The following is a 57671-nucleotide window of genomic DNA, read 5'->3' as shown; positions in this document are numbered from 1 at the left end:
TTTCCGGAGTTATTATTTATTATATTACCACAATCATTATACTTGAGAGATAGTTTTAAGCCAAACGACTTACTAAAAAATACAAAAAATTGTTATAATAGTTGAGTGGAAACACTCATTCACGCCATCACTAGCTTTGGAATTCTCGCAATTCTGCTCGTTGTCTTTGCCGAGTCAGGGTTGCTCATTGGATTCATTTTTCCAGGCGACAGTTTACTATTCACCGCCGGGTACATGGTGCAACAGCAGATTCTTGGATTTAATGGACAACCAATTGATATTCATATTTTTGCATTACTTATTTTTGCCGCAGCCGTCGCCGGCGATAGTGTCGGATTTGAATTCGGGCATAAAGTCGGCCGTAAATTATTTCAAAAAGAAAACTCGCGGTTCTTTAAGAAAAAATATCTCGACCAAACCGAAACATTCTATGCTAAGCACGGCTCAATCACGATCGTGCTCGCACGGTTTGTGCCGATTGTTCGCACGTTTGCGCCAATTGTTGCCGGCGCAAGCAATATGCATTACCGCACATTTATTACATACAACGTTATCGGCGGATTCTTATGGTCGTCGCTGTTTGTCTATCTCGGATATTACGCCGGCGAGTTTTTGACCAAAGCGGGTGTAAATATTGAGGTCGCAGCGCTCATTATTATATTCCTATCGGTTTTGCCAATGATTATTCACGCACTCAAACAAGAAAGTACGCGCACTAAGCTCAAGCGCCAATTCAAAGTGTTGTTTTCGAAAAAAAGATAGCTAAGTTGCTTGTTGTTGCAAATAGCCCCTATAGATTATAAAAGCTTTTTCAAGTACTTGCCGGTGAACGATTCCGGCGATTTTGCAACGTCTTCCGGCGTACCTGATGCAACCACCATGCCGCCGCCTTGCCCGCCTTCCGGACCCATATCAATAATCCAGTCGGCGCATTTTATTACCTCTAAATTATGCTCGATGATAATCATACTATTACCGCCGTCGACAAGTTTTTGTAGAATATCGAGTAGTTTTTTAACGTCTGCCGTATGCAGCCCAGTCGTCGGCTCATCTAGAATGTAAAGCGTTTTACCAGTTGAACGGCGGCTCAATTCAGTCGCAAGTTTGATTCGCTGCGCTTCGCCGCCCGAAAATGTCGTTGCCGGCTGCCCAAGTTTAACATAGCCAAGCCCTACCTCGTTGATTGTTTGCAGTTTGCGCGCAATCGCCGGCACATTCGCGAAAAAATCACACGCCTGCTCAACTGTCATATTCAAAATATCGCTAATCGTTTTACCTTTATACTTAATTTCAAGCGCTTCGCGGTTATACCGCTTACCATGACATTCCGGACACTGAACGTATACATCCGGCAAAAAGTGCATTTCAATTTTTATCATGCCGTCACCCTGGCAATGCTCGCAGCGCCCACCTTTCACATTAAAGCTAAACCGTCCCGCTTTGTAACCGCGAATATTTGCTTCAGGCGTATTTGCAAACAACTCACGGATCTGTGTAAACACGCCGGTGTATGTCGCCGGGTTTGAGCGCGGCGTACGCCCAATCGCCGATTGATCAATTACAATCGCCTTGTCTAATTGATTGATACCATCAATTCGCTCGTGCGCGCCTGGCACTGCTTGCGCCCGATGCAACCGTGCTGTTAGCTCGTTTGCGACAATATCATTCACAAGCGTTGATTTGCCGCTGCCACTCACGCCTGTCACGAGCGTCATCACGCCAAGCGGAAATTCAACATCAATATGTTTCAAATTATTTTCACGCGCACCGCGCACAACGAGTTTACGGTCTTTTTGCACAGTGCGGCGTTTTTTTGGTACAGCTATTTTCTCAACGCCGCTTAAATACCGCCCCGTTATACTTACAGGATTTTTTGCGACCTCAGCTGGCGTACCTGCTGCTACAACTTCGCCGCCGTGCACGCCCGCACCCGGACCAATATCTACCAGATAGTCTGCTTGCGCAATTGTATCCTCATCATGCTCAACAACAAGCACCGAATTGCCTAAATCACGCAGATGTTTCAATGTCGCGATTAACCGATCGTTATCACGCTGGTGCAACCCGATCGAAGGCTCATCAAGCACATAGAGGACTCCTTGCAGGCCAGAACCGATCTGCGTTGCCAAACGAATCCGCTGCGCTTCGCCGCCGCTAAGCGTATTTGCCGCTCGACTCAGCTCTAAGTAGTTTAGACCGACGTTATTCATAAAGCCAAGCCGCGCCGCAATCTCTTTCAGAATCAACCGCACAATATGCATTTCCGACTCGCTGAATTTTAGCTTACTAAATAAATCAAGCGCATTTGCTACATCAAGATTACACATATCCATAATCGACAGCCCGTTTACTGTCACCGCCAGCACAACCGGTTTGAGACGCGCACCTTGACATGTCGTACATTTCCGCTCGCGCATAAAGCGCTCAATATCTTTGCGCATAAACTCGCTTTCCGTCTCACGATGGCGACGTTCTAAATTCGGAATCACACCTTCGTACGTCGCATCGTAATAGCGTCCACCTACCAAATCAATACGATATTTCTGAGATCCCGTCCCATATAAAATTTTCTGCCGGACATCATCTGGTAGTTGTTTGACCGGCACTTGCAAACTAAATTCATACGCATCGGCAACCGCTTTAATTTTGCGCATATAAAAATTATCGACATTAATACGATTATACGGACGAATTGCACCCTCAGCGATTGTTAAATTACTATTGAATACTAGTTCTGGATCAATTTCTAGTCGTGTACCAAGCCCTGTGCACGTCGGACACGCGCCCTGTGGTGCATTAAAACTGAACAGACGAGGTTCAAGCTCAGGAATTTCTTCGTTCGGATGATCAACGCACGCATAGCGTTGACTATATACCAGCAGCTCGCTACTATCAACATTCATAATTTGCACGACACCCGATGCCAAATCAAGCGACTGCTCCACCGCCTGCGACACGCGGCTAATCATATCCGGCTTCATAATGATTCGATCAATGACAATTTCAATATCATGTTTGTAGCTTTTCTGTAACTCTGGAAATTCATCAAGCGCATACACCACACCGTCCACGCGTGCCCGTGCGAAACCAGAACGCATATACTGCTCTGGTACATGCTGAAATTCGCCTTTTTTCTGTGCAACGATCGGCGCCAATATCATGAGTCGCTTACCCTCTGGCAACTTCATGATTTCGTCAATAATTGCCTGCGTTGTGCGCCGCTGTACCGGCTTATTGCAAACCGGACAGTGCGGCACGCCAACGCGCGCAAATAGTAATCGCAAATAATCATAAATTTCTGTCACCGTTGCAACTGTTGAGCGTGGATTACGTGATGTTGATTTTTGATCAATACTGATCGCTGGACTTAACCCTTCAATACTATCGACGTCCGGCTTGTCCATGATACCTAAAAACTGCCGTGCATAGCTACTTAAACTCTCAACGTAGCGACGTTGTCCTTCGGCATAAATCGTATCAAATACCAGACTTGATTTGCCACTACCACTTAAGCCAGTCACGACGATAAATTGATCGCGAGGAATCTCGATATCAATATTTTTCAGGTTATTTTGACGCGCACCGATAATTTTTATGCTCTTTGACATAACTATATATTATAGCATTTTTGCGCACATCACACTAGCTGCGAGAGATTTAGGTACAGCCACCTAAAATAAAACAACCCTAAACCATAGGTATGTTAACGGATCTTTAAATAGTTCAGAATGGTTGGCTCTTGCCATCCATTCTTTACATAGATCCTGTAACTGATGTGTTAGTATACGTTGTCCGTAGAGCTTACGCATATGACGTTTAGCTGCACTCCACATTAATTCAGCTTTGTTTAGTGTTTAGTGTTTAGTGTTTAGTGTTTAGTGTTTAGTGTTTAGTATTAGTATTACCATAATCTCCCTTGCTATGGTTATGACTCTCATGGCAGTAGCCTAGAAGTAGAGAGTAGAGAGTATAGGATAAATAGTGATATTTCACCATAACCATACCACTTGTCTGTAATAACTAAGCTGCCAGGCTTTACAGTATCCCAGAATGAATTCTTCAAGTACATCTCTATCTCTGCCGTTATAGAAGCTTCTTGTAATACGTAAGGGTTAGGTTAGGTTAGGTTAGGTTAGGTTAGGTTAGGTTAGGTTAGGTTAGGCTTACTTAGCTTTACGTCCAGTATATGGCCCTATAGCGCCTGTTACTATATAGGTAGCCTGTTTGCTCTTTAGCTTAGCAAAGTAGCTGTTCAATCTGCCTGGATTAGATCTCCTAGCTCTAAGCTCTAAACTCTAAATCTAAACCTAGACTTAAGCTTAAGCTTAAGTCTAAGCCTAAGCTTAGCCCTAAACCCTCTAGGCATGGTATTGGAAGTGAGGGAGAGGATGGACTAAACCCTAAACCCTAAACCCTAAACCCTAAACCCTAACTCTAAGCCTAATCCTAAGCCTTCTAGAAGAGGTGTAAATAGAGTATCTAGTATACGCATGTATATGGTATATGGTATAGCTTATCTCTAAACCCGAGAGAACCATCTAGAGACTGTAGGGTAGCTTACTTTAGCTAATACCGTCTTTTATAGCAGACAAAGCCCTAGTAGCTTATAGCTTAGGGTTTAGCAGTGTATACGGGTTAGCTTCTAGATCACTCTACAATGATTACTGTTCTAAGCTCTTAGGCTCTTCTTTGTTTGCCAGCACTATAGCAGCTTAAATAACTGATTTGGTGATAGTTTCATACCATAGAGCCATGAACCCTTCCAGGCAGTAGCTCTATATTTCTTACGACATAGCTTACACCACAAATACCTAAGTAAGTAATTCTCGTGTAGAGTGTTCTTACACTGTGGACATACACCCATAATCTAAGTTACCTCCTCTCAAGCTCTGGCTATGATATATGTACGCTTGGTGTTGTAGGCTACCTATACCTTCTCACCAAAGACTAAGTTTGTTAATGAGTAACTAAAGTAAAGCAAGTTAAACTAAACTGACTAACTAATCTAGCCAGTATGACTTTGATTATCTTAAAGGTGATGATGAGAACCTAACTAAAACTAACCAGCATTTTCTTATTGCTGGCAAAGTATTGGTATGTATGTTAGACATACGGGACATCCTTTCTTTGATTAGTTGCTATTACAACTCTAATTTTAATGGGTGTTTTGGGTTAGGTTAATGTACCGAGATTTAGAAAACGAAGTGACACGAACTATGATTACGATCTTTTGCATAGAATATTGCAAATTTATTGCAATATAGATATACTGATCAGTATCATGAACGATGCTCTACGAACGTTAGAAACTATCTTACGAAAACACCAGCTACACATCACCAAACCGCGTCGTACGGTATTTACTGCATTATACGATCAGCCGCCGTGCTACGTTAGCGAGCTGATACGCGCGACAACACCATCAATCAACCGCGTTAGCGTGTACCGTACAGTTGAGTTATTTGAGCGCCTTGGCATCGTGCATGTTGTTCCTGTCGGTTGGAAACATAAAATCGAATTATCCGACACATTTAGCAAACACCACCACCACGCAACTTGCCGGCAATGTGGACGCGTAATTGATTTACCTGAAAATCACACGCTTGAGTGTCTCATTGCATCAATTGCTGCCGAGTATCATATTCATAGTCCATCGCACATCCTTGAGATTCAGGGAATTTGTACACGCTGCGCTCAAACGAAAAAATCGTAGCTGCTATTATGACGCTTATCGTTGCATATTTTTGATCTAATTGCTATATTATTGTTATAGATAAAAGTGATCTAGGGCGCGCCACTATGAAATGCAAGTATTTATTTCTTACCACGTTCATACTCACAATAGCAGGGATATTTTTCGTGCATAGTAGTAGTTTTCTCGACACATTGCTTAGCTTCATGCTCACTGGCATGATTCCCGGGACAACAATTAGCATCCCCTATTGGATAATACTTGGCGGTTGTATCGTTCTGATCGTCGGTATTATTGATGCGGTATGCAATACGGCGCCGCTCAAACCGCCGACACACACATCAGGATACTAATCTGATTCTGGCAAAATCGATTCTGCCCACAATTGCAACTCTTGCACGATAAATTCTTTATCAGCATCAAGTGCTCCAGCCGTAAGTCGCTGCAGCACCGCCATATACTTTGGCAGCTGTGCTTGGATGCGTGCCGCACGCCACGTTTGCCACGCCGTAAGCTCATCATCACTCAACGCTTTCGGGAAGTTTCGCGCTTTATAGTGCAACAATAATCCCGGCAGTCGCTCGTCGGTGAAGTTGGGATGAAAATCGACCAACTCACGCTCGCTCGCACTGCGTACTGCTTCAACACGCAACCGATCGCGGTCGTTCAGAAACCCGTCGTATAGTTGTGTTTCCGGATCGGGCGATCGTGTAAATTCAGGTTTGTTTTCAAAAATTGTACGCAATTTTTCAGCGAATTCTGGGTGTGTCAGGAGGATCTCTTGGTGTTTTGCAATTGTCTCGACATCAAGCGATATTTTCTCCCACCCGTCACTGTGCGCCAATACGCCAAGCGGTGCCACTGCCGGGCAGCGATTCAACTGCAGCTCTTTCGCTGGTAACTTCACAAAATCTTCAGCCTGGCGCTCCTGCCAGCTTGCATACACTTTGTGTGCCAACTTTGACTCGCTTAAATTAACAAATGGCGTCGGGTCATATCGTAAATCATATACCACGACGTTACCCTTACGCCCCATCGTCAACGGAAACGCGACTGTTGTTTTAGCAAATTCTTTATCATAACGTCCGCTACTATAAACAAATGGCTTTTTATCGTCGACATTTATAAGTTTCACGACTTCTTTTTTATCGCGCATTTTTAGCAGGTACTCAAATAGCTGCGGCTGCTTACTGCGAATCAATTTTGTCACATTAATCAATGCATCGACGTCGCTCATTGCATCGTGCGCATTCTTATGAGCAATACTATTTTCGCGCGTGATAAGCTCAAGTCTGTTTGTCGGTTCGCCCGCGGCATCAAGCGGCCAACTAATTCCCTCAGGGCGGAGCGCCCGCGTCATGCGCACTACGTCGAGCATATCCCAGCGTGACCGACCATCCTTCCAGCACCATTCGTATGGATCGTAAAAATTACGCCACAGCAGATGGCGAATAAATTCGTCGTCGAACCGAATATTATTAAACCCGACAACGATCGTATCGGGTGTGAAAATTTCATCGCTTAGTATACGTGCAAATTGCGCCTCACTATAACCCTCATTGACAGTTTTTTGCGGTGTAATACCAGTGACCATTAGAGCATCAGGACTCGGTAGCGTATCGTCGTTGAGCGCTACGAGTATATTATACGGCTCGTCAATTGGTGTAAGATCCATGTCTGTCCGCCACCCCGCAAACTGCATGATCCGGTCTTCGCGCGCATTTAAGCCGCTAGTTTCTAAGTCGTAGAAAAAGAATGTCCGCGCCATACTCTTATAGTATAGCAAAAAAATAGTTTTAGTGTGTTACGACTCAGGATTAAGATACATATCTGCTTCTTCAATCCCATATCGTACCTCTCTGTTCAGAGAACCGCGCGCCCTCCTATCACCACACATACCATAACTTCAGGTCGCATACGACTAGCCTCAGAGCTTTCACTGCATCGCTCGCTGTATCGCAGCACCACTCCGTGATTGTCGGCGAGGATTTTACCTCAGCGACATCTCTATCTGCTTCAACCCCAGTATCCTCAAGCACTTCTTGTGGAATATTTATTTCGCCTCTCTTCCAATCATCGTATAGATCATTTGCCGCATCTAGTTACCCTGTTTGGCAATTAAAGTCAGGTAAATTATCGGCGCGAAAATGAGCCTTAGCTAGCACGAGGTGAGTATTATACCACCCATTATTTGTGCGAGAATAATGTTCATCAAGTTCCTCAGCTTTAAGTACCCGCCGTTCTTGCCGCCTATCGTCGTCGAACAACAAGAACTCAAGATAATCACCAAAAATTGTTTCGCGTCCTCGTCTGGCCACCGCCTCTTCTCAAGATGCGTAAGGACATAGTTCGTCATCTTACCGACTCTTGTATCTAGCAGTCGCCCAGTGCCGCCGCGGCGAACGTCTGCACATAGTTTTTCAGTAAACTCTCGTGGTTCGGCCGCTAGTAAACGATCGCCGAGTAATGGCGGATTATCGGGATTACGCTCAAGCGCTCCTCGGATATTGTTGTCATTCACTATTAGGGCTTTTACGAGGCGTGATGCATGCCCCCATAGAGAAACCTACAGCAGCAGCTAGAGTAGATCCAATATAACTGTGCGGGTATATACTTCTAAAAAATTTCTATGCTGTTTGCCACTATATAGCGCCACTTGAAGACGATTTGGCGCTTCTATGAATTTCTCACCACTCGCACTATTAACATTTTCTTTGTTGCCCATTATTTCCTCCTTTTAGAATACTATTGTTCAACTAGTGTCAACTCGCTCTCACCGATTCGCACAACACTTTCACCTGTCGCACCTTGGCGGACTAGCTCATGCGCAATACCCGTCCGTTTCATGATGTCGCGCAGACGGTTCACTGCTTCAAACTGCTCAAAATTCGTCCGGCGAGCAAATTTCTCGATTTTTTTACCTCTAACTATAAAAACAGCTACCAGCTCACCATTCTCGTTTATTTCGTCCGGCAACCGCTCAACCGTCCACGCGTCAGTCAATTGGTCTTCATCAAGCGAAATTACCGGTAGGCCGGTCTCTGCTTCGACCTCTTGCTGCTGCTCGCGCTGGCGGTACACTTCAATTGCGCGCCGCAGCAACCGCAGCAAATCTTTCACACCCCGCCCCGATTGCGATGAGATAGCCACAATCTCCGCATTATTCGCCGCTTTTTGCAGTGCTGTTTTTTGCATCGCAATAATTTCCTCGTCCAATCCTTCGCATTTTGTCAGTGCAATAATCTCTGGACGCGTTGTTAACTCCGTGCTATATTTTTCAAGCTCGCGACGAATCGCTGTATATTTCTCCGCCGGATCGTCGCTATACGCATCAATCATATGGAGCAGCACCGCCGTCCGCTCGACATGGCGCAAAAATAGGTCACCCAGACCTTTACCTTCGCTCGCACCCTCAATCAACCCTGGGATATCAGCGATGAGAATGCTGCCGTCATCAATATCAGCCACTCCTAAATTTGGTGTCAAAGTGGTAAATTCGTAATTCGCGATCTCCGGATGCGCATTTGACACGACGCTCAAAAAGGTTGATTTTCCTGCATTCGGAAAGCCAATCAGCCCAACATCCGCCAACAATTTTAATTCCAATTCGACCTCAAATGATTCGCCCGGCTCGCCAAACTCCGCCATGCGTGGCGTCTGACGCACGCTCGATTTAAAATGCGCGTTGCCAAATCCACCATCACCACCTTTTGCAATCACCGCTTCTTCGCCATGACGCGTTAAATCAGCTACGATAGCACCATCGCGCTTAACAAGCGTGCCAACGGGAACTTTTACAATCAAGTGCTCGCCTGCGCGTCCCGCTTTTTTTCTTTTACTGCCAGCTACACCATTCTCCGCTTTGAGCTTTGGCTGATAACGAAATTTCAACAGTGTATTGAGCTGCTCAGTCGCGACAAAAACAACGTCGCCGCCCTTGCCACCGTCACCGCCGTCCGGACCGCCTTTATCAACAAAAATCTCGTGGCGAAAGCTCACTGCGCCGTCGCCGCCTTTACCGGCTGTTACCGTTACCTTTGCTGTATCAACAAACATACTTTCAGTATAGCAAAAACGCCCCTAATTTGACAGAGACGTTTTTACATTCCACAATACTACTCTAATGGATATATTTATAGTAACCGCTAGTTGCTTCGCTCCATGAGAGTGTCCCACGACCGACACGGTTGAAGCCGCCGCCCCAGCGATACCCGTTCATTTCGCTAATCGTAACAGAGACGCCTGGATTCACCGATTCAACAATCGCCACGTGACCGTAACCGCCGCCGTTTGCCATAATCGCCCCAGCACCCGGCGTGCCGTTCACCGCCAACCCTGCAGCGCGCGCATTGTATGCCCACGTACTAGCGTTACCCCAATAGCTACCGACCGGCAGACCGAGCTGAATACGGCGCTCATATGCATACCATGTACAATTACCCCAGGCATATTTATTGCCAGCAGATACCACGCCCCTAAACGACGAGGCGACACCCGCTGCCGCGCCAGCACTCCAGTTGCTATTCGCTGGCACGCCGCGGCGCGGCGAAGCAGTATAACCTGGGCGTTCATTCTCCGGCAGAGTACCACCAGGAACAATCAAGCGCGTACCGTTCGCGACGCTAGTCGAAAACTCAAGGTCATTATAAGTAATAATATCGCTCTTCTTGCTACCGTATTTTTCGGCGATTGCATCAAGTGTATCACCATCTTTCGTCGTGTACAGAATGCCGTTTGTCGGTAAAATCGTCAGCGTTACATTTGGCTCAAGCGCATCAGAGCTCAAATTATTTGCCCAAGCGATCGTCGTTTTTTTCAATCCGTATTTCTCGGCAACGCCGTCAAGCGTATCACCTGCCTGCGTCACATAAGTTGTTATGCTACGTGAATCGGCTGTCATATTCACAACCTGCGGCTTGCTGATTGTACTTGAATCGGTTTGCGCCATCATCGTTTCGGCTACAAGTGATTGTGACAAGTTCGCTACGTTATTACTGACCGGCATATTCGTCGTGTCAGCAAGTGAAGACGCAATATTCGCCGCCACTACTGGATCAACCGAACCAGCCTCACTTTGCACCTTAGCAAGTGTTGTCGTCTGTACTATCGGTGAAGCATTGGCAAGCGCCGGCGACCGCTCTGTCACAACTGGCTGATAGCTAACTGCGATTAATGTTATAATTAACAAAAACACGCCGAAATACGACGCAATTGACGAAATAGAAAGCGCACCGCGGCGTGATCGCTTACTCGCATGAGTATGCGACGGCAAGCCAAGAGTCTTACGAGCCATAAAATTCGAACGAGCTTTCGCTGATGAATTGCTGGTAATAATAATCGTTCTCCCGGAACACGTTCGCATGCATTCCCAATATCTATCAAAGTCTTTCTCTCTGAACTTCAGAGAAAAATTGCCATCGACCGTTTTAATTAACTAATAGCAACAAAAAGATTGTTTTGGCAATTGTACGACTTTTCAAGGTAGCCATTCCTGAACGTTATGCGATAAGCACTATCTGTAAAACATCACAAACCTACAGGAATGTACGCTCTCCATTATAGCAGATAGACGCCTATGCTGTCAATGCTTCGTATCGACTTATGTAAAGAATGGATGGCTAGAGCCAACCATTCTGAGCTATTTAAAGATCCGTTAACTTATCTACGGTTTAGGGTTGTTTTATTTTAGGTGACTGTACCGCTAAATCTCCGCACAAAGCTTTTGGCAATGATTTTTAATGTTTGCCTCATGCTCTTCGTTTGTTTTTGCAAAGTAAATTAAACCATCATCACCTGCCAAAAAGAAATTGTAATCAGTTTCGGTCGGGTTCGCGACCGCCTGCAGCGATAATTCGCCGGGCGCAGCGATCGGCGTTGGCGGCAAGCCCTTGTATTTGCGCGTATTATATGGTGAATTAATCGACACAAGCGCACTAGTGTCATCTTTGGGGATGTCAATCTTTGCCTTATCGGCGGCATATACCGCCGTGATGTCGGATCCAAGCTTCGCACCCGCACGGAAACGCTTAATAAACACTTGCGCAATCCCACGCTGATATTGATAGCAGCGCTCTTTACGCTCTGCCGTCGGCTTGTCTTCGCACGTCAACTCGCGCTCAACAATTGACGCAAGCGTGATTCCCTGGTATAAATTCAGCCCTTGCTCTTTAAATTTCGCGACCAAATTGTTCTTTTGCACGATTTTATACATATGCGCAAATACCGTTTCGAGAACTTGCTTCGCCGTCGCGTCATCTGCCACGTGGTACGTCTCACCAAATACATAGCCTTCAAGCGACGTATCTGCCGGTTTATCGGCAAACAACGGACTATCATACACCGCGTGGAATGCTGCCGTGATGTCGTTGTCGCTAAAGCCAGCTCGCTTTAGAACGTAGCGCGCATTTGTTTTATCGGTGCCGCTTCGCGCGCGCGATGCTTTGTAGCGCGACGCTTCAAGCGTGCCGCCCGGGTAGAATGTAATCGCTTTGAAATCACGGCATCCAGCCGCTAATTTAGCCACTATTTCGGGAACGGTTTGCGACGGCGAAACGCGGCACGTACTGCCCACCATTGCCTTACCTTCTAAATACGCATAAATTCGGAATGCTAATTCATCGCGAATGACACCTATTTTTTTCAGCTTAGCAGCAATTGCCGCCGTTGAGTCGCCGTCGCTAATAACAATTGAATACTTCTCTGTACTGCGCGAGGCTGCTTTCAGCTGGCTAGTATACCACAGGTATGCGCCGGCAGCCATAGCAGCAATGACGCTAAATATGACAAAAGCGATAAGCCACTTTTTATGGCGGCGAGGTTTTTTGCTTAGAGGAGTCGATGCGTGTTCTTGTTCTGATGTATTACGGCGGTTACGGAACGGTTCAGTAGAGTCCTGCGAATTGTTGCGCGGCACACTCCCCACGTCTGGCAGCGTATTGTTGACGTTTGACAGAGGGCGTGGACGCTGCAGCGGCTGGTATTGTGAACCTGGGCGAGACTGCCGCTCCATTTGCGCTTGCGAGCAAGAGTCCGCGTGCGGCAACCCAGCAGATTGCGGACGAGACGGACGCGGCTGAAAATGCGGCTGCGCCATAGCTTGCGGCGATCGCGACTCTGGCGACCTGGACCGGCGAAATCCGTCCATTAGTGCGTCTCCAAATAATCTTGTAGTATCAGACTTGCCGCTAGTGCGTCGACTTCGCCTTTTGCGTACGGTTGATTACGCGCGTTCAAAATCTCTTCAGCCTTAACGCTCGTAAGCGATTCGTCTTGAAAAACGATTTTTGACACAATATCGCGCAGCTGCTCGATGAACCGCTCGACAAATTCTGTCTGCTTCGTTGGCTCGCCTGCTTGGTTGCGCGGGTACCCGACGACGAGCACATCGGCTTTTTCACGCACGATAATTTCAGCAATCGCCTGAACTTCGCCGCCATCAACATTGAGCGTATCATACGCCATCGCGATTTTTACGTCATCACGCGCTAAGGCAACGCCAATTCGCTTCTCGCCGATATCAAGCGCAACGTACGATTTACTCATCGACGACGAATTTCACCGTTATCTTTTTTGTATCGCCCGGCACAGTATGTACCCAAAACGGCGAGAAATTAACGTCAACCGATTTAACGCCGTCAATCGCTTTCACGTATTCTTGCACTTCGCCAATGCGCTTGCCTTTCACATATTCTTTGATTGCCGCTTCATCAATTTTTGGACCAATTTTGCCGTTTGCCGTTAACTTCGCCGTTACAGTTTCCCCGGCAATCGTAACATTCGTCAGCGACACCGATAACACGCCGTTGCTATACACTTTTTGATTATTTTTTCCGTCAATTTGCTGCTTGAAATACGCATCGAGAAATGTATTGAGATCAGCTTTTGTGATTGCCTTAAGCGAATATTTAATTGCGCCGCCAATTGCCGCCTTACCGTCTGATGCCTCGGTGCCTGCCGCTGGAATTGATACGCCGCTTGTATTGACGACAAACGACGCGTCAATGACCGTAGCGTCTTTGCCAAATTGCGACTGGAGCGCCTTTTTTGCCGCATCTTTTTCGGTGTCGGACACTAAATTCGCTGTTGCGGAATCAATGTCGCTTTGCTGTACGACGGTAACAGTCTTATCTGTGCCGCCCGACGTTGATGCTGTGAAATTCGCCTCAAATCCTGATAAGCCTTTCGCACTGCCGGACGCGCCGTTATATTTCGAGCCATTTTCGACCGCTGTCACGCCGACCGTCACGCCGTTGCGTGTTGTGCGCAGCGTATCGTAGCTGAATGTCAGTGCGCTGTCAAGCCGGTATTTTGCGCCGCTCGACGATGACACTTCCGAACCTGCTGCGACCGTTACGTCATGGTCGACGATATCGCTAATCGTTTCGCGCGTCGGCGTCACGCGGATCGTACCCGTCGCTTTTGTCCCGACATCTTTCGTGCCTGTCGCCGGAATTGTCTTCGACACCGGCGTTTCCGATGCTTTTGTTGTTGTTTTGATCGTACCCTCGCTCAGACTAGTCGCTGCAGTATCGCTGGCTTTTACTTGTGTATTCACAGCAACTTGCGACGTTTGCGCCGTAATAGCAATCATAGCATGCGGCGCGATCACAAACGCCCAGATACTGCCGCCAATCAGTAACACAACCCCCGCTAAAATCAGGAAAAACTTTTTGCGGAATTTATTGAAATCAGGAATTGATGGAATTTTTTTCTTGCCGTTTTTTGCGTCTGCCGGCGATGTCTTTTTATCGCTGCTTGGATTTGCGGTTGCATTCTCGCTTTCGATCGAATCAATTGATTCCGGCTTTTTCGGGTCGCCGCCTTGCGCCGATCCGTCAATGATATCGTCGTCCTCGTCAACTTTTAGCGCCGGCACTTCCGCGATTTCCGGCCGGCTTTGGAGGTTTTTCGCTACCGGAATATGCGCCGCGCCAGCAAGCGCCGTAAGTGCTGCATTGTTTGAAATAATCACGACATGTTTATCAGCGCGTTCTGCCGCACGCTGCACTAACTTCAAATTAACCGCGCTTTGGATTGCGCCTATTCGTTTCGGCGGCACCAGCGCAACAATCTCATGCTCGGCATCTTTAATCTTACCGATAATCGCGGTAATATCGTCCTCTACATCAATATAAATAACATCTTTTTGCATATTTCTATTACACACGCAGGATACGATTGATTCGATCTCGCATCGTTTGCGCGTCGCTCGCTCCTATTATTGTATCATACCCCACGCGCAACAATCCCATCGCTGTAATATACGTGTGGTCGCTTGCTTTTTCAGTTGTATCAACGATACCGATAACATCATGCGGACTAATTCGCTGAACGCTCGGGCGCTTAGTAAACGGCAAATCTTTGTACCAATCGTCTTTTTTAAGCGCATCAACGAGCGGTGCTAAACTTGCGCCGCCGCCGCATAGCAAAATGCGCGGCGGCAGCTGGTCGACTGAATCAAATTCGCTCAGCGCCAATTCCACGCCGGATAGCCAAACCTCAAGCGTGCGGTTTATCGCGGCGTCAATTTGCTCTTTTACTGACGGCTTAATTTTCTCGCCGTCCAAATTAACCTTTAGTTTTTCTGCCTGCGTGTAGCTAATCGCCAGCTCCGTTGCGATCGTTTTCGTGAAACTGCGTCCGCCGATACCAAACATTTTCGTTCCTTCGACGCCGCCGTCATTCACCACAGCAATGTCTGTCGTGCCGCCGCCAACGTCTGCCAAAATCGCCGTAAACGAACTGTTTGCATCCGTTCCGAGTACGCTGCGGCTCACAGCGAACGGCTCAGCCGCCACTGCCATCAGCGTTAAATCAAGCTCGTCTGCAACTTTTTCGAGCGCGCCAATATGTACCATCGGCGCAAAAGCGGTGTAAATCTGCACAGCAACGTCTTTTCCTTGAAACCCAATCGGGTTCGATACCTTATAACCATCAATATGGATACTGACGAGTGCTGAATTCACTAGCTTTACTTCAACATCATCATTACCGGTTTCGAGTGCAATCTGCTTTTGCGCTTTTACAGCGGCGCGGTCTTGGACTTTTTCGATGATAAATTCCATCTCAGTTTCGTCAAGCGGACGATCCGGCTGCGGGCGACGGTATCGAATCGTATTTGTCACGCCTTTTACGAGCTCGCCAGCGATACCAATCACCGCACGCTTCGCCTGCAAACCAGCTTCTTCTTCGGCGGCGCCGAGTGCTTCTTCGCAGTTGCGGACAACGCCCGCGATATCAGCAATCGCACCTTGGTGCATATCGCCAAGCTCTTGGTGCGCGCGTCCAACGCCAACGATCTCAATATCTTCGCCCTGAACATTAGCGATCAGCGCTTTGATATATTCAGTACCAATATCAAGCGCGACGATATAATCATCGGCTTGCGTATCAACTTTTTTGCGTAATGCACGAATTTTATCTAAAACCATAGACAGTTTCATTATATACTATTTTGTTTGTACTCGCTATTTTCGCGGTACATTTTTTGGTCCATTGCCTTTTCAACAAAATATCAGCGTAGTACCGCCTTGATACGGCGAATGCCGGCGCTTGACGATTCTTCTTTGATTATCTTAAACTGTTTGCCGCCTGCTTTCAACTCGCCCGTATGCCTCACATGCGGACCACCGCAAACTTCAAAACTAACGCAATTATCGCCTTCACCGATAGAATACACTTTTACCTCTGATCCGTAACGCTCGCCAAATGCGCCGATTGCGCCCATCCGAAGCGCCTCGTCAGTCGGATATACACGATAGTTAACGGGCAAATCCGCATCAATCCAGGCATTTACTTGATCTTCAACTGCTTGTTTCTCGGCTGGCGTCAACTTATCATGGTTAAAATCAAACCGCAGCCGCTCGGTCGTGATATTACTGCCGTGCTGCTGCAAATCCGGCGCGTTCAGTACTTTCCGTAGCGCCGCACCGAGCAAATGCGTCGCCGTGTGATACTTTAAGTGGATCGGCTCCGCGCCTTCTAGTCCGCCATGGAATTGACCTTTGCGCGCCGTCTGGCTACGTTGGCGCTGCTCCTGCATCTTGGCGTCAAATTGCACTCGCCAGTCAGCGTCGAGCTTGACGCCTTCGCGGCGCGCGATTTCCGTACTGAGCTCAACCGGAAATCCATACGTGTCATATAAAGTGAACAACTCAACGCCCGTCAATCCGTCTTCGACAAATTTACGCAAGTGCCGCACGCCCTTAAAGAGTGTCCGCGTGAACGCTTTTTCTTCTTTCATGAGCGTGATAATAATTTTATCGCGATGCTCGGCAATTTCCGGAAAATCGTTTACATACAAATCAGCAATCACCGGAATAATTTCTTCGAAAAAGTCTTCCTTCACACCAAGTTCATTCGCAAACCGGATTGCCCGCCGCAATAGCCGCCGCATAACATACCCTTGCTCTTTATTGCTCGGCACGCAACCATCAACCGCCATAAATGTCGCTGCACGCAAGTGGTCGGCAATGACACGCATACTTTCGGTGTGCGCTGCATACGTTTTACCGCTCAGTTGCTCAAGTTTCTCAATAATCGGCCAGAGCAAGCTTACTCTGAATACATCCGGATTGTTATTTGCTGCCGCAGCAATTCGTTCTAACCCAGATCCATGATCAATGTTTGGCTTAGCGAGCGGTTCAAATTCACCCTCAGCGACTTTTTTATATGCCATAAATACATTATTACCAATTTCCATGAATCGCCCGCAATCGCAGTTTGGATGACAATGTTCACCAAACGCAGGGTCGTGCGGTGTATCAAACAAATAGAACATTTCGCTGTCCGGTCCGCACGGATCGCCCACTGGCGTCGTCGCCTCTGAGCCATTGCGGCTCCACCAGTTCTTTGTTCCATCATAAAAGAAAATTCGCTCACCTTCATGAACACCACGCGCATAACCATCTGCTTCGCTACCAATGTCTGCTTGCCCATGCGATAAACCCTTATCAGCAAATAACTTTGCCCATAGATCGGCCGCTTCTTGATCTTTTGGAATGCCAAATTTATCATTGCCACGGTAACATGTTACATAAAGACGCGCTGGATCAAGTCCGACAACTTCTGTCAGAAATTCAAACATCCACGGAATTTGCTCTTGCTTAAAATAATCGCCCAAACTCCAGTTGCCAAGCATCTCAAAAAACGTCGTGTGACGATTGTCGCCGATATCGTCAATATCTTGCGCGCGCAAACACGTCTGACTATCGGCAATCCGCGTGCCGCGCGGGTGCGGCTCGCCAAGCAGGAACGGAATCATTGGCTGCATACCAGAGCCGGTAAACAACGTCGTCGGGTCGTCGTGCAAGATAAGCGGTGCACGCTTCACGATCGCGTGGCCGCGCTGCTGATAAAACTCCAAATACTTTTTGCGAATTTCCTGGGCATTCATAGGGGTCATTATACCACAGAACGGCGTATACACTGAACGGTCGTCATCGGAAGTAGCATTACCCTGCAACAATTCCGCCGCCCAAACAGACACCGCCGGCATATATCACCGCCGACTGCCCAGGCGCAACTGCACGCTCGGGTTCAGTGAGAAATAATTCAGTTCCGCGCAATTGGCACGATTTTAATTCACCGCGATGGCGCAGGCGTACGCGTAGCACATCCGCTTCATTCGGCGCGCCATGTATCCAGTGTAAATCGGTCAGTAGGATTGTCGTTCGCCACATCGCATCATCATTGATATTTCGACTCACATACACTTCGTTGCGGTTCATGTCTTTGCCAACGACATAATAAGGTAGTCCACCGCCAATCTCCAACCCATGCCGTTGACCAAGCGTATAAAATATCGCGCCGTCATGCCGACCAAGAATTGCGCCCGTTTCACGATCGACAATATCTCCTGGTGTTGTCGTCACATACTCGCTCAAAAACTCACACATACCGACATTGCCGACAAAACACACACCCATTGACTCTTTTTTACGTGCCGTCCATAACCCGCGTGCTTTTGCCATCGCGCGCACTTCAGGCTTTGTATAACTGCCAAGCGGAAATAATGTGTGCCTCAACGCCGCATGAGTCACACGGTACAAAAAATACGTTTGATCTTTTACGCAGTCTTTTGCCATCATCAGCGCGCCGTGTTCAGCACGTGCATAATGCCCCGTTGCGATAAAGTCCGCGCCTTTCTCAAGCGCGACATCAAGGAACAGCCGAAATTTCACTTCTTGATTGCACATAATATCAGGATTCGGCGTACGCCCCGCTTTGTACTCATCAAGCATATAATCAACAACTTTTTGCTTATACTCACGCTGAAAATCAAATACTTCAAAATCAATCCCAAGCTGTACTGCCACGCGTTTTGCATCTGCTAAATCTTCACGCCACGAGCACTCCATACCAGGCAAATCCTGGCTCCAGTTTTTCATATAGACGCCGTTCACGTCATAACCCTGCTCAACCAAAAGCGCTGCTGCAACACTACTGTCAACGCCACCGCTCATACCGACAAATACCCGCTTTGCCATACGCTAATTCCTCGTCGATACGATAATTTTACCAAGCTCTTGAATTGCAAGATTCCAACCGGTCGACGTCAGCCACCAACCGCCGCCTTGCCACTGGCGGTCTGACTCAACTGGATGACTGCGTACGAAAATTTTCGGAGCGCTTTTGCGAAATTCCAGCGTAGCACGACGTTGATGATATACACTGGTCACTAGAATCACCGACGATATGTGGTGCTGGTCAAGAATTTGTGTCGTATTCATAGCGTTCTCTTCTGTCGTTTCGCTCATTGTTTCGATTAGAATCGCAGTTGCCGGCACACCGGACGCAATCGCATGGCGTTTCATAACCTGCGCATTACTCGGACCGCTTTTATCTGCCGCCGCACCCGAAAATACGATATATCTCGCCCAACCGTTACGATATAATTTAATCGCCTCATCGGCGCGCGCAAGCGTATCGCCGCCACTCACGGCAACAATAGCGTCGGCTGATCTACACACATCGAAAGTCGTCGGCGCTTGTCCGCAGCCACGTAAATCATCAACGTACAGATATGCGCCAATACTCCAAATAATCACGGCAATTAGCACTACAATAGCGCTCACAGCGATTACAACTTTTTTCATCGCCGCATCCTCGCTCGCTCAGCTTGGACTGCCGCGATGATTTTGGTAGTACCGCGCTCGCAAATCTCCTGATTTGACAAACACCCGAGCGTAATACGCAAACTGCCATCGGCAACATCCGGAGTTAGTCCAATTGCCTGCAGTACATGCGACCGCATACCAGCATTCGCCGCACAGGCACTACCAGTTGCAACGTATACATGCTGCTGTTCAAGTATGAAGATTAAGCGCTCTGCGTCGATGCCCGGAAATGATACGTGTAAATGGCTTGCCAGGCGGCGTTTTTGGTCGCCTGATATAACTACATCGGGAATCGCCGCGGCAATCCGCTGCTGCATGCCGTTTCGCAGCTCCTCAAGCCGCCGCGTTTCCGACTTGCGATGCCGCTGCGCCAATTCAAGCGCCGTAGCAAATCCAATCACGCCCGGCACATTTTCAGTACCGCTGCGAAGACCGCGCTCCTGTCCGCCGCCACGAATAAATGGTCGTAACCGTACGTTCGCCTGGCGCCATAACAGACCAACCTGCTTTGGTCCGTAAATTTTACCTGCATTCAGCGTCATCGCATCAACACCAAGCCGCGACACGTGCAGGTCAAGCTGCCCTGCGCCTTGCGACGCATCGGTATGAAGCCAAATCGGTGCTGTTTCACCTGCCTCAAACCGGCGGCGGCGCTCAGTGCGCACAATATCAGCAATATCACGCAGCGGTTGAATCGTTCCTAATTCGTGATTTGCAAGCGCAATCGTAACCAGTTCGGTGTCCGGACGAATTGCCGCACGCACAGCATCGGCCGTAATAACACCTTTTTTTGTTGGCGCGACAAGCGTATGTTCGCGCGTTTTTACCGCATCCAGTACTGCATCGTGCTCAATTGCGCTTGTCACGATATGCCCATGCGCGCTATACACTATCAAATTAATTGACTCCGTTGCGCCCGCCGTCATAATCACATCACTTGCCTGCCCGCCGATACATACCGCTAACCGATGTTTTGCATCTTGATACGCTCTTTTCACCTCAACTGCCGCAGCATATGGCGCAGATGGATTAAAAAACTGCTCGGAAAAATACGGCTGCATCGCCGCCAGTACACGCTTATCAAGCGGCGTCGCTGCCGCATGGTCAAAATAGATCATACCCGAATCCACTATTATATTATACCAATTTTTGGTGCGTCGCGGGATCGCGGCGGTATAATTGCCGGGCAATTTGCTCATAGTACATGCGCACAGCGACGCCAAAATTGCGCAGCTCGTCGCCTTCTAGGTAGTCATAATGCGGACCAGCCTGCACTTTTAGAATACCTTTGTTTGTGATCTCGTACCTAATTGTATCGGCTTGCAATTTACGCTTCGCGTCAAGCCACTCTTCATGCCAAATCCAAGTTTTGTCGTCCAGGCAGAAGAATTCGCGGCGATGCCCATCGGGAATCGGGCCGAATAATTGCGCGCCAATTTCACTCTCAAGCGTCAACAGCTCGCGTTCGCTCAACGGCTGCAACGGTCGTTTGCGCTTTGGCAGCTTTAGCCACTCGGATGGCATGTCATCGCCGACGAGTAATTTCAGTGCTTTTTTCAGTACGGAAGCCATTTATGCCGCCTGTTCGAAATCAGATTGATACAGCTCGCGGAGATACGGCACAAGGCTGGAATAGTGAGCAATCTCCTCGTGCAGCGTTAGCGGTCGCTCTCGTGTTTGCTGTGACCACATTGCACCGTGCGCGACTTCGCCGACGCGCACAAGCGTTTCTTCATTTGGCACAGAAGCCTCAATTGACCGCGCTCGCTCAATTGCCTCATACGTCAGATCTTCAGTTGTATTCGCAAAAACTTCAGGATTTTCTGAAGCTTGAAATTCGGTGGTGGCTCGTCGTTCCTCTCGCATAATGTACTCCAAAAAGTGTTCGCGTATTCGCGGTTGTTATCCGCGCAATATCATCAAGCGAGATACCTCGCACTCTCGCCTGAAACTCCGCAACTTTGCCCACGTAAGCTGGTACATTCACTTTACCACGAAATGGTATAGGAGTCAAGTATGGCGCATCTGTTTCGAGTAAAACGCGCTCAAGCGGCGCATGGCGATACATTGTTTGCTGCGCCGCGTCTTTCGTAAACGTGCTAATGCCGTTAATTCCCATATATAAACCGCGCGCAAATCCTGCATCTAAATTTACCTGCGTATCAGTGAAGCTGTGCAGAACACCGCGAATGCCAGAAAACTCGTCAAATATCGGCCAAAAATCATCAAACGCATCGCGCACATGAAAGCTCACTGGCAAATCAAACGCTACCGCCAGCTGTAACTGCTCGCGCAGTCGCTGCAACTGCACCTCTCGCGGACTGTGATCGTAGTGATAGTCTAGCCCGATTTCGCCAATACCAACGACTTTATCGGATTTTTGCGACAGCAGCTTACGGATATCGTCCGCCTGATTGACCGCCGCCTCGTGCGGATGAATTCCAACGGCCACCCATACATTATGGTGCGATTCTGCAAAGGCGACCGCTTCATGCGAGCTGCGCGTATCCGTACCAACGCAAATCATCGCAACACCGGCGTGAATCGCTTCCTGGTACACACGCTCGCGCGTTTCATCATCGTAGAAATCCGAATCGTGCAAATGGCAGTGCGAATCAATAAGCTTCATGATGCTTGTTTGGCGCCGCGCGGATCGAGTGTATGAATATAGACGCGTGGAAATAGCGGCGCAAGTTCCTGCGGCACAACGCCGCTTGCAAACAACCCGCGAATATTGTCGGCAGTTTGCGGTAAGAACGGCGTTAACATATCAGCCACCTGCAGCAGCGTGCCGCATGCATACGCCAAAATCTCCGATAAGTGTACCTCTGCTTCCGGGTCTTTGTCGCGTTTTTTTGCGACTTGCCAAGGCTGCACACGCTCAATATACTGATTCAATGAACGAATCGTTTGCCAAACTTCAGCAAGCGCCCGATCAAAATTAAATGACTCCATAGCCGTACGGTACGGACCCATATCATGTTCCGCTTGCGGCGCATCACCGATTACTCCCGCCTGATAGCTCAATACCATTTTTGCCACGCGCTGTACTAAATTACCAAGGTCATTACCAAGCTCGCCATTGTATGCTGCTTCAAACCTCTCCCATGTGAAATCACCGTCTTCTTGCGTTGGCACGTGGCGCAGAAAATAGTAACGAAACGCATCAACGCCGTAATGCGGTACGATATCGCTCGGTCCAACGCCATTACCTAAACTTTTCGACATCTTTGCGCCATTGACGTTAATAAATCCGTGAACCAATAATACTTTCGGCAACGGCAAATCAAGCGCCATTAACATTGCCGGCCAAATTCCAGCATGAAACCGCAGAATATCTTTCCCGACGACCTGCACATCTGCCGGCCAAAAGCTTTGCCATTCTTCTGTACGATCCGGATATCCAATTACGGTAATGTAATTGCTGAGCGCGTCCAGCCACACGTACATCACTTGGCTGTCGTCGTCGGGAACGGCAACACCCCAGCTCAGATTTTTGCGCGGGCGCGATACCGACACATCTTGCAAACCATTGCCTATTAATGCTAAAAACTCTTTTTTGCGAAACTCTGGTACAATCTTCATCCTGCCCGATTCAATCGCCTCGCGAATTTTATCGGAGAATGCGCTAGTCTTAAAATAATAATTTTCTTCGCTCAAACGCTGGTATGGTGTTTTATGATCGGGGCACACGCCGTTATTCTCAGCAGCTTCCGTATCTGTTACAAATGCTTCGCAGCCCTGGCAGTACCAACCCTCGTAACTGCCTTTATAAATATAGCCGCCTGCCGCTAATTGCCGCCAAATGTACTGCACCGCCTCGCAGTGATGTGCATCGGTCGTACGAATGAAATCGGTCGATGAAATATTTAATTCGGCGATCATCTTTTTAAAGTTTTCATACAGCTGATCGACATACGCTTGCGGCGTCAAATTATTCTCTGCTGCTTTTGCTGCAATTTTATTGCCGTGTTCGTCTACACCTGTCTGAAATCGAACCTCGCGACCGTTTTGCCGCGCATACCGCGCCCAAACATCCGCCAACATGTAGTCCATCGCATGACCAATATGCGGCAGACCATTGACATACGGAATAGCGGTAGTGATGTAAGCGTGTTGTTTTGTCATAGCACTTATTATAACAGACTACGACGTACGTTTTGCATACACCATTAATCGGTGGTCCATTGTACTGCCGCTATTAATCCATTTTCCAGCGCATGTCATCAAATTCAGTCCTTCGTCTACGCCATTGGCAGGACGCATAAATTTATTCATATCAACATTCTCCAGTTTCACTGTCTCGGACGCAACAACTTGGTAATTGAATAATTTTCCCGCACCATTTTCTATCGTTATTGAATCGCCATTTTTCAACTGACTAAGTTTCTCAAAAATACCGTGCCGCGTCGGGCCAGAGACATGCCCTACAATGATGCTCGCACCTTTTTGCCCGGGACGAACGCTTCCCGTATACCACCCCGTGTCAAAAACATTGATCGGCGCTTGCATAGAACCATCAACATTGACACCCATCTGCAAGACGCGCGCCTTTACGCCAATTGCGTTGATATGAATAATTCGCGGCAACTCAGGCGCAACTTTATAACGAGCGATCGCATCATCACTGACATCTTTCTCGTCCTTGCCTTCAGCCACCTGGCGTTTGTTAGAATCATCACTTTGAGCGGCTGCTACCGTATCGCTTCTTTCTTTTTTAACCTTTTGATTCAAGATAAGCGTATCTGCTACTGTATACAGCGCAAGCACCGTTAGCGCAATCGCTATTGACCGCGAAACGAACTGCCAAGTAATGATCTTTCTTCGTTTTACTCTACGCGACGTATTTTCTTGCTGTTCAGGTCGCTTAGCATATACGACTTTCATATTCTCTAGTGCATACAATATCCTCGCCGAGCGCACAAGTTGTCGTGCTACTGCGCCATCCCTCCGTTTACTACTAGCTGCCCGGCTCTTCCGCGGCGCACGCGACTCCGCCCTCATAATATCAGCCACAGGTTTCCGCATTCGTCTTACATCTGTCATCGTTCTAGTGCGTGATACGCGAGCTGGTCGGTAAAGCTGCCGTTGCCGGATACGCAAACCGGTCAATCGTCTATAATCCATCCGACGTCCGTTAACATCATACTGCACCCGCCTATTCATATTTAGACTGCATTATATAAAAAAATTGCACCCCAAGTCAAACCGCTTGAGGTGCAATTTCGCTATAAATTGCTGTTAACGACGAGCACTTATCTTTTTCTTACTGCTAATAAACAGCGCCCCAAGAGTAACAGCTCCAGTGCCAGCGACAATAGCCGGATTAGCAAGAACTTCTTTCACGCCAGTGTTCGGAGCTTTTGGACCAACCGAATCGTTCTGAGCCGTCAGCACGACGTCATTACCATCGCCACCTCTATAACTTATAGTAAACACTGCGCCATCAACCGTCACTTCCGCGCCCTCAGGAAGGTTTTTAAATGTACCATTAACTGGTCCACTGCCTTTGTTATCAATAATTACGAATGTCTCATTCTTAGAGATCTTACCACCCGGCAAGTACATCAATTTAAGGGCACCCTCCAGGTTCACACCGCCAGCTTGTACGACAATTTGATCGTACTGATCCTTGTTAAATAGCTCAGCTTCGTACGTGCCAGTCTGATTAAGCGCAAAACCATTTGTCAATACTGTTATCTTCCCCGGAGAGTTGCCCGGCGCAACCACGCCACTTACGTACAAGGAATCAACTGTTGCATTGCCTTTTAGAACTCCACCCTCATTCACACTAGTCCAACCACGCTTGCCATTCAAGAATACAGTTTTATTTCTCTTAACCTGAAGAGCGTCATTCGATTCGTCATCAAGATGAATCGTCTCCGGTTCAAATTTTGCACCCTGTTCACCATTTGGCGTACCACTTGTATTATCCCTTGACTCGACAACAAGTTTGCCTTCATTCTGTGCCGACGGTACGAATTTCCCAGGACCACTCAGTTTACCAGTGATTTTTACCGTTTCCGTTGAACCAATTTTATATTCTACATCACCATTTAACACAATGTCGCCGGTAAGCGTTACTGTAACGTCAGTCAGAGTACCCGCACCACCCTTGCAGGCTTTCGGCCAACCTACTTTCGAGCCAGCTTCAAACGTTACATTATTTTCATAAGATACAGACTCATAGTTTAGAGCACCAAGCGTACCGCCACGCTTAACCGTAATATTCCCTTTTTCTTTTGGACTCACGCCTGCAGATTCACCAATTGTTGTATTTTTTGACGATACGACATATGGGATCTCATTACAGCCCTGGTTTGTTATCGCAAAATTATCAAGATGAATTTTAGCTACAGCGCGCGAAAATTCTACATTTGAATTATCTACTGAAAGATTTTTAATGCCCGTTTGAGAGCCTATGAGAACAAATGGCGTATCTTCGGCATTTACATTTTCTCCGCTAAATTTCACGTCCGCCTGAAAATCCACTTTGTCAATAACATAGCTTTTACAAGAGCTAGCTGGCGTAATTGGCGCATTAGATATCTGCTTCACTGTTGATATCTCTTTGACCTTTGCGCTTAAATCATTTGTCAGCTCCACCGACCCACTCCCAGGAATGCACGGAAAGACTAGTTTTGCGCCATCTGCCGGAACAGCGTTCTCTGCCCAGTTGGCAGCAGTTGCCAATTTACCGTCTCCAGCATCCCCTCTCCATGTATATGTACCCGCAGCTGCATACGCAGGAAGTCCTATTATGCCACTTCCAATAACTGCTAAGGACGCTACGCCAAGCGATAGTTTTTGTATTCCTCTCATTTTTCCAACCTACCTTTTTGTTATTTAGTGTTTGTGGTTATTATTTTACTCACATATTACTGGCACCGTCAATGATACGTGCGTTGTAATATAGACATCAATGTACGAGCATGTTGCATTATAATAAACTAAACGATATTTGAGGATATCAATTAGTCTACCGCCTTACGATACTTAGCATAGTTAAGTCTAGCCACTGCACAATCGACAGCTCTTCTGCACGAACGTCAGGTGAAATGTGTGCACGAGACAAAAGCTGCTCAATATAATTCTTATCTAGCTGTAATCCGCCCGCCAACGAGCTGCGCAGCTTCTTGCGCTTTGCCGAGAAACCGGCCTTCACCAAGCGAAAAAACACTGGCTGTAAATCATGTGGCACGACCGGCTCGCGATAACGCTTTAATATCACTACCTGTGAATCAACTTTCGGCGGCGGCGTGAATAGTGCTGCTGGCACAACCACACCAGTATTCACTTGATGAAACACTTGTGCAGCGATTGCTAAAACGCTGTATTTGCCTGGACTCGCCGCGAGCCGTTCGGCGACTTCTTTTTGCACAAGCAGCACCATCATACTCGGCGGATTGTTACATTCGGAAAATGTTTGGATAATCTTACTCGTGATGTAATACGGTACGTTCGCAACGATTTTGTAGCCATGCGGCAGTTTGGACGGATTAAAACGCAAAATATCTTGATAGACAACCTCAAGATTCTTACCCGGAAATTGCCCAGGTAGTTTGCGTGCCAAATCTACATCAAATTCCACCGCCACCACACGACCAGCATGTGCAAGCAGGCGGCTCGTCAACGTACCGAGTCCTGGACCAATCTCAAGCACCGTATCGTTTGGTGCTAATTGTGCCGCATTGGCGATGTATGTAAGCGTATCCTGATCACGCAACCAGTGCTGACCGAGGGATTTTTTATTCTTCATTATTATCTACCAATTGTGGTGAGCTATCCAATGATTATAGGCTGCCCTCCAACTGCCATAACGACCAGCAGCGTAGCCTGAGCACCATTTTAACTGCGTTATAGGGTTCGTCTCCCAATCCGAACCGGCACCACTCATCTTATCACCAGGATTAGCTTGGCAAAGACCATAGGTTCTACCATTTCGAGCATCGTACCTCCAACGACTCTCGCGCTCAACAATATAGTTTACGTAACCATAGTCACTCGGTGGTATACCCGCCGCTGCCATCCAATCTTCATGCGATCCAGCCGGTAAATTTACCTTTGTGCCAATAATTTCAACTTGCTTTACAGGCTCCACCATGACAGTGCTATTAACTTCTTTACGACTTTCTTCTTTGCCGTTACGTATGATAATCTCATATGTAACGTTCTTTTTACCGTTTTTACCGAGTGTCTTAGTTTCCTTATATCCCTTATCACGATTTGCGTCTTTGATTTGTTCAGTTTCAAACGGCACTTCCTCCTCTTGCGTTATCGTCTGCGTACCTTCGCGATACAAACGCACATGCAGACCGGCGGCGAGTGGCGTATCAACACTTGGTACAACAACATCATTCTGCGCCAATGTGATATGTTTTCGATTAAGCATATCGCCAACAGTTTTGCCGAGGCTATACGACGTCGACGTTTTGCCATAAAAATCAAAGGTAAATAGCGTAGCACGCGTTATCGTCATGATTTCAGACGCACCGTCGCCGAGCGGGTTAGTGGACTGCGACAATTCTGTCTTGTCCTCATCATGGAGTGCTAAACGTGCGTGTTTCGCGATCTGCGCGCCTGTGCGATACGATGTAATCACTTTTGTTGCCGTTATTCCGTCTTTTATCACAACCGGACGAGCACGATAAATATTCACTTGATATGAATTAGCAACGAGCTTCGTGTCAAGCGCCGGCTCAGTACGATCGTTCGCGTCAATAGCAATATTCGCGTCGGCGAGTGCTTCTTTGAGTGTTGCTTTCTTCGTTATAAATCCTTTTACTGCGCCGTCGTCATGCAGCGCGATAATATGCTCGCCTGCTGCCACCGACGTATCGTCAGCGCGAACGGGCGGTGTCACCGCTACATACAACGCAACGCCAAACAGCGCGATAAACAGCGCGCCAATAATACGAGTGTAAAAAGGTGATTTTGTAATCAATCGCTTCATACGAGCGCGCCCTTTCAAGCACGCCCGCTCATTATAGCAGATTTTCGTCGTTTATGCTAGTTTCTCAAGCCGCGCGTACTCAACATTAAGCTTTTTCGTTACACCGTTTTCAAACGTTACGCTTACCGCTAAGCCGTCGATATCAACAATTTCGCCCGCGCCAAATTGCGGCGAGCGCACTCGGTCGCCAATATCATAATCTATCACAAACTCGTTAAATTCATTGTAACGCGGTCGCGGCGGACGCGCTGGCTGCTGCTCAAATATATCCGTGCCCATATCCTCCAGAAAGCGCGACGGCGTACGATACGATCGCTGTCCGAATTGCTGGCGGCTTTGCGCATACGTCAAGTACAGCTCTTGGCGCGCCCGCGTCATGCCGACATAGCAAAGACGGCGTTCCTCCTCAAGACTACGCAGATCTTCTTCAAGCGCGCGTTCGCTCGGGAATAGTCCATCTTCCATACCGGCCATAAATACTACCGGAAATTCCAGGCCTTTCGCGGCATGCAGCGTCATCAGCGTTACTTTTGCGGCGTCATTTGCCTGATCCGCTGTACTCATCAAAACAACTTCTTCCAAAAAATCTGACAATGTTGCAAATGCCTGCGCATCTGCTGCGAGCACGCCAAGATTCGCTTCACGCTCTTCGGCTTGTGGTGTACCATCAAGTACATAATCACGATAGCCAGTTCTTTCAATTAGCTGCTCAATGATTTCGCTTGGGTTCACGTTAGACATCACACGCGCTTGCAGCGTGTTTAGCATATCACCAAGCTGCATAAATGCATTTTTAGCACGCGGTGTCAATTTGCTCGTTTGATCGACATTTTCTAACGCCTCAACGATACTCATACCTGTTTCTGCTTGCCATAGCAAAAACTTCTCAACGCTCGTCGCTCCAAGCCCACGCGTCGGCACGTTCACAATCCGATTAAAGCTTATACGGTCGTTTGGCTGATACAACAATCGCAAGTACGCTATAATATCTTTAACTTCTTTACGGTCATAGAACCGCACACCACCAACTAACTGATATGGAATTCGACGTTGTATAAACGCACGTTCAAAAGCAAAACTCTGAGCATTCGTGCGATAAAGCACAGCGAAATCACCGAAATCACGCGCTCCAACCGACGTTTGCATCATAATTTGATTCGCTACAATATACGCCTCTTCAGATTCGTCCGCTGCCGCTTGAATCTGCACAGGCGCACCATGACCCCTGTTTGTCCAAAGTACTTTATCAGTACGCTCTAAATTTTTACTGATAACCTGTTGCGCTGCGTCCAGAATCGCACCGGTCGAGCGGTAGTTCTGCTCCAGCTTCACAACAGTTGCGCCCGGAAAATCGCGCTCGAAATTCAAAATATTTTTAAAATCCGCCCCACGCCACGAATAAATCGACTGCCAGTCGTCGCCGACGACACAAATATTACGCGCATCGTTCACTAAGAATCTTGCAATCGCATACTGCGCCGTATTCGTGTCCTGATATTCGTCAATTAAAATATGTTTAAACCGCTGACGATACTTGCTGCGTACATCCGGCGTATCGCGCAGCAGACGCACTGTTTCAATCAGCAGATCGTCGAAATCAAGTGCACCCGCTTCGCTGCGCATCCGTTCATACGTGTCGTAGATTTTCGCCACTGACTGCTGAAATGGATAACCGGCATCTGCCGCATATTCGTCAGGGGTTAACAAATCATTTTTCGCATTTGAAATTGCGCTACTGACGGCGCGCGGTTTAACTTTATCAGTACTGATTGACAGCCGTTTCATCGCCTGCTTGATTAGTCCTTGCCGATCATCTTCGTCGTATATAATGAAGTTGTGCGGCACACCAATATGCTCACCGTCCATACGCAAAATTCGCGCACAAATGCTATGAAACGTCCCCATCCACGGCATAAAATGACGTGAGTTTTCCTGCCCAGCCAGATGTGCCAACCGTTCGCGCATTTCACGCGCAGCCTTATTTGTAAACGTTACGGCTAGAATCTCATTCGGCCAGATTCTCTCGTGTGTCAACAGATACGCAATACGATGCGTCAACGTCTTCGTTTTGCCACTGCCAGCGCCCGCCAAAACGAGCAACGGACCAGTCGTCGTCTCAACCGCTTGTTTTTGCGCGTCATTCAGCCCCTCTAGAACATCCATGAGCTTTATTATACGATACTAGCGGTTCGTCAAGAAATAATAGCCAGCCGCACCAGCGAGCGAACCAAATAGCAATAGTACAATCAGCCACACGACGCGCACCGCCGGATTCTTCTTTACTTTCGAGGCCGGTGCTTGTTTTAGCGCCGGTGCATCGTCGTCAACATCAATATGGTACTGCTCGGTGTCATAAATCGCCGCATTCGGCTCCGGTACAACATCGCGTTCAACATATTGCTGCGGAATTGACGTTGTGTTATTTACTGCTTTTTGCTCGCTCTCAAGCGCTGCTACCTCTTCAATCGTCGCAGACATATCAAGCGTTGGCTCGGGATCAGCTTTCACTGCTTCAATATGCGGCGTATCGTGCTCAAGCAGTTCTGATACGGACATGGGCGGGCGACCGTTCTCGGAAGTAGGATTCTCATGCTTCGTGGAGTCAAAAAAGTCTGTTGTTTCTGGCTCGGCAATTGCGGAAGTATTGCGCTCAACAAGCGCTGGCGTTTCGCGATCAAGCGCTGATAAGCGATCGACATCAGACAGACGGCGACTGGCGGGCGCGGACGTTGGGGCGTTCGTTTGCGGCTCTGTATTTACCATCGGCTCAGCGCCCAACATCCCATCTTCATTATCTGCTGATATGCTATCGCGCGTCGCCGCGGGAATAGCATTCGCTGTGAGCGTCTCGCCCGGCTGCGATACTTCCAAATCCGCTTGGAGCGCTGCCGACAAATCATTCATTTGCTGCATCGACGGCTCTTGCTCATGCTGCCACGCATCAAGCGGACGTTTCGCCGGCTTAGCATTCGGCAAGAATGGCGACGCTTGAATTTCTGGCTCCGTGTACGCCGGCTCGTGCAATTCGCTCGCCGCTGACGCTTGACGATCATCGTGCGCGGCAGTATCCGCCATGTCGGCAAGCGGCGCGTCAACAGAGCTCGCCGGCGGGAGCGGCGAATCGTTGTTTATTGTCTGACTATTCATGTTAGAGCGAAAATCATGCTCGGCAATATCACTGTTTTTCGGCTCAACGAACGAAGTACCATTCGCCGCACCTGTCGATTCTTTGTCAAATTGAAATGCATCAACCGCCGGCCGCCCGGCGCTATGAGTTTCTACTCTAGAATCATTCGTTTCTGTATTAGCATTCAACGATAGAGGCGATTCTTGCGTTGCATCGCGCTCGCTGGGCGGCGTAATTGGTTGCACGGTGTGCGGCTTTCGCGACACAATCTGCGAGCGGCGCGCTGTCATATTCGACGACGGATGCACCATATCCATAAACTGACCGCGGCGGTGCGAACCAACAATCGGCTTTACCGTCGACTCACTCGCGCCCGCTGGGCGACTTATTTCTGGCGCGCTGCGGCGTTCAGGTGTCATTGATCGGCTAACGCCCGGCGCCGACTGACCCGCTGAGTCGTTCGCTTTTTTCGCGTTGTTTTTTGCCATTGCCGCACTAATTGAACGGTCAAGCTCGTCAAAATCAAATTCCGTCACGCCACTTTCCTCGCTACCGCCTTATCGATTACATCGGCTTTTTTAATAATCTCCGCAAATGCGCGTACATCCAAACTCGTATCGCCGATTAGCAAACCGTCGACACCGTCAATCTGCAAATACGCGCTTGCATTATCAACATTCACGCTACCGCCGTACAGCACGCGAACATGTTTTGCCGCCAACGCGCCAAACAGCTGCTTGATTTGTTTGCGAATCAATTTCACCGCTCGCGACACGTCACGCGGGGCGGCAAATTTGCCCGTACCGATCGCCCAGACCGGCTCGTACGCAACGACAATATGTTCAACTTCAACACTCGTAATGTTTGCAAGTCCGCCAATCAACTGGTCATGGATAGCATCAGCCGTTTCGCCGTCAGCGCGCTCGCTCGCCGTTTCGCCGATACACAACACGGGCGTGATACCGTTGCGCACCGCCGCTTGAACTTTGCTACGAATATCTTTTGACCGCTCACCAAACACGTGCCGCCGCTCGCTATGCCCGACCAAGCCGTACTGCACCAGCCCCCGCAATTGCGACGCCGACACCTCGCCTGTGTATGCACCATGGTCGCGCCAATAAAAATTCTGTGCCGCGAGATTAAAGTGATGGTGCTGCACCTGCAAATGGAGCGGCTGGACTGCTAGCATCGTCGGTGCAAGCACAATCTCGACGCCGCGGCGTTTGCCAACCAGATCGTCCAATCGGTGCACAAACAAGCTCGCCTCGTTCACCGTGAGGTTCATTTTCCAGTTCGCAATGATAAGTTTCTTGCCCACGTTTCGAAAATACTTATGATTAATCTTGCTACCAGTGTACTACACTCACCGGCGCGCGTCTAGCACTCCGAAGCATCATTTTTTATAAAAAATACACCTCAGACTAAAGAACACCGAGGTGTATTTTATTGCGCTACCCAAACCCGCTACTCAATAACTCGCACGCACAGCGTATCGGTACCGCCCGTCGCGCCAGGCTGGCGACCGCTCACGACCACAACAACAAGGCGACCGTTACTGCTGTATTTGCCCATTGTCAGCAACTCCTTCGCGACATTGACGCCAGCATGCTCTTCATCATCGCGAACATAACTGCGCGTCGCATACGACAATGCTAATTGCTGCGCCACACGCGGCGACGGCGTCACGGCGATAATCGGCAACTCAGGGCGAAGCGCTGCAATCCGCGCCGCCGTTGCGCCCGACTTCGTTTCAGCGATAATAAAATCAGCATCCACACGCTCTGCTACCTCAACCGCCGCGTGCGCAATAGCGTTACGACGGCGGTTTGTTTTACCCTCTTCAATCGGCATGTCGTTCATCGGCCAGCGTGACTGCGTGTAGCGTACCGTGTTCGCCATCATCTTTACCGTCTCGACTGGATAGTTTCCGTTCGCTGTTTCGTCGCTGAGCATCACGACATCCGTGCCAAGGATTGCCGCCGTCGCGACATCGCTGACTTCGGCGCGTGTTGGCTCAGGACTATCAACCATACTTGCCATCATCTGCGTCGCCACGATAGACAATTTACCGTATTTACGGCACAAGCGAATAATTTCGCGCTCAACGATCGGCACGATTTCGGCGCTTGTCTCAACCGCCATATCGCCGCGCGCCACCATCACACCATCAGCGGCTTTTACGATCTCCTTCAGTGTCTCCGGCTCAATCGCCGCCTTTGTTTCGATCTTTGCGATAATCTGCGCCGTTGAGCCTTGGCTCACTAAGATTTGCCGCAAGTTATTAACATCATCTGCGCTCTGAATGAAGCTCAACGCTACAAAATCAATATCTTTATCAGCGCCAAACTCAATATCTGCCATATCTTTCGGCGTAATAATATCGCCGCCAAAGTCAGTATCCGGCAGGTTCAAGCCTTTGCGGCTCATCAAAAAGCCGTCGTTGTCGATTCGTACTTTAATCGCCGTATCGCTTACGCGCTCAATCATGTGTCCGCGGATTTTACCGTCAAACAAGTAGACCGGCTCGCCAACTTTTACTTTATCCGCCAAATTGTATTGAATCGGCAGATTCGCGCTGCCGTCGTGCTCTTGAATCGCATGGTCAAGAACGATCTCGCTGCCCGCCTTTACATCAAAGTGATTATCTTTCAACACACCTAAGCGGATTTTTGGTCCTTGCAAATCCTGCAGAATCGCTACTGGACGACCAATTTGCCGACTCGCATCGCGAATCCATTTGATTTGGTCAAGACGCTCTTCGTAGCTACCGTGACTGAAGTTTAAGCGAAACCCATTCGCACCCGCTTCAATCAATGCTTTAATTTTCTCCGGTGAATTCGTCGCTGGCCCCAGAGTTACCAGAATCTTCGTTCGTTTAATTATATCTTTCATTACCTATATATTTTAGCACAGCAATGATACATTGTGAGGTAGTGAATAAATTCAGTAGTGACAAAATCTATCTTAGGAGTGATAGCCGTGAGATAATAAAGGCGACGCCTGTACTTAAGCACACTCTCGAAATCTAGTATATGTGAATGATTCAAGACTACTTTAACCCCATCATCTATACTAAATAACAGATGAGGAATAGGTATCTAAAACGTTCACATATTTCAGAGGCTAAAACCAGGCAGATTGTTAGGCTATTTTGTGAAGATATCACGGCTACTCAAATAGCCTCTTTAACCGGCGTGAACCGCAATACAATCAATCGCATTCTGACGCATATTCGAACCGTTATCGCCAAGCGCTGCGAGGCCACCTCGCCACTCTCTGGCGAAGTTGAGATTGATGAAAGTTATTTTGGACCACGTAGAGTACGTAGCGCACATGATATACATAGTCTCCGTAGAGCTAGTAACAAAGACTAAGATTATTGTCTTTGGTCTATTAAAGCGTCATGGTAAGGTATATACCCAAATAGTACTTAGTACCTATACCTCATGTTAGCCTAAGAGACTCTAAAGCAGATTGTACGAATGAAAGTACAGCTAGAATAGTACTATCTACAGTGATGGTTGGCGTAGTTATGACGGGTTAGTTGACTGGGGATATAAGCGTCACTACCCGTGTAAATCATGGTAATAATGAATTCGTTAATAAAAACAATCCTAAAAGAACCATATCAATGGCATAGAGAACTTTTGGGGCTTAGCAAAGGTGCGTCTAACCAAGCTACGAGGCTTAAGAAAAGACTATTTCAACTTACATCTCAAAGAGTGTGAATTTAGGTATAATATGAGGCATGAAGATATGTACCATGAGCTACTTAAGATGCTACGAAAGGAAGCGAGTGACTAGGCTAAAGTAGGCTTGAACCATGTGAATTATCTAGAGAATCTATGAACGATAGCCATATGCCATTAGATGAAGTCCTAAAAATTCTTACCGAGAATCCGTATATCTCTAAACTATACATTTTTGGCTCGCGAGCGGCAAGGAAAGACGATGACCTTTCTGACATTGATTTGACCGCCATTACACCACATCCGGCTGCTGCCGAAACCTATACTCGTAGGAGTTTGGCAGATAAATTCAGCTTAAGTGCAATTTACACGATTACGAATAACGAGTATGAAATAGCCCGCACCTTTTGCCTGAGCGGTATGAGTCCGTTTCACAAAATTGACATCGGGTTTTCGCTGCCCGGCAAAACCAATTTCTTTCCAAATTCGCAGCTGATTTTTAGCAACGACAACGTTCACGTGCCGCACAAATCAAGCAAAAAATGGACGGAGCCGCGCGCCGAACACGACTATTTCGACGTGATGATGGGTTCGCTGCGCTACATCAAGCACCGCCGTCGCGGTGAAAACTGGCAAGCGTACAAATGCTACCGCGGCTTTATTGAGCAGCTGGCAAAGGCGCGCGCGGCGGATTCGCTGCAAAACGCCTACAAAACCTTAGACTCGCAAAATAACGACGAGATTCTAGCATTATTCTTCACTGGCGATCTTCATGAAAAAGAGCGAAGATATTACGAATTTATTAAAAACCTCATTGAGAGTGAAAGGTTTTTGCCGGAGTTCAGTGAGGATTTACTAAAGATCTGGGAAGATTATGTGGACAGCTAAATACTATATGGAAGTATCTGCTTAATTTAATTGGAGGAGTATTTAAATGTATCTGACGCTATATGAAAGTGCTTTTATAAAATACACTTCTGTCCCGTGAATCCTCCATAAAGCCTACTTTACGATGTTATATTGATAGGATATCTTTAGTTAATGAAACTAACAAAAAACAGCTCGATTGCCAGAGGTAAACGAGCTGTTTTAGACCTGGACGGATGATAAATCCTTTGATGGTGAGCCTACAAATATAAATATGGAACTCCTTTTTCGCGATTTGTTTGCGCTGCGAGATCGCTTCAAGGAGCTGGGTATGGTCATTAAAAATGGCGAGGTGTATTTGCCGGATTTGGAGGAGCGTGATGTTTAATTTGCGAAAATCAAACTCAAAACTCTACGACCAAAACACTTTTGACGACCAGTTCATGCACGACTTGCGAAAAGCCCGAAAAAGCATTATCATCGAAAGTCCGTTTCTCAGAACTGCCCGAGTCGAAAGATTTATTCCAATATTTCATCGTCTCAAAAAGCGTAGTGTGAAAATATTGCTTAACACAAAACCACTTGAAGAACACGACGAAATATACAAACTACAAGCCCAAAAATCTCTAAGTTTACTACAATCAGTAGGCGTCGAAGTGCTTTTTACAGTCAAACATCATCGCAAATTAGCCATCATCGACAGAGAAATTATTTACGAAGGCAGCCTAAACATTCTTTCATATCGCGACAGTTGTGAGATAATGAGAAGGACAACATCTGCGCTGGAGGCGGAAATGTTGATAGATTTTATCGGCTTAAATAAATTTATGGAGGTGAAATAATTGTGAACGATGACGACACGATCAAGAATCTTCATCTGTACGAAGACGAAGAAACGATTCAGAAAACGATCCACTATCTGGAACTTCATGACCCGGACAATGCCAATCGCGAATACGCGATCGGATTCTTGAAATTCATGCAGCGATTTGCGCATGTTGCCGGCAAGAATGAGGGGTTTGATTTTGAGGGGTTTTTGAAGAGATACAAAAAGCAAGACAACGATTCTCAATAGAGGCTTACGGTATATTAAAAAGTTACGCCCAGTAGTGTGCCGTGTTCATCCTTGTCGTTAAACCTTGCGATAGTGTACTTGTTAAGGTTACTAATAAATTCCTCTGGCAGATAGTTGTACGGCATATACCCAGAATTCATGGAGCAAATATACTGAAAATCCGACGACTCGGCCTTGCTACTAGAAATTTCTAGAGCTTTTGCTACCTGTCTAGGATCTACGTCTGCAAATATTCTTGAATCGTGGAATAAGGGAAATTCTCTGTGACGTATAGTAGACCAATATTCAGCTAGCATAAGATCGTAACAGAACACCTTCATACTACTAACGCCGTCGCTGCCAGCTTTTTGAATATCAATTTTAAACTTATATCCTTCTTTGTCTACATCAATAGAGAGTATCCCAGGCTGTTCGTACAAAAATCGAGAGTTTGAATTAAATAAACGTATAGCTGTTGATATTAGGGGCTGGTCTCCGTTATATTCCTGCCGCATCTTTGATATGATATCGCTAATCTCTATTCGTATGTCATCAATCCTTGACTTAATCTCCGTGAGTCGAGAAATTCTGCTCTCTATGTCTGCTATCTTGGCCTTGCTCTTGTTGACTTCATCTTGAAGTTTTGTATACTCATCAAGAGCTCCATGTGTCTTTAGTATATTCAAATAGCCAGCTCTCTCGTTTGAGAGTTTTTCCATTTTACTATCTAAAGCTCTGTTTTTTGTTACGTATAGCTCGATCTCGCTTTCTAGATAATTTTTCCTGTTAAGCACCACGTCTCTGTGAAAGTTAATCACCTCATCGAGCGTGCGTAGAGAGGATTTTTCAAAGATGGCGCCCGCTGCCTCGTATATTTGCTCTATTTTTATATCATCACCGTTTTCATTTTTTAAACTATCTTTGTATCTCTCTACAATTTGAGAGTTTATAGTGATTTCATTAATAATATCATGGATTTCTTTGGTTAAAGCGTCTGCTTTAGCTTGTATATCTCTATAGTCTTCGTGGACTTGAAAACTCTCAAGTCTTTTCATCTTCTCTGCAAGCTGCGATTCAACATCTATCTTTTCTGAGGTCAAATCACCCACCGTGCCCCCAAACACCTCAAAGGCACCCGTTTCAATGGCTTTGTTTGCGTTATTTAATTTATTAAATTCAGATTTGAGCTGCGAGAATTTGACAGATAGTCGCCAGTTTAGCCCTATTAGAAAAGCAGCATTATTATTTCTAGATAGCGCGTTCTGCCCAGCAAAGCATAAGAAAGGATTAGAAAATGCGCCGTCATAAGTCCTCATGAAGTACGATGCTAATGTGCGATACGTAGGGTGATTGCTTTTGTCTTTTACCTCGCGTACGCTAAGGCCAAATAACTTCTCTCCTAGGGTTAAACAAACTTCATCTACGTTGATGTCTTCAATTCCTAGCGCCTCTACATATTTCTTACGATCCTTTACTGCCCGTTTGAGGATAATTTCTTCTCCATCTATCTCGATAGTTAAACTGAATATCCAGTCTCGCATCTCCTCTTTTTTGAGAGTTTCTGATGGACTGCCTCCGAGGCAATAGTTTATAATTTCAAGTAATAGTGTTTTGCCTAAGCCATTAGTGGAATGCTTATCGCTGGAGTCTTGATCGCGATCAGCTATGATTATATTAAAACCTTTACGAAATTGTATAGTTTTAAAAATGCTTTTATTTGCGCTTAGCCTAACTAATTTCATGTTTTTTATTTTTCTCTATTATTCCATTATTATACAGTATGGCTCCAGAGGAAAACAATAGCACTAAGGCCGCGATGAACTTTTCAAATGTGCCCACTTCTTCATGCGCCTTCACTTTGCTCCATAATGAACTCACTGTTTCAACTGAATCTATGCTTTGAAGAAGTATTGCGCCAACTCCAACGACCGAAAACCCCACGCGAATAGTTTTATCTGGGAGTATTATCATTTTTCAAACACCTCACATAGCTGAAAATAGTAGGCCACTATTCCGTAAGCTGCAGCCATATGACGAGGGTCGCTACTGTCATTAGAGGCTGCTCGCACTAGAGAATAAAATATAACATCCCCATCGTCAGTATCTCTTCTTAAATTTTTATATTTTTGTACGAAAAATATCCTTAATTTTTTTGGATAGTCTTCGCTGGCATTTTTGTTTAAAAAATCATCAATCAGCGATACAGAAGCCATACCCATTTTTAACATTTGCTCTGTCTGTGGACTTAGGCTGTTTTTGCGCACTTTGTCCTTTATAGGTATCAGTCTAAAGTCTTCATTATCGTATTTCAAAGGGGGATTGTCTATTACGTGCCGAAGAGTTTCTTCGAGTTCTCTGAACGTGATTGTTGGTAAGCTTTTCTTTATGGCTCGCTCAATGCGCTCCTCATGCAAAGATTTGATTTCATGAAGATAGTCAACAGAGTATTTTGTTACACACTTATCAATAATAGTGTGACATGTTGGGCAAAGAAGAATAAGATTATTATAGGAATGACGTTCGATATCGCTCTGACTGTGATCGTAGCGTGCAGAATTCGGCTTATGTCCCTTAATGTGAGCCATTTCTCCTATAGGAATCAGGGCGTCAGTCTGATGTTCAACTACTGGACCGTTGCACTTTGCGCAGCGACTGCCGCTTTTTGCCCACAGAATTTTCATACTTGATTGAGGAATACCCATTTGTCTATTATTGTATCACCAGATGTCGCTTATGCCCAGCTAAAGCCTCAGGTTTCATCTATCATCGGCTCCGACTTAACCTGTGATTTTTTCTTCGTTGACCTATTGGTTCTCGTAGCTTTTTTCGATACAGTCTTGCCAGAACTTTTTCGCTCAGAAGTTTCGTGTCGTTTCCTGGCGAACTCCTTTCGTGAATGTTTAACAATTTCGTCTCGCACCGCTTCATCGCCCTCATTTTCCAGCAATAAAGTTTGCCCAGACAGTGGCTCTTGCGCGTGTACCGCCGCCAGTCGAGCGTAATAATTGTACGCTGGCAGATTGCTAATTTCACCCGGCTCAATATATGGACTAAACATCGGCAGCAAACGCTGTTCATCTTGCGGATTGCCGGTTCGGAAGCAGATGATCGTGCCAACATTTGCCAGGATTATATTCACTGTTTGCTGGTCGCTTTGTTGCGAAGTGGACTGCTCAGCCATGATCATAAAGACGCGATATTTGCGACTTTCAGACAACATTTGCACAAATGACGTCGTGGCGAAATTCTGAAATTCATCGACATACAAATAAAACGTCCGTCGCTCCGCCTGTTTGAGACGGGCGCGACGGAGACTTGCGAGCTGAAGCTTCGCAAGTACGGTAATTCCAAACAGTTCAGACGTATCTTCACCAAGCAGGCCTTTAGATAACTTACAAATCAGTACTTTTCCCGAGTTGATGATATCGTCAAAATCAATCGTCGATTTTGGCTGCTCGAGAATTTGCCGAGCAGACGCCGAAAATAAAAACCGCCCAATTTTCGCCGTAATTCCCGCCGACATTTTTACTTTTTGCATATCACCAGCTTTACCAAACTCGTTTTTCCAGAAGTTTATCAAGTTAGTATCATCAAGATTTTTAACAACACTGCGGCGATATTTCGGGTCATTTAGCAAATCAAACACGGTGAAAAGCGTGGGATTTTCCTGTGTAAGCGCTGTCTGAATGGTGTTGCGCAAAATGTATTCAATACGATGCCCACCCGAGTCCTCGTCGCTAAAGATTTTTCGAAAAATCGACACGACCGACTCAGTGATAAGGTCTTTTTCACGCATCAACTCGCTGCCATCTAGCCCAGGTGTTAGCTCCAATAAATTCAAACCAATCGGATAATCCAAATCATCGGGGTTGAAATAAATCACGTCGCCAAGGCGCTCTGGCGGAACGTGCTGCAAAATCGTCTCCGCCATATCGCCATGCGGGTCAATTACGGCCACGCCTTTGCCGCTACAAATATCCTGCACGATTTGATATTGCAACATCGTAGTTTTACCGCTGCCTGTACCGCCGATAACGTATTGGTGGCGCTCACGCTCAGCCTCCGTCAAACCAATCGGCGTCACTGTATTGTGATGATGATTTTCGCCAATAACCACATCAAACTTTTCTGATTGCTTGAGTGAAATCGGCGCGGGCAGTGTGCGACTTAGCGAAGTTATCAGGTTGTCTGTCTTGCTATGATAACTTGAGGGAAAATGGAATAAGCTGGCGAGTTCGTTAGAAGCGAGAATTACGGAGCTACTTTTCTGCAATGACGGCAGACGGTTTGTGACTGCACGAATTAGCAGTTTATTCAAAATCGGCAGACGATATTTCGCCTTGAGTGATTGATATGGCGGCGTACTAAAACCGTCTAGCGCAGATTTAAGAGCGGCAATATGCCTCTTTGGCTCTGGGCTATTTACCATGACTCGGAGGTTGACGCGAAATAGCGGACGAGTCACTTTTTGGTGCATGGTCTCCATCAATTCCAATTCAAAAGCACTGAGCACACGCGTCGGACGGTCGTCTCGCGACACCTTGATTTGCTGTCGCGGGAGTGTGGTTTTTGAATTGTAGTAGTTGCGGTGATTGGCCGTCATACTAGTATAAACTTCGCCAATGAGGTCGGTTGCGCCAGAAGAAATTTTACCAAAGAGACTAACTAGTTTGCCGAGAATTGGTAAGTTTTTGCTGCTAACATATTGCAAAATATTTTCATTGCCGAGAATTTTATGCGATAAAATTTCTGCTTCACGCAAACGAGTCGGTGTTGCTACGAGTTGTAAAATAATCTCCTCATCATCGTTCAGTCTAGTCATCGCGCCCATTACATAGCTCAGCGGATCACGTTGCTCTAGCGTAGAATTTGTAGCTAGCGGCAAAACATAATGACCAGTTTCTCGAAATTCAACGACCTGATAATTATCACCACTTTTCCGCTTGACCGTGCGGACTTTTGAGTCGGCAATGTACGATGTAATTGCTTTTTGTATGTTTGCGACGTGACGCCGTTCGACCTGCACCAAATACCGCACACCGTGCTTTTTAGTTGATGTGATTTCAAAACTTATGACTGGCGACCGGTCGAGCAACTTTTCTTTGAACGAGCGCGCTGCTCTATGTCCATGAATCACCGAAAATAATTGTTCGGTTGCTTCGGGTGTTTTAGCAACCGTGGCTGGCGGTGTAATTTCTAGCCAAATCATGTCTCGAATTCGTAAATATCGACGATTCAAAACAAAACGAATCACCAACCACAGAATAACTGCGCTAATCGCAAACACTATTAGACCTAAAACTATCGACCCAAGCCGTAAGGCGGTGGCGAGGTAATCGGTTGCGGATTCCATGGCTGCGCTCCTGGTTTATTGTGAATAAATTTATACGCCTTGGCGGCTTCTTTTGAAAAAGTGCGCTGCGACACTATATTCAAACCGCGCGCATTCATTTCAGAAATTTTCCAATCACCGCTGATTTGATTAACTTCTATCACATATGCAACATGACCATAAGGACCTTCGTCGGTCTGAAAAACTGCGCCAGCCGCTGGCGTATCATTGACGATGTAGCCCTCGCGCTTGGCATTATCATCCCAGGTATTAGCGTTGCCCCAAGTGTTCGGAATCGGACTGTTTGCCCACCGGCGCATCGCATACGCCCACCAAGTGCAGTTGCCCCAGGCATAAGTATTTCCGGGCATCACGCCGCCGCTGTAAAATCCGCGCCCTTCCGCCGCTTTAGCACTTGGTGCATTTGCTAAAAAACTCACCGCCGGCAAGCCAAGCGATGAAATAGCTAGAATTGGAAACATCAAAATAAGCAATAAGGTAGCGATGATTATGACCAGAATCTTCTTAATACTGAAGCCAAAATTTGTAAACAAAATTACTGCGCCATTCATGATGAATATAACTCCGCAGGGTTGGTGGTGATGAGTGGATGTTCTTTTTCGGCTGCCACAACTTTAACGGCGACATGGTTTTGGTCGGCGATAAGCAAAGCGTCGCCTCGCTCGCAAGTAAGCAGAAAACTTTGCTCATATTCACTGAGGTTAAATTCGTTGACCACGCCTTTGATAGTCGTCGTATCCTGGCGCATTAAAATTCGCAGTGCACTCTGTGAAGCGATGGCGCGGCCGTATTCGCTTTTTAGAAAATCGTTGGCTTGCTGCGATATGATTGATACGCCAAGATAATATTTGCGAGCCCGACGCACCAGTCCTGCTACGAACCGCGCCGACTCCTCGTGTTGCAATAAAATCCAACCCTCGTCGATAATCAGCAGCCGTTTTTCCGGCTTAGCCATAACTTGATTTTTCACAAAATTAGAGATGATCAACATCATGATTTGACGCAAATTTTCTGGCAAATCTTTGATGTCGAAAATAACCAAGCGGTTGTCTAATTTAACATTTGTTTGCGCATTAAATACATCCGCCAACGAGCCAGAAATATATTTTTCTAATTTTTCGCACAATTTTAACTGACCCAACTTTCGAAGTTCCGCATATAAATCTTCTAAAAGCGGCTGCTTAGTTTTTGACTTTTTGTAGATTTTCAAAACCGCTTTGTCGATGGCGGCTTTTTCGCGCGCCGTTAAACTTTCAGCCATCAAACCGATTACGTCCATTAAATCTTGCGTATGCCCGGACAGGTCGCTAATTTCGTGAACGGTCGTTGCTAGGTCGAAGGGGTTAATTTTCTGTTTGCTTTTGGCGGATAATTTTATGTACGTGCCTTTTACCGATTCGGTGAGGCGTTTGTATTCATGTTCTGGGTCGATGACGATGACGCGCGTGCCTTGCATGAGTTGGCGTAAAATTTCGACTTTGGTGGTGTAACTTTTACCAGCACCCGACTGCGCAAATGTGATCGAGTTAGCGTTATGCAGACTAAACCTATCCAAAATAACCAACGAATTATTTGATTTATTAACGCCGTAAAGAATGCCCGATTCTTGTACTAATTCTGATGACATAAACGGAAACGTCAGGGCTGCGCTGGAACTATCGAGATTGCGTTTTTGCGCCAGTTGGTCTTCGCCGCGTGGTAAAATTGACTGCAATGCTTCCAGCTGCTGATAGCGCGCTACTTTTGAATAAAACAATCGCGCCGACAGATTTACTTCAAGCAACTTGGTGGTTTTATCGAGTTCTTCTTTCGTTTCAGAGCGAATGCAAATGTATATCGCCATTTGGAATAATTTTTCTTGACCGCGTTGAATTTTATCGCGCAAATCAATCGCCGATTCAAGTGGGTCGGTAATCTCCGAGCCGACAATCCGTCCCTCGCGCATCATTGCACGACGCGTGGATTCAAGCTCAGTAATTTTACGATTTAGTTTTGGCAGTGCCGCTCGGGCGTCTACTTCGTGTAGGTGATAACTAATGTCGATATCGTGATTAAAATGAATCAAGCTGTCCATCCAGTCCGAACTCGCCACGAACGGATATCCAGAAATAAATAACGTGCGCATGTACACGCCGTCGATGCAAAGATGATCAACGTTTTCCTCCAGCCCAGAGTAGGATAAGATATCTAGTGCGTCTTGCTCACCAAACGTGATATTGAGTTCTTTTTGCTGCTCTTCGCGCTGACGGTCGCGGCGGCGTTTCGGAGCACTAATTGAGTCACTAATTCTTTTGATAAATATTGGTGTACGTGATTTTCTAGTCATTAATTTTACTCCCATCTAGCACAAGTGCGGTGTGAATTGTTTGCAATGCGCGTTCAGTTAGCGGCTGAATTTTTGCTTGCACTGGGCTGTAAAAACTATAGAACAAATCAAGCACTTCGAGGCTATCTAGCTGATCAGCGCGCATGCCGAGCCGCGCCATACCTTTGGCGATAATATCAATGCGGAGTTTGAGCTGTTCGCGGATTAAATCAAAATCAGCTTTGTTGTCGGTCGGTCGAAAAGGAATAATGATATAAAAATGCCGTGTCAAAATCTTGTTGTCGGTGATGAGCGAACGAATAAATTCATCGTAATTTTTCAGTTGAGTTTTGTAAACGGGAATCGTCTCGCTCTGCAATCGGTAGTTCAAATCCTCTAAATATCCGTCCATATCAATTTCGCGCGTGCGTACTAAAATTTGAATCGGCCAACCAATCGAATTGAGAAAACTTTCGTAGGTATCAATGATTGCGTCTTGCTCATCCTCGCTACGCAGCTCAAAATTCAGCGCCGAAACGGACAAAATTGCCCGATAATTATTCTGCGGAAATAATAAAATTCCGTCGCGCACACCCTTTAGCGCAATCTGCCGCCTGGCGTTAGATTTAGTGTTTGACTTTCGTAAACCGAACATGCAAACCCCCTTTCTTATCAGTTTCAAAACGAACATCAGCGGTTGGGTCGTCTATAATTTGGCGGGTTTTGATAGTTGATATATCGTCTAATTTTTCTGGCTTTTGCTGCTTTTTGGCTGGCTGATTTATGACTTCTTCATCCTCGCGCGAAGTATTTTTATATTCATTGCGAAATGCGGTGGTATTTTTATCAAACAAATAATATTTCGGTCGTAAATTGTAGCGTAGCACCGTCACCAGCCAAAGCGCGATAATTTTGCCCTTAACGCGAATCGACAAAATTCCGCAAGTAATCAAACTTAACGCCATCAAAACGTATTTATGAAGCGCACCGTTCATCACCGGTGGCAGCAATGTGAAAATTCCCGTACTCAAGAAAACAGGAATCATCAAAAGCACGATTTGCGAAAAGCCAAGCTTACCGATAATCCGGTCTTCCACGGTAGTAACTTGTGCGGGAACGACTGTTGTCTTCATGATTCTTTGCCTCGTTGTTTGGTCGATTTTATTTTCGAGCCAGCACGGTAAGTTGTACCAGTTTTTAGCGGTTTTGACTCGGGCATATTAACAACGGTTGGACTATTTTTACTGCGTGGATTAACCGAATAGGTGATTTCCGCATCGCCTTTTTTATTCAGATAACTTACTTTCATCGGCGATTTTGTTTGGCGCGCCACTGTTTCGAGGGTTGAATGAACTCGGGCTTTTTTGGCGGCGTGAGTAGTATTCTTTACTCGCTGGGTAGTTTTGTGTGCCACTTTCGAGCCAGTGCCCGTCATGTAGCTGACGCCGTTCATAAATTGACCGCCCAGTTTCTTTAGATTGCGCGCACCCATGCTAACGAAGCTAAATTGCATCATCACACCTTGAACTTTTAGCAAAGTCAGAATAGTTGCTATGCCCGCTACCATCGCCATCAAGGTGTCGGGTATAGCATTATTACCAGTGGTAGCCATGCCAGAGAACAACGACGATGCTAATTGCAAGATAACCACATGAACAAACAAAACGAAAATTGTTGATAGGAACGTCTTCATCGAAGTTTCGGCAAAGTCACGAAACCCTGGCACCAGCCACAGCATACTCACCAGTGGTGACAGGACAGTGCCGATGAACAAAGTGATCAAGCGCATAACATAATACACCAGCAATATGACCGAGCAAATCAAAAATGCCACCATGATTAACAGCGCCGCCACGCCCTGACCGGACGTTTTTTCGACAACTTTGATGAGCGTACCCCAAACGGTCGATGCACCCGAAACTTGATTGACTGCCGAGATGAGAACGTTAGATAAACTAATGATGCCATCAATCAAAAATATTGAGGTGTTCATTAGTAAAAATATCAGCGCTATGCGCGGCAGTAGGTGTTTGACTCCAACTTCGTCAAAACCAAAACTTGACGCGCTCATGACCTGAAATCCGACTAATGCCACGATTAAAATCAGCAGCACATCAGCAATGCCAACGATTGCTAGCCATAAGTTAAATACGGCTTTGTTGCTCGCCATCAGCGGCGTTGATTTGGTGAAAAATTCTAATGCGTTCAAAAACGGTGAGGCTATGGCGTTAATGATTGACGACAATAATCCCGTCACGGCTTTGATAATCATTTCGATCAAACCGTTGTTTTCTGACTTGGGTGTAACGGCTTGCAGGTTCGGTAGGTTTGCGTCGTTTGGATTTTGCACCGCTTGATATGAACCATTCAAAATAGAAACTATCGTCACAGCTGCCAGCACGATGACCAGCCCAATCACGGCTTTTTTGGCAATACTTTTAGCATATTCCATACGGTCTGGCTTGCCACTACTGATCATGTAAATATAACCAGCATGAGCCAAAAAGAAAGCGCAAGCCAACGACGCTATGCCAGATAAAATTTTGGCTGTCGGCAAAACATAATCGCGCACAGTTTTTATGGCACCAGCCGTATCGGCAAAGAATACTAAATTGCTAGTAAAAATATCGACAAAGTCGAACATGGGTGACTATCCTCCGAAGGCTTGTCGCGCTAAAGTCGTTACGATATTCGCCAAAACAAACGCCGCGATGACAATTGCCAAACCAATTGCCGACCATGTGATAGTACGCTTTGCCTTGTCGAGTTGCTCGGGATTTCCCGAACTAGTGATATAGGTAAAGCCGCCGGCAACAAAAAAGCCGGTCGCTACCAGACCGGCTAGTCCCGCCACCACTTGGATGACGCTTCGTATAAAATTCTCGACATTGCTGACACCCGCAGGTGCAGCTAAGGCTACGTTCGCCAATACAAGTGGCGCTCCAGCCGCGATAAATATTGCCGCCAAACAATATGTTTTTCTTGACACCATAAACTCCCTTTCGCCAGAGCGTGAACTTTGTGTTTACCTCTGTTATTTTTACGTTAGCAGGCATCATTTTACCTGGCAAGACGGCACTTAAAAGTCTATTACGGCGATATTAGTATGTTAGTTTCTGAGAGGTTTGTTAAATTTATAGAGGTAGAGTTATGTTTTAGTTTGAGTTAAAAATTAAATTAACGAACTTACTAAAAAATATATTTTGTCGCTAACTTTACACTAATAAAAATTACAAGTAAACTAAAAATATGGGCAAGTTAAAATCTGAAAAGGTTGTCATATCTTCGCCGCTATCGTTTAGTGGTTCGGCAAAACTTATTTGGAAAATCACGGATGTAGATAATCCGGCTATGAAAGTGTTGCTCAGTTTGGTGGCTTCTGCGCTCATTCTGTTTGCTTGGATTTTTGTGGCGTTTTGGTATGTGCTGATTTATGTTGTTTTTGGAATTTTGTTCATTCCATATCGGTTGATGCGGCGGAGTAGTCGTAAGCAAAAACAAGCAAAATTGCGACACCGCGAAGTGCTGGAAGCGATAGAGAAAAAGCGTAACTTATAATCGCCGCAGTACGGTCACGCGTTTCTTGTCGTAGGTTTTCTGGGACTTGTGCAGAACTTCAGAATGAGAATCAAACCACATGGTTATATCGCCCGTCAACTTCAATAATTCAAGACCAGTTTTCGTCAATTCATATTCGACCCGTGGCGGAATCGTCGGATAGAAAAAGCGCCGGACGATGCCGGCGCGTTCTAACTGCTTGAGGTGCTCGGTGAGCACTTTTTGAGTCACCCCCGGAAGAGAACGATGCAGCGCAGAATAGCGTTTAGTCTCAGCCCCGAGAGAAAGAATAATTGCGATAGTCCATTTACGAAACAGCAGGCTTGTCATGAAATCGCGTGAATCGGTGTACTGATTTTTGGATACAGTAGTTTTTGTCATGGTTGCCTCCCGTTGATGTAAATGTATATTTGGCGTAAAAATGGCTGATATAAAATATCTCTGGAGATGCCCTCCAGAGATGTGTTAATAATAGCCTCTAGGTAAATATATAGCAGAGTTTTGGTTGAATGTCAAATCTAGCGTAACGATCTTTTACCAGTCTATAGCCGGCTATCCTTTATCGTTCAGTTTATATTTTCTCATAATCTCCTCAATACGAGCGGAATAAGCACCATCTATCATTGTACGAACCCAGGAGCACTTTCTCTCAGCCCAAAGCTTAAAACTATATTCAAATATTGCATATTTGTTTATTCTTATTAAAAAACGAGCTAGCTCATCTACTGCATAGCATATATCGCTTATGAAAAATTTTGCGCCAGCGCTTGCGCTTGCAGAATCATCCACCTTATATTTAATTAGCAAACGGTTAGTGAAACAGATTCTATCAGCGCTTAATATACTTTTATATACAAATAGGCTGTCTTCACATATTGATAACCTATCATCGAAAAGAATATTGTTTTTTATCAAGAACTTTCTGTTAAAAACTTTATTCCAAACAAAACCATCAAACGTATTAAATATACTTTGACGCATATCCAAGGCCTTGAATGTCGCTGTTGGTATGTGAGATGTGTCGTTTATGCCTATACTAGTCTTACGCGTCAACAAAGATACTCTTTCATAATTACATATAGATATGTCGGCATTGCTTCTTGCCGCGAGATTATACAGTATTTCCAGCATTCTTCCATGAAACAGATCATCTGAATCAACAAACATAACATAATCGCCCCTAGCTAGCGATAACCCTAGATTTCTAGCCTGCGACACCCCGTGACAAACACCTCTATGTACGATTGTCATTCGTGAATCTTTTATCCCCGATAGCACTCTCGCTGTTTGATCCGTAGATCCATCATTGACTATGATGTACTCAACTTGATCACCTAATGACTGACGAAGTAAACAATCGAGAGTTTCTTTTATATATTTCTCTCCATTGTGAACTGGCATTATTACAGACAGTTTCATATAGTGCGACCCTCTAGAACATATCAAGCACCTTATTGTGAATCACTGTATAAACTTGTGCGTAATCATACCAACTAAATTCCCCCTCCGCTCCTTTATACCAAAGACTAGGGCTTAGTTTCCTGTAGTTGTCTATTAGTCTTTCTAGGTCTTGGCTTTTATATTTAATTATCTGCTTTACGTCGTCACCCGGGTTTACGGGAGCAGATTCAATATTTGCACATACTAAATATGTGTCATTGTTGTAAGCATTGCCATCACAGTCGATGGCTCGTATACTAAATTTAGTCTTTATGTGCATTTTATCTTTATGTACAGCAACCCCAGTTTCTTCCAACAACTCCCGACACGCAGCATCTTTGATATTCTCTCCTTCGTCTACCCCCCCTCCAAGTAACCTGACTATTCCAGGCGGATAAAAATCGGGTTTTGCTCCTAGCAGTAGATTATGACTATCGTCAAAGGCTGCTACTAGTACACATCTGTTGCGATATAAGTTGCCAAAAGGCTTAGATATTTTTATTTTTATGCTTTCTTCGTTCATACTACCCCCTTGTCAAACGAATATTTAATTTCATCACCTAAAGATTGTCTGACTGAACTGATATTTTTACCACATACCTCAGGTTGATAATCGGTTAATATTTGGCTAATTGTATGAGCCAAGAGCTCAAGTCCGCTAGAATCTATACCCCTTCTTGTGATCTCCTGAAGGCCAAGTCTTATAAATCTACATCCGTAAGGATCTACGTCAAAAGCAACTGCAAGGCGGCTTTCATAAAACCTATCGTAGAGATCGGAGTATGATTTACTATATTTATCAATAGGTATATGTATCTGGTGAGTGTTGGTGTAGTGACCATTTATAGCCGTATTGGAAACTACTCCACAGGCAGCCAGATATCCGCCCAGGTTGTTGGCATTTTCTATAATCTTATTAGAATAATCAGCTCCGTAGAGATCCATTTCAAGAGTGGTGATAGCAAGCGCCACTGTAGAATGGGTATGTACGCTAGAATATAAACCTTTATTTAGAATAGCATCAGACTCTTGAGCTAAAGAGATTTTCTTGTCGCCATATAGTATAATTCCCTTATGAGGACCAGGAAAGGTCTTATGTGTATTGGCACATATAATATTCGCCCCGTTTGTTAAGGGGTTTTTGTAAGCTCCTCCCAATATTAGACCCAGCGTATGGCTTGCGTCATATATAATTATGGTCTCATCCCCCATAATACTACGTAATAGGTTCACGTCTATCACGTCTATGATATAGGCAGGGTCAATATATATAGCTCTTACTGGTGTTTGCTTTATGAGTCGTGTTAAAGATTCCGTGTCTACGGGTTTGTTTCTATTTTTACTAGCGGGTATGTTTATGGGATTCCTGCCTAACATTTTAAGGACATGGTCGGTGGCGTAGTGTCCTCCTAGGAGTTTACCTAATGTAAGCACGTTGTCGCCAGGTTTAGTTGCGCCCACTATGGCACATATCATAGCATGTATTCCAGACAGAGGTGAGACATTAACCTGACATACTGATAGTCGCTTTTTAAATACATCTTTAGCTTCTTGTATTAGTCGATCAATACCGGGATACCCGAGCGCAGTAAATCCGTACAAATCAACGTTGCGTCCATTGCTGGATTCACCAAAGTAATATCTATCAGATAATTGTGTGCTGTATATATTTCTAGCTGTTTGAGATAGAATATTTTCATTAGGTGTTAGATGTAGGAAATCTTTATTTTTATGCACATCGTGTGCAATGTTGGCTATTAACTTAATGTAGTCTTGTTCATCTCTGTATATCATTTAATATCCTTATCTCTCTTGTATTATTCTCATCTGAAAGGAGCTCGTAAAAATTGCTATATAGGTCAGTCGCTATACGCTCTTCAAATAGGGGTCGCAGTACGGGGCTTTGTATCATTTGAGATTTACTATCTGATAAATAGCTAAATAGATCCCTGTAAGCATCAGCTAAAGTGTATCCATTTTCATATGGATACACAATGCTTAAGTTAGTTTCTGTGGTAGCAGGATTGCTTGTTAAGCTGGGGTGTTTTGTTATTTTAGTATTTAGCGTATACGGTTCAAAGACTGTGTCGTTTTTGTATATATAACAGTTTTGCATAGCGCCCTGATGAATATCTATAATGCAGTTAGATATTCTTCCTCCACCAGCGTAATTACCTGGATCTAAATTACTGCTTAGCTGTGGTAAGGTTCGGGGACAATAGCTAAGCTGATTAAAGGTGAATAGTATATTTCCTAGCAGTCGTAAATTTTTGTCAAGTATTTCTATGGAGTAGCTAGTATTTAGTTCTGATTTTAAGATAGAATCCGACAATTGGGGTATTTGCACAGAACTACTCTTAAAAAGTGGGGTTAGTTTATATAAACCAGATTCCAAATAATCATGTACTCTCATTACATGATTTAGTCTAGGGCGTAGGTATTGCGCTGCTCCATGGGCTATAGACATATACCAAGATAGTATATCTATGTAGTGGTACGCCGAATGGGACAATGCCCCAATTCCGTCGTGATAGCCGTGAGCACCATTGATGGTTAGCTCGTTGGGGTGCAGATACTTACCGCTGTTTACGACAATTGACATATTGTTAATGCCGGCACCTGAAGCTTCATGTACACTTTTCAGCTCTCTAGCAACTTCAGAAAATCCCGATAGCCCTCTTCTGCGCAATATAGATACACAGAGTAGTCTAGGATTTCGCAACAAAGACTTATCATACTCTTTGCATATTATATCTAAATCTTCTGATATTGAAGAGGCTGCCTTAGTGTCGTGAGATGCGTTTTTTCTGGAGACTATCGGCTTATCGCAAACTACATTAATATCATTTTTTATGCACTCTAGGACGTATTCCGCATGATATACAGGGGGAGATGCTATAATGGCCAAGTTTATCTTCAGATGCTTTAAAGCTTTCACGACAGATGAGGCGCTACTATGACTGTCTGTATTGATCCATAAGGGATTGTCCGTCAGCAGAACCCTTTCAAGATGCTCTTTTCTTTTGCTTGACTGAAGTTTGGGGTTTATTGGGTCTACGATCGCAACTACTTTTGCCTCTATATCCGGTTCCTCGACTACAGCTTTATGGATGTTGCGTAGATGTCCGTCATTAGCCCAAAAACCAGCGCCTCCAATTATGGCTATTCTAATTTTACTATTCATTAAGGTCTTGCTCTATTATATTTGCTATTTCATCGGGACTTGCATTTGTTGTATCTATGACTGTAGAGTTAAACAATTCTCTAGATATGGATAGTGCTACTTTGTCCATTGCAGCAAACCTCTTTGTGTCGTGTAGAATCATAAGGTCATTTCTTGTAAGACTAATCATATTGTTTGCTCTTTTTACCCTCTCATCAATAGTAGTTGTCAGATAGTATGATCTGGTGAATCTTGGATGATCAAGTTCGACTCTTGAGCGCACGATGTCGAATAAGGCATCCTGTCCGTCAATCGCCAATCTACTCAGACATCTAACGCTTGAGCTTGAATCTTGAACCGTGTCTTTGCGGGGCCATTCAAATCGATCAATGTCAGCTAACACACAAGCGGCATATCCTAGACTCAAGGTCGTATGGCTATACAGCCCCAGTTCATCCATCTTGTCAAGTTCGCTGCCCAACCCTTCAGGACTATGAGTCGATATACTATTGTGTTGATATAAAAAAAGGTGTTTTACGCAGTAAGCGTTTTGCAACAGAAGTCTTGCCTGAAAGGTCTGTGCCTTCAAGATGAATAAATTTAGGTTTCATGTCATTGACAATGTTACAATAAAAATAGTATATTTGTCAATATGACTGTATTATGTGCAATTGAAGGTCACGCCTACGCAGGAAAGACTACTTTACTCAATTACCTGAATAAAAACAGCGGCTTTGCTTGTGTTGGTGAATATGACAGGTATGTAGACTCAACCTCTCAGTACCCAGATTACCCACATATGTCCCAAGAGGTCGCATTTAAGGACGTTGATTTTTTCATTAAATTGGATATGCTGCGTAAAAATACGATAGAGAAGTACACTAATGACACGGTAGTCTTCATAGACAGATTCTTTATATCCTTAATATTGTTTCAAAAATATACAAAAATGATAAAAGCACCCAATGAATATGACGCATATGAATACGCCAAATATGCATACAGAAAAGCTATTCATGACGGGCTAGTTTCCGTTCCTGACTGTGTTGTTTTTGTTAGACCCAAGGACAGTGAAACATATACCGCCCGGCTCGACAGAAAAATTAGCGCAGAGGTTTTGAAGACGGAGAGTGCATATGAGTTTTTTAACACCGAGTACGATGGTATATTAACCTCTACCTATAGTCCACACAAGAAATTGTTACACATAAATTCGAGTAACGATCCTGACAACCTGAGAGACAATGCCAACTTAGTAATAAATTTTGTTAAAAAACAGAACAACTTACCATTAGATAAAAGCTTAATAGCAGATAGCATACTTGAGTCGATATGAGTAGTATAATTGATGCTTTGGCAGATGGATTTATTGATGGCGGTGTTGATTTAGTATATGGTTTTCCAGGATTCAAATCAGAAGCAGTACTTGAAAAGATAGACTCTGATTTTAATATATCCGTTAATGAAAGGGTTGCATACGGAGAAGCCTATGGTGCTTCTGTTGGGGGAAAGAGATCTCTGGTGGGATTTAAAAATATAGGATTAAATATAGCAAGTGATGCCTACAGTCACTCTGTAATATCAGGTGTTAACGCAGGCATGGTGGTATTGGTAACCGACGACATTGAAGTATGGGGATCGCAGGAAAGCCAAGACACCAGAGAGCTAGTTGATTGTTATGGGGGATTTCTATATGAACCAGAGTCTTTGCAATCTGCCTACGATTTTGCAAGACGTTCTTTTTACTTGTCCGAGAAACTTGATGTGCCGATTGTAGTGCGCATCACCAACCAAGCCTTAGTAGCCGTGGGAGAATACACTAGAACAAGGAAAATTAATAGTATCCATAAAGATCCTGCGCCCAACAACCCGCAGAAATATGTTGTTCATCCATATTATTTTAGGCAGCAAAGTTTGAGGCTTGAAAGAAAGAGGAGGCTATTTCAGGATGCTGCCAACAGTATATATTCCATAACTACTAAAAACCACTCCTCTAATAAATGTGCAATCACTAGCTTTGGTTTTTGTAATGATACTGTTAGCAATGCAACAGTATGCTGTAGGTTGAAAATAAATACGATACCCAATCCAACTGACGCCCTGAATAAACACCTAAAAAGTCATTCTCAAAATTATATTATTGAATCTGGTGGACCATACTTATACAATAAGGCATCTATCGCATATCAGCCTAAAAGTTTAGTACCGCTGAGTCCCGTATCTGATGCTGCTGGTACAATTGAAATGAAGAAGTGGTTTAGATACGAGCCGCTCTTTGCCCTGGTTAGTAGGGCAAAATTACACTATGGAGCCAAGGTAATCGCTGATATTGCACAATTTACTGTCGAATCAATGGATACAGTTGATGTGGCACTCTCTATGGGGGCTAGCATCCCGATAGCAATAGGACTATATCAAGCCTCTAATACCCCTATCATAGCTATACTAGGTGATTGCTCGTTTAACCATGAAGGAATTCAGGTTTTGTACGAAGCAGTAAGGCGCAACGTTTCCATGCACGTGTTTATTATAGATAATGGAGTATCTTGGTGTACTGGGTGCCAAAAAAATGCTTCGCCGATAAGTAGCTTACTGTTCCCCGAGACCATTAATTATGCTAAGTTTAACTATAGTGTAGATGCCTTAAAAAATATAGAAAATCGAATCCGTGACGCAATGACAACAAGTAGCGGGATAACATTAACCCATGTAATCGTTCCTGTGGGGTCTACCGATAGATAATTCACTTCACGTACCTCCCAATTATACAGCTCGTACAAACCTATCAAGGTAGTGTTCGCCCATAAAAATCATTTGTCTTTTTGGATGGTATTTTCAGGAGAATCTCTACCTGTGACAGGTTTGCCGTGCGAGCTTGTACGTAGACTCCGTTACGTAAAGTAAAGGAGGAAATATGCCAATCGTAGCAAAGCAAGTAGCAGCCGCCACCGCTTATAGTGGGTGGAGTAATCGCGAGACGTGGGTAATGAATCTGTGGCTTGCGAACGACGAAACGTACTGCGATGAGGTGCGCCGCATTATCAAAACATGCGATGAATATGAACAAGCTGAGCAACTTGAGTCGTTGATTCGAGATGAACTTGAAGGCAGCTTAGAAGAATCAGGCTTGTTGGGCGACTTGCTCACAGCCTCTCTCGGTCGTGTCGGCTGGCAAGAGATCATAGAAAATAATCGCTAACTTCTCCGTCCTGGGTATGACGAGAAACTGCCCGAATAAAGAAAGCTTCAACTCTTGATCTCACACTCAATTCACACATCACCAAACAGCGTCCATACTTACCCCGCTCACTCGACATGCGCCTTACTAGCGCAGTCAAGATGAGCGGATGTAAGAATGAACGAGCTTAGGACGAAAGCTGGTGAAATTAGTTGATGAATCATTATCTTATTTCACAAAAAGACAAGCCAGCTAGCGCGCACTGCGCTGGCGCACAAAACGCGCCATCTGTCTGTCATTTGCGAAATAAGCCTAATCCTGAAAGCTGTGCGGCGGCTTTCGTACGACCATTGCAAGCTCGCCCGGGGCGCACTTGCAATCATCGCACGGCCGATTGACGCCCACGTATCCTCAAACTAATTCACAACCCATCTAATGAAAGGGGTTCGCCAGGCTCGTCAATATTCGACCAAATCGCAGAATCTTCACCCAGCAAACTCTCAGTCGTCGCCGTGTATATCTCGATTTCATCATCCAAGTCAAACCGGCTCCGCACGGCATGAGCAGCGCGCCGCAAGCGATTTTCTGCGGCTGGATTTTCCAGTAAAAACAGGAGCTTTGGTAAATCGCTGCCTGTCACGCCCCAGCCGCCGTCATCGAAAAATTCCATATAACTTACCAGGCGGCGGTTAATGGCACTAGGCGGCGTGTCTTTGGATACGACATCGAAGAAAAATCGCCGCAACCCGTCAGCCATTTTGAGTGACAAAAAGGCGTCGGGTGGATTGGTTGGAAAGTAACTATAAAGCGTCATTTCGCGCCGCAAAAATACTTTTAAGGATGGATGTTTGTGCTGCAATCTATTGGCGTGCGCATAGACTTCAACCACATGATTAACAAACGATTGACCAACGATTTTGTCGCGGTAGCTCGCTTTGATGATGGCGTCGGTGACGCGTTCGCTGCCATGAATTGATTGCAGCTGCCTAAGTCCTTTTGGTGTCAAATAATACGCCGCTGGCACACCTCGCAATTTGTAGCTTTTGTCATATCGTCTAGCCACAAAACCGTGCTTCATCAACACGTTCAACTTTTCAAACAAATTTGAACCCGACTTAATACCCAGACTATCCGCCAACAGTTGACGACTACCAAACCGATATTTGTACAGCGTT

General features: G+C 45.7%; 54 protein-coding genes and 1 pseudogene (1 of these 55 only partly in view). 12 read left to right on the top strand and 43 right to left on the bottom strand.

Going from position 1 to position 57671, the window contains the following annotated elements; translation table 11 throughout:
* Positions 1–105 precede the first annotated feature (105 nt).
* Positions 106–762 (top strand): VTT domain-containing protein, encoded by a 657-nt coding sequence (locus J5A52_01795; GenBank protein QUB37813.1) that lies wholly within the window; start codon positions 106–108, stop codon positions 760–762.
* A gap of 35 nt (positions 763–797) precedes the next feature.
* On the opposite strand, the gene uvrA is transcribed toward J5A52_01795, so the two are convergent.
* Positions 798–3608: an excinuclease ABC subunit UvrA gene (uvrA, locus tag J5A52_01790; GenBank protein ID QUB37812.1), complete on the bottom strand. Its 2811-nt coding sequence runs from the start codon at positions 3606–3608 to the stop codon at positions 798–800.
* A 1673-nt stretch (positions 3609–5281) separates the two neighbouring features.
* On the opposite strand from uvrA, the gene J5A52_01785 reads away from it, so the two are divergent.
* Both J5A52_01785 and J5A52_01780 read left to right on the top strand, forming a co-directional pair.
* On the top strand, positions 5282–5713 hold the full coding sequence (locus J5A52_01785; GenBank protein ID QUB37811.1) for a transcriptional repressor: 432 nt from the start codon (positions 5282–5284) through the stop codon (positions 5711–5713).
* Between the two features lie 86 nt (positions 5714–5799).
* Entirely contained in the window at positions 5800–6045 is a 246-nt protein-coding gene (locus J5A52_01780) for a hypothetical protein (protein ID QUB37810.1), read from the top strand.
* Here J5A52_01780 and sbcB read toward each other — a convergent pair.
* From sbcB to pyk, 26 genes are all read right to left on the bottom strand, one after another.
* The gene (sbcB, locus tag J5A52_01775) at positions 6042–7460 is read right to left on the bottom strand and encodes an exodeoxyribonuclease I (protein QUB37809.1); all 1419 of its coding nucleotides are present in this window, start codon (positions 7458–7460) and stop codon (positions 6042–6044) included. The two genes, J5A52_01780 and sbcB, sit on opposite strands and share 4 nt — an antisense overlap.
* 118 nt (positions 7461–7578) lie before the next feature.
* The gene (locus J5A52_01770) at positions 7579–7731 is read right to left on the bottom strand and encodes a hypothetical protein (GenBank protein QUB37808.1); all 153 of its coding nucleotides are present in this window, start codon (positions 7729–7731) and stop codon (positions 7579–7581) included.
* A gap of 63 nt (positions 7732–7794) precedes the next feature.
* Positions 7795–8010 (bottom strand): hypothetical protein, encoded by a 216-nt coding sequence (locus tag J5A52_01765; protein QUB37807.1) that lies wholly within the window; start codon positions 8008–8010, stop codon positions 7795–7797.
* Positions 8011–8270: 260 nt separating this feature from the next.
* The gene (locus J5A52_01760; protein ID QUB37806.1) at positions 8271–8417 is read right to left on the bottom strand and encodes a hypothetical protein; all 147 of its coding nucleotides are present in this window, start codon (positions 8415–8417) and stop codon (positions 8271–8273) included.
* 20 nt (positions 8418–8437) lie between these two features.
* Complete coding sequence (obgE, locus tag J5A52_01755) at positions 8438–9748, bottom strand: GTPase ObgE (GenBank protein QUB37805.1); 1311 nt, start codon at positions 9746–9748, stop codon at positions 8438–8440.
* A gap of 64 nt (positions 9749–9812) precedes the next feature.
* Positions 9813–11054: a LysM peptidoglycan-binding domain-containing protein gene (locus J5A52_01750; protein QUB37804.1), complete on the bottom strand. Its 1242-nt coding sequence runs from the start codon at positions 11052–11054 to the stop codon at positions 9813–9815.
* Positions 11055–11393: 339 nt separating this feature from the next.
* On the bottom strand, positions 11394–12836 hold the full coding sequence (gene mltG / locus J5A52_01745) for an endolytic transglycosylase MltG (protein QUB37803.1): 1443 nt from the start codon (positions 12834–12836) through the stop codon (positions 11394–11396).
* Complete coding sequence (gene ruvX, locus J5A52_01740; GenBank protein ID QUB37802.1) at positions 12836–13234, bottom strand: Holliday junction resolvase RuvX; 399 nt, start codon at positions 13232–13234, stop codon at positions 12836–12838. The genes mltG and ruvX overlap by 1 nt, the downstream gene beginning before the upstream one ends.
* A complete protein-coding gene (locus J5A52_01735; protein ID QUB37801.1) occupies positions 13227–14843 on the bottom strand; it encodes a hypothetical protein in 1617 nt (538 codons plus the stop codon). Before J5A52_01735 ends, ruvX begins: the two co-directional genes overlap by 8 nt.
* Before the next feature lie 7 nt (positions 14844–14850).
* Positions 14851–16122, bottom strand: a complete 1272-nt coding sequence (locus J5A52_01730) for an ethanolamine ammonia-lyase reactivating factor EutA (protein QUB37800.1) — start codon at positions 16120–16122, stop codon at positions 14851–14853.
* An 83-nt stretch (positions 16123–16205) separates the two neighbouring features.
* Positions 16206–18086, bottom strand: coding sequence for an alanine--tRNA ligase (locus J5A52_01725; GenBank protein QUB37986.1), 1881 nt, complete (start codon positions 18084–18086; stop codon positions 16206–16208).
* A 58-nt stretch (positions 18087–18144) separates the two neighbouring features.
* The gene (gene mnmA, locus J5A52_01720; protein QUB37799.1) at positions 18145–19179 is read right to left on the bottom strand and encodes a tRNA 2-thiouridine(34) synthase MnmA; all 1035 of its coding nucleotides are present in this window, start codon (positions 19177–19179) and stop codon (positions 18145–18147) included.
* 3 nt (positions 19180–19182) lie between these two features.
* A complete protein-coding gene (locus J5A52_01715; GenBank protein ID QUB37798.1) occupies positions 19183–19788 on the bottom strand; it encodes a YdcF family protein in 606 nt (201 codons plus the stop codon).
* Positions 19785–20927, bottom strand: a complete 1143-nt coding sequence (locus J5A52_01710; GenBank protein QUB37797.1) for a cysteine desulfurase — start codon at positions 20925–20927, stop codon at positions 19785–19787. The genes J5A52_01715 and J5A52_01710 overlap by 4 nt, the downstream gene beginning before the upstream one ends.
* 19 nt (positions 20928–20946) lie before the next feature.
* Positions 20947–21381 (bottom strand): hypothetical protein, encoded by a 435-nt coding sequence (locus tag J5A52_01705; GenBank protein QUB37796.1) that lies wholly within the window; start codon positions 21379–21381, stop codon positions 20947–20949.
* Positions 21382–21675 (bottom strand): hypothetical protein, encoded by a 294-nt coding sequence (locus tag J5A52_01700; protein QUB37795.1) that lies wholly within the window; start codon positions 21673–21675, stop codon positions 21382–21384. It lies immediately after the preceding gene.
* Positions 21623–22438 (bottom strand): TatD family hydrolase, encoded by an 816-nt coding sequence (locus J5A52_01695; GenBank protein ID QUB37794.1) that lies wholly within the window; start codon positions 22436–22438, stop codon positions 21623–21625. The genes J5A52_01700 and J5A52_01695 overlap by 53 nt, the downstream gene beginning before the upstream one ends.
* Complete coding sequence (locus J5A52_01690) at positions 22435–23937, bottom strand: methionine--tRNA ligase (protein QUB37793.1); 1503 nt, start codon at positions 23935–23937, stop codon at positions 22435–22437. The genes J5A52_01695 and J5A52_01690 overlap by 4 nt, the downstream gene beginning before the upstream one ends.
* A gap of 18 nt (positions 23938–23955) precedes the next feature.
* Positions 23956–24975 carry a class F sortase gene (locus J5A52_01685; GenBank protein QUB37792.1) on the bottom strand — a complete coding sequence of 340 codons (1020 nt, stop codon included), beginning with the start codon at positions 24973–24975 and terminating at the stop codon, positions 23956–23958.
* Between the two features lie 75 nt (positions 24976–25050).
* The gene (locus J5A52_01680) at positions 25051–26631 is read right to left on the bottom strand and encodes a hypothetical protein (protein ID QUB37791.1); all 1581 of its coding nucleotides are present in this window, start codon (positions 26629–26631) and stop codon (positions 25051–25053) included.
* Between the two features lie 157 nt (positions 26632–26788).
* Complete coding sequence (gene rsmA / locus J5A52_01675) at positions 26789–27568, bottom strand: ribosomal RNA small subunit methyltransferase A (protein ID QUB37790.1); 780 nt, start codon at positions 27566–27568, stop codon at positions 26789–26791.
* A 6-nt stretch (positions 27569–27574) separates the two neighbouring features.
* Positions 27575–28762: a G5 domain-containing protein gene (locus J5A52_01670; protein ID QUB37789.1), complete on the bottom strand. Its 1188-nt coding sequence runs from the start codon at positions 28760–28762 to the stop codon at positions 27575–27577.
* 51 nt (positions 28763–28813) lie between these two features.
* The gene (locus J5A52_01665; GenBank protein ID QUB37788.1) at positions 28814–30925 is read right to left on the bottom strand and encodes a UvrD-helicase domain-containing protein; all 2112 of its coding nucleotides are present in this window, start codon (positions 30923–30925) and stop codon (positions 28814–28816) included.
* Positions 30926–30943: 18 nt separating this feature from the next.
* The gene (locus tag J5A52_01660) at positions 30944–32425 is read right to left on the bottom strand and encodes a hypothetical protein (GenBank protein ID QUB37787.1); all 1482 of its coding nucleotides are present in this window, start codon (positions 32423–32425) and stop codon (positions 30944–30946) included.
* Entirely contained in the window at positions 32422–33207 is a 786-nt protein-coding gene (locus J5A52_01655; GenBank protein QUB37786.1) for a triose-phosphate isomerase, read from the bottom strand. Before J5A52_01655 ends, J5A52_01660 begins: the two co-directional genes overlap by 4 nt.
* A 146-nt stretch (positions 33208–33353) precedes the next feature.
* Positions 33354–34781 carry a pyruvate kinase gene (gene pyk / locus J5A52_01650; protein QUB37785.1) on the bottom strand — a complete coding sequence of 476 codons (1428 nt, stop codon included), beginning with the start codon at positions 34779–34781 and terminating at the stop codon, positions 33354–33356.
* Between the two features lie 191 nt (positions 34782–34972).
* Between pyk and J5A52_01645 the strand changes: the two are divergent.
* From J5A52_01645 to J5A52_01630, 4 genes and pseudogenes are all read left to right on the top strand, one after another.
* A pseudogene (locus J5A52_01645) lies at positions 34973–35693 on the top strand (IS1595 family transposase).
* Between the two features lie 41 nt (positions 35694–35734).
* Positions 35735–36466 (top strand): nucleotidyltransferase domain-containing protein, encoded by a 732-nt coding sequence (locus tag J5A52_01640; GenBank protein ID QUB37784.1) that lies wholly within the window; start codon positions 35735–35737, stop codon positions 36464–36466.
* 323 nt (positions 36467–36789) lie between these two features.
* Entirely contained in the window at positions 36790–37287 is a 498-nt protein-coding gene (locus tag J5A52_01635; GenBank protein QUB37783.1) for a hypothetical protein, read from the top strand.
* 2 nt (positions 37288–37289) lie between these two features.
* Entirely contained in the window at positions 37290–37520 is a 231-nt protein-coding gene (locus J5A52_01630) for a hypothetical protein (protein ID QUB37782.1), read from the top strand.
* Between the two features lie 14 nt (positions 37521–37534).
* Here the strand turns inward: J5A52_01630 and J5A52_01625 are convergent, their stop codons facing one another.
* From J5A52_01625 to J5A52_01585, 9 genes are all read right to left on the bottom strand, one after another.
* Positions 37535–39241: a DUF2326 domain-containing protein gene (locus tag J5A52_01625; protein QUB37781.1), complete on the bottom strand. Its 1707-nt coding sequence runs from the start codon at positions 39239–39241 to the stop codon at positions 37535–37537.
* Positions 39242–39466: 225 nt separating this feature from the next.
* On the bottom strand, positions 39467–40201 hold the full coding sequence (locus J5A52_01620; GenBank protein QUB37780.1) for an HNH endonuclease: 735 nt from the start codon (positions 40199–40201) through the stop codon (positions 39467–39469).
* A gap of 47 nt (positions 40202–40248) precedes the next feature.
* Positions 40249–42852, bottom strand: coding sequence for a TraM recognition domain-containing protein (locus tag J5A52_01615; protein QUB37779.1), 2604 nt, complete (start codon positions 42850–42852; stop codon positions 40249–40251).
* Entirely contained in the window at positions 42801–43403 is a 603-nt protein-coding gene (locus J5A52_01610) for a CHAP domain-containing protein (protein QUB37778.1), read from the bottom strand. Before J5A52_01610 ends, J5A52_01615 begins: the two co-directional genes overlap by 52 nt.
* Positions 43400–45178 carry an ATP-binding protein gene (locus J5A52_01605; protein QUB37777.1) on the bottom strand — a complete coding sequence of 593 codons (1779 nt, stop codon included), beginning with the start codon at positions 45176–45178 and terminating at the stop codon, positions 43400–43402. The genes J5A52_01610 and J5A52_01605 overlap by 4 nt, the downstream gene beginning before the upstream one ends.
* A complete protein-coding gene (locus J5A52_01600) occupies positions 45171–45812 on the bottom strand; it encodes a hypothetical protein (GenBank protein QUB37776.1) in 642 nt (213 codons plus the stop codon). The genes J5A52_01605 and J5A52_01600 overlap by 8 nt, the downstream gene beginning before the upstream one ends.
* Complete coding sequence (locus J5A52_01595) at positions 45784–46290, bottom strand: PrgI family protein (protein ID QUB37775.1); 507 nt, start codon at positions 46288–46290, stop codon at positions 45784–45786. Before J5A52_01595 ends, J5A52_01600 begins: the two co-directional genes overlap by 29 nt.
* Positions 46287–47801, bottom strand: coding sequence for a hypothetical protein (locus J5A52_01590; protein ID QUB37774.1), 1515 nt, complete (start codon positions 47799–47801; stop codon positions 46287–46289). Before J5A52_01590 ends, J5A52_01595 begins: the two co-directional genes overlap by 4 nt.
* Positions 47802–47807: 6 nt before the next feature.
* Positions 47808–48149, bottom strand: a complete 342-nt coding sequence (locus J5A52_01585; protein ID QUB37773.1) for a TrbC/VirB2 family protein — start codon at positions 48147–48149, stop codon at positions 47808–47810.
* A 257-nt stretch (positions 48150–48406) separates the two neighbouring features.
* On the opposite strand from J5A52_01585, the gene J5A52_01580 reads away from it, so the two are divergent.
* On the top strand, positions 48407–48715 hold the full coding sequence (locus J5A52_01580) for a hypothetical protein (GenBank protein QUB37772.1): 309 nt from the start codon (positions 48407–48409) through the stop codon (positions 48713–48715).
* Here the strand turns inward: J5A52_01580 and J5A52_01575 are convergent.
* The 6 genes from J5A52_01575 to J5A52_01550 all read right to left on the bottom strand — a co-directional run bounded on the left by J5A52_01575 (position 48710) and on the right by J5A52_01550 (position 53637).
* Positions 48710–49045, bottom strand: a complete 336-nt coding sequence (locus J5A52_01575; protein ID QUB37985.1) for a helix-turn-helix transcriptional regulator — start codon at positions 49043–49045, stop codon at positions 48710–48712. The genes J5A52_01580 and J5A52_01575 overlap by 6 nt on opposite strands.
* 222 nt (positions 49046–49267) lie before the next feature.
* The gene (locus tag J5A52_01570; GenBank protein ID QUB37771.1) at positions 49268–50134 is read right to left on the bottom strand and encodes a glycosyltransferase; all 867 of its coding nucleotides are present in this window, start codon (positions 50132–50134) and stop codon (positions 49268–49270) included.
* Positions 50135–50147: 13 nt separating this feature from the next.
* Complete coding sequence (locus J5A52_01565; protein QUB37770.1) at positions 50148–50678, bottom strand: NUDIX domain-containing protein; 531 nt, start codon at positions 50676–50678, stop codon at positions 50148–50150.
* Positions 50675–51949, bottom strand: coding sequence for a hypothetical protein (locus J5A52_01560; GenBank protein ID QUB37769.1), 1275 nt, complete (start codon positions 51947–51949; stop codon positions 50675–50677). The genes J5A52_01565 and J5A52_01560 overlap by 4 nt, the downstream gene beginning before the upstream one ends.
* Positions 51933–53339: a Gfo/Idh/MocA family oxidoreductase gene (locus tag J5A52_01555; protein ID QUB37768.1), complete on the bottom strand. Its 1407-nt coding sequence runs from the start codon at positions 53337–53339 to the stop codon at positions 51933–51935. Before J5A52_01555 ends, J5A52_01560 begins: the two co-directional genes overlap by 17 nt.
* The gene (locus tag J5A52_01550; protein ID QUB37767.1) at positions 53332–53637 is read right to left on the bottom strand and encodes a hypothetical protein; all 306 of its coding nucleotides are present in this window, start codon (positions 53635–53637) and stop codon (positions 53332–53334) included. The genes J5A52_01555 and J5A52_01550 overlap by 8 nt, the downstream gene beginning before the upstream one ends.
* A gap of 333 nt (positions 53638–53970) precedes the next feature.
* On the opposite strand from J5A52_01550, the gene J5A52_01545 reads away from it, so the two are divergent.
* The 4 genes from J5A52_01545 (at position 53971) to J5A52_01530 (ending at position 56894) form a co-directional block, all read left to right on the top strand.
* Positions 53971–54654 (top strand): deoxynucleoside kinase, encoded by a 684-nt coding sequence (locus J5A52_01545; protein QUB37766.1) that lies wholly within the window; start codon positions 53971–53973, stop codon positions 54652–54654.
* Positions 54651–56060, top strand: a complete 1410-nt coding sequence (locus J5A52_01540; GenBank protein ID QUB37765.1) for a hypothetical protein — start codon at positions 54651–54653, stop codon at positions 56058–56060. The genes J5A52_01545 and J5A52_01540 overlap by 4 nt, the downstream gene beginning before the upstream one ends.
* A gap of 172 nt (positions 56061–56232) precedes the next feature.
* On the top strand, positions 56233–56517 hold the full coding sequence (locus tag J5A52_01535) for a hypothetical protein (GenBank protein QUB37764.1): 285 nt from the start codon (positions 56233–56235) through the stop codon (positions 56515–56517).
* Between the two features lie 194 nt (positions 56518–56711).
* Positions 56712–56894 (top strand): hypothetical protein, encoded by a 183-nt coding sequence (locus J5A52_01530; protein QUB37763.1) that lies wholly within the window; start codon positions 56712–56714, stop codon positions 56892–56894.
* Between the two features lie 23 nt (positions 56895–56917).
* Here J5A52_01530 and J5A52_01525 read toward each other — a convergent pair whose 3' ends face one another.
* Positions 56918–57671, bottom strand: partial view of a replication-relaxation family protein gene (locus J5A52_01525; protein QUB37762.1) — the 3' portion only. 47 nt of this gene lie beyond the right edge of the window; the window shows 754 of its 801 coding nt (coding positions 48–801); its start codon lies off the right edge, out of view; its stop codon occupies positions 56918–56920.

This window comes from TM7 phylum sp. oral taxon 349, assembly GCA_018127705.1.
GTDB lineage: Bacteria > Patescibacteriota > Saccharimonadia > Saccharimonadales > Saccharimonadaceae > Saccharimonas.
Note: the sequence above shows the minus strand (reverse complement) of the source record. Positions and strands in the feature narration are given on the sequence as shown.

Bases quoted from the DNA above. Each gene is read 5' to 3' on its own strand.
- uvrA (QUB37812.1), bottom strand. From the start codon at position 3,608: ATGTCAAAGAGCATAAAAATTATCGGTGCGCGTCAAAATAACCTGAAA.
- J5A52_01785 (QUB37811.1), top strand. From the start codon at position 5,282: ATGAACGATGCTCTACGAACGTTAGAAACTATCTTACGAAAACACCAG.
- J5A52_01780 (QUB37810.1), top strand. From the start codon at position 5,800: ATGAAATGCAAGTATTTATTTCTTACCACGTTCATACTCACAATAGCA.
- sbcB (QUB37809.1), bottom strand. From the start codon at position 7,460: ATGGCGCGGACATTCTTTTTCTACGACTTAGAAACTAGCGGCTTAAAT.
- J5A52_01760 (QUB37806.1), bottom strand. From the start codon at position 8,417: ATGGGCAACAAAGAAAATGTTAATAGTGCGAGTGGTGAGAAATTCATA.
- obgE (QUB37805.1), bottom strand. From the start codon at position 9,748: ATGTTTGTTGATACAGCAAAGGTAACGGTAACAGCCGGTAAAGGCGGC.
- J5A52_01750 (QUB37804.1), bottom strand. From the start codon at position 11,054: ATGCGAACGTGTTCCGGGAGAACGATTATTATTACCAGCAATTCATCA.
- mltG (QUB37803.1), bottom strand. From the start codon at position 12,836: ATGGACGGATTTCGCCGGTCCAGGTCGCCAGAGTCGCGATCGCCGCAA.
- ruvX (QUB37802.1), bottom strand. From the start codon at position 13,234: ATGAGTAAATCGTACGTTGCGCTTGATATCGGCGAGAAGCGAATTGGC.
- J5A52_01735 (QUB37801.1), bottom strand. From the start codon at position 14,843: ATGCAAAAAGATGTTATTTATATTGATGTAGAGGACGATATTACCGCG.
- J5A52_01730 (QUB37800.1), bottom strand. From the start codon at position 16,122: ATGGTTTTAGATAAAATTCGTGCATTACGCAAAAAAGTTGATACGCAA.
- J5A52_01725 (QUB37986.1), bottom strand. From the start codon at position 18,086: ATGAATGCCCAGGAAATTCGCAAAAAGTATTTGGAGTTTTATCAGCAG.
- mnmA (QUB37799.1), bottom strand. From the start codon at position 19,179: ATGGCAAAGCGGGTATTTGTCGGTATGAGCGGTGGCGTTGACAGTAGT.
- J5A52_01715 (QUB37798.1), bottom strand. From the start codon at position 19,788: ATGAAAAAAGTTGTAATCGCTGTGAGCGCTATTGTAGTGCTAATTGCC.
- J5A52_01710 (QUB37797.1), bottom strand. From the start codon at position 20,927: ATGATCTATTTTGACCATGCGGCAGCGACGCCGCTTGATAAGCGTGTA.
- J5A52_01705 (QUB37796.1), bottom strand. From the start codon at position 21,381: ATGGCTTCCGTACTGAAAAAAGCACTGAAATTACTCGTCGGCGATGAC.
- J5A52_01700 (QUB37795.1), bottom strand. From the start codon at position 21,675: ATGCGAGAGGAACGACGAGCCACCACCGAATTTCAAGCTTCAGAAAAT.
- J5A52_01695 (QUB37794.1), bottom strand. From the start codon at position 22,438: ATGAAGCTTATTGATTCGCACTGCCATTTGCACGATTCGGATTTCTAC.
- J5A52_01690 (QUB37793.1), bottom strand. From the start codon at position 23,937: ATGACAAAACAACACGCTTACATCACTACCGCTATTCCGTATGTCAAT.
- J5A52_01685 (QUB37792.1), bottom strand. From the start codon at position 24,975: ATGAATAGGCGGGTGCAGTATGATGTTAACGGACGTCGGATGGATTAT.
- J5A52_01680 (QUB37791.1), bottom strand. From the start codon at position 26,631: ATGAGAGGAATACAAAAACTATCGCTTGGCGTAGCGTCCTTAGCAGTT.
- rsmA (QUB37790.1), bottom strand. From the start codon at position 27,568: ATGAAGAATAAAAAATCCCTCGGTCAGCACTGGTTGCGTGATCAGGAT.
- J5A52_01670 (QUB37789.1), bottom strand. From the start codon at position 28,762: ATGAAGCGATTGATTACAAAATCACCTTTTTACACTCGTATTATTGGC.
- J5A52_01665 (QUB37788.1), bottom strand. From the start codon at position 30,925: ATGGATGTTCTAGAGGGGCTGAATGACGCGCAAAAACAAGCGGTTGAG.
- pyk (QUB37785.1), bottom strand. From the start codon at position 34,781: ATGAAAGATATAATTAAACGAACGAAGATTCTGGTAACTCTGGGGCCA.
- J5A52_01640 (QUB37784.1), top strand. From the start codon at position 35,735: ATGAACGATAGCCATATGCCATTAGATGAAGTCCTAAAAATTCTTACC.
- J5A52_01635 (QUB37783.1), top strand. From the start codon at position 36,790: ATGGCGAGGTGTATTTGCCGGATTTGGAGGAGCGTGATGTTTAATTTG.
- J5A52_01625 (QUB37781.1), bottom strand. From the start codon at position 39,241: ATGAAATTAGTTAGGCTAAGCGCAAATAAAAGCATTTTTAAAACTATA.
- J5A52_01620 (QUB37780.1), bottom strand. From the start codon at position 40,201: ATGGGTATTCCTCAATCAAGTATGAAAATTCTGTGGGCAAAAAGCGGC.
- J5A52_01615 (QUB37779.1), bottom strand. From the start codon at position 42,852: ATGGAATCCGCAACCGATTACCTCGCCACCGCCTTACGGCTTGGGTCG.
- J5A52_01610 (QUB37778.1), bottom strand. From the start codon at position 43,403: ATGAATGGCGCAGTAATTTTGTTTACAAATTTTGGCTTCAGTATTAAG.
- J5A52_01605 (QUB37777.1), bottom strand. From the start codon at position 45,178: ATGACTAGAAAATCACGTACACCAATATTTATCAAAAGAATTAGTGAC.
- J5A52_01600 (QUB37776.1), bottom strand. From the start codon at position 45,812: ATGTTCGGTTTACGAAAGTCAAACACTAAATCTAACGCCAGGCGGCAG.
- J5A52_01595 (QUB37775.1), bottom strand. From the start codon at position 46,290: ATGAAGACAACAGTCGTTCCCGCACAAGTTACTACCGTGGAAGACCGG.
- J5A52_01590 (QUB37774.1), bottom strand. From the start codon at position 47,801: ATGTTCGACTTTGTCGATATTTTTACTAGCAATTTAGTATTCTTTGCC.
- J5A52_01585 (QUB37773.1), bottom strand. From the start codon at position 48,149: ATGGTGTCAAGAAAAACATATTGTTTGGCGGCAATATTTATCGCGGCT.
- J5A52_01580 (QUB37772.1), top strand. From the start codon at position 48,407: ATGGGCAAGTTAAAATCTGAAAAGGTTGTCATATCTTCGCCGCTATCG.
- J5A52_01575 (QUB37985.1), bottom strand. From the start codon at position 49,045: ATGACAAGCCTGCTGTTTCGTAAATGGACTATCGCAATTATTCTTTCT.
- J5A52_01570 (QUB37771.1), bottom strand. From the start codon at position 50,134: ATGAAACTGTCTGTAATAATGCCAGTTCACAATGGAGAGAAATATATA.
- J5A52_01565 (QUB37770.1), bottom strand. From the start codon at position 50,678: ATGAACGAAGAAAGCATAAAAATAAAAATATCTAAGCCTTTTGGCAAC.
- J5A52_01560 (QUB37769.1), bottom strand. From the start codon at position 51,949: ATGATATACAGAGATGAACAAGACTACATTAAGTTAATAGCCAACATT.
- J5A52_01555 (QUB37768.1), bottom strand. From the start codon at position 53,339: ATGAATAGTAAAATTAGAATAGCCATAATTGGAGGCGCTGGTTTTTGG.
- J5A52_01545 (QUB37766.1), top strand. From the start codon at position 53,971: ATGACTGTATTATGTGCAATTGAAGGTCACGCCTACGCAGGAAAGACT.
- J5A52_01540 (QUB37765.1), top strand. From the start codon at position 54,651: ATGAGTAGTATAATTGATGCTTTGGCAGATGGATTTATTGATGGCGGT.
- J5A52_01535 (QUB37764.1), top strand. From the start codon at position 56,233: ATGCCAATCGTAGCAAAGCAAGTAGCAGCCGCCACCGCTTATAGTGGG.
- J5A52_01530 (QUB37763.1), top strand. From the start codon at position 56,712: ATGAATCATTATCTTATTTCACAAAAAGACAAGCCAGCTAGCGCGCAC.